Annotated in this window: 40 protein-coding genes (1 of these 40 only partly in view); 29 read left to right on the plus strand and 11 right to left on the minus strand. The window is 40.9% G+C overall.

The window, feature by feature from the left end; translation table 11 throughout:
* The 13 genes from IPM48_02355 to IPM48_02415 form a co-directional block, all read left to right on the plus strand.
* Nucleotides 1–148, plus strand: the 3' portion of a protein-coding gene (locus tag IPM48_02355) for a T9SS type A sorting domain-containing protein (GenBank protein MBK9270412.1). Its footprint begins 1,784 nt before the window's first position; only the last 148 of its 1,932 coding nucleotides appear in the window; the start codon falls outside the window, past its left edge; it ends in the stop codon at nucleotides 146–148.
* 10 nt (nucleotides 149–158) lie between these two features.
* Complete coding sequence (locus IPM48_02360; protein MBK9270413.1) at nucleotides 159–2,081, plus strand: T9SS type A sorting domain-containing protein; 1,923 nt, start codon at nucleotides 159–161, stop codon at nucleotides 2,079–2,081.
* A gap of 21 nt (nucleotides 2,082–2,102) precedes the next feature.
* A complete protein-coding gene (locus tag IPM48_02365) occupies nucleotides 2,103–3,836 on the plus strand; it encodes a T9SS type A sorting domain-containing protein (protein MBK9270414.1) in 1,734 nt (577 codons plus the stop codon).
* A 9-nt stretch (nucleotides 3,837–3,845) separates the two neighbouring features.
* Entirely contained in the window at nucleotides 3,846–5,762 is a 1,917-nt protein-coding gene (locus tag IPM48_02370; protein MBK9270415.1) for a T9SS type A sorting domain-containing protein, read from the plus strand.
* A gap of 287 nt (nucleotides 5,763–6,049) precedes the next feature.
* Nucleotides 6,050–8,518, plus strand: coding sequence for a YfhO family protein (locus IPM48_02375; protein ID MBK9270416.1), 2,469 nt, complete (start codon nucleotides 6,050–6,052; stop codon nucleotides 8,516–8,518).
* A gap of 55 nt (nucleotides 8,519–8,573) precedes the next feature.
* Nucleotides 8,574–10,094 (plus strand): polysaccharide biosynthesis C-terminal domain-containing protein, encoded by a 1,521-nt coding sequence (locus IPM48_02380; GenBank protein ID MBK9270417.1) that lies wholly within the window; start codon nucleotides 8,574–8,576, stop codon nucleotides 10,092–10,094.
* Between the two features lie 37 nt (nucleotides 10,095–10,131).
* Nucleotides 10,132–11,172, plus strand: coding sequence for a UDP-N-acetylglucosamine 2-epimerase (non-hydrolyzing) (gene wecB, locus IPM48_02385; protein MBK9270418.1), 1,041 nt, complete (start codon nucleotides 10,132–10,134; stop codon nucleotides 11,170–11,172).
* Between the two features lie 9 nt (nucleotides 11,173–11,181).
* Entirely contained in the window at nucleotides 11,182–12,402 is a 1,221-nt protein-coding gene (locus IPM48_02390; protein ID MBK9270419.1) for a glycosyltransferase family 2 protein, read from the plus strand.
* Nucleotides 12,399–15,353, plus strand: a complete 2,955-nt coding sequence (locus IPM48_02395; protein MBK9270420.1) for a gliding motility-associated C-terminal domain-containing protein — start codon at nucleotides 12,399–12,401, stop codon at nucleotides 15,351–15,353. Before IPM48_02390 ends, IPM48_02395 begins: the two co-directional genes overlap by 4 nt.
* A 101-nt stretch (nucleotides 15,354–15,454) precedes the next feature.
* Nucleotides 15,455–16,762: a glycosyltransferase family 1 protein gene (locus IPM48_02400; protein MBK9270421.1), complete on the plus strand. Its 1,308-nt coding sequence runs from the start codon at nucleotides 15,455–15,457 to the stop codon at nucleotides 16,760–16,762.
* Between the two features lie 98 nt (nucleotides 16,763–16,860).
* Nucleotides 16,861–18,801, plus strand: coding sequence for an asparagine synthase (glutamine-hydrolyzing) (gene asnB / locus IPM48_02405; GenBank protein MBK9270422.1), 1,941 nt, complete (start codon nucleotides 16,861–16,863; stop codon nucleotides 18,799–18,801).
* Nucleotides 18,798–19,748 carry an NAD-dependent epimerase/dehydratase family protein gene (locus IPM48_02410; protein ID MBK9270423.1) on the plus strand — a complete coding sequence of 317 codons (951 nt, stop codon included), beginning with the start codon at nucleotides 18,798–18,800 and terminating at the stop codon, nucleotides 19,746–19,748. The genes asnB and IPM48_02410 overlap by 4 nt, the downstream gene beginning before the upstream one ends.
* 5 nt (nucleotides 19,749–19,753) lie before the next feature.
* Complete coding sequence (locus IPM48_02415) at nucleotides 19,754–20,800, plus strand: NAD-dependent epimerase/dehydratase family protein (protein MBK9270424.1); 1,047 nt, start codon at nucleotides 19,754–19,756, stop codon at nucleotides 20,798–20,800.
* A 188-nt stretch (nucleotides 20,801–20,988) separates the two neighbouring features.
* On the opposite strand, the gene IPM48_02420 is transcribed toward IPM48_02415, so the two are convergent.
* From IPM48_02420 to IPM48_02430, 3 genes are read right to left on the minus strand one after another with little or no spacing between them, the layout of a single operon-like run.
* Complete coding sequence (locus tag IPM48_02420; protein MBK9270425.1) at nucleotides 20,989–21,231, minus strand: hypothetical protein; 243 nt, start codon at nucleotides 21,229–21,231, stop codon at nucleotides 20,989–20,991.
* Between the two features lie 5 nt (nucleotides 21,232–21,236).
* Nucleotides 21,237–21,407 carry a hypothetical protein gene (locus IPM48_02425; protein ID MBK9270426.1) on the minus strand — a complete coding sequence of 57 codons (171 nt, stop codon included), beginning with the start codon at nucleotides 21,405–21,407 and terminating at the stop codon, nucleotides 21,237–21,239.
* A complete protein-coding gene (locus IPM48_02430) occupies nucleotides 21,407–21,853 on the minus strand; it encodes a hypothetical protein (GenBank protein MBK9270427.1) in 447 nt (148 codons plus the stop codon). The genes IPM48_02425 and IPM48_02430 overlap by 1 nt, the downstream gene beginning before the upstream one ends.
* A gap of 234 nt (nucleotides 21,854–22,087) precedes the next feature.
* Here IPM48_02430 and IPM48_02435 point away from each other — a divergent pair, with 234 nt between their 5' ends.
* The 4 genes from IPM48_02435 (at nucleotide 22,088) to IPM48_02450 (ending at nucleotide 25,740) form a co-directional block, all read left to right on the plus strand.
* Nucleotides 22,088–22,927 carry a universal stress protein gene (locus IPM48_02435; protein ID MBK9270428.1) on the plus strand — a complete coding sequence of 280 codons (840 nt, stop codon included), beginning with the start codon at nucleotides 22,088–22,090 and terminating at the stop codon, nucleotides 22,925–22,927.
* A gap of 11 nt (nucleotides 22,928–22,938) precedes the next feature.
* Nucleotides 22,939–23,346, plus strand: a complete 408-nt coding sequence (locus IPM48_02440) for a hypothetical protein (GenBank protein MBK9270429.1) — start codon at nucleotides 22,939–22,941, stop codon at nucleotides 23,344–23,346.
* 187 nt (nucleotides 23,347–23,533) lie between these two features.
* The gene (gene nhaD, locus IPM48_02445) at nucleotides 23,534–24,811 is read left to right on the plus strand and encodes a sodium:proton antiporter NhaD (GenBank protein ID MBK9270430.1); all 1,278 of its coding nucleotides are present in this window, start codon (nucleotides 23,534–23,536) and stop codon (nucleotides 24,809–24,811) included.
* A gap of 191 nt (nucleotides 24,812–25,002) precedes the next feature.
* A complete protein-coding gene (locus IPM48_02450) occupies nucleotides 25,003–25,740 on the plus strand; it encodes a Bax inhibitor-1/YccA family protein (protein ID MBK9270431.1) in 738 nt (245 codons plus the stop codon).
* Here IPM48_02450 and IPM48_02455 read toward each other — a convergent pair.
* Entirely contained in the window at nucleotides 25,737–26,231 is a 495-nt protein-coding gene (locus IPM48_02455) for a hypothetical protein (protein MBK9270432.1), read from the minus strand. The two genes, IPM48_02450 and IPM48_02455, sit on opposite strands and share 4 nt — an antisense overlap.
* A complete protein-coding gene (locus IPM48_02460) occupies nucleotides 26,228–26,842 on the minus strand; it encodes a ribonuclease HII (protein ID MBK9270433.1) in 615 nt (204 codons plus the stop codon). The genes IPM48_02455 and IPM48_02460 overlap by 4 nt, the downstream gene beginning before the upstream one ends.
* A 49-nt stretch (nucleotides 26,843–26,891) precedes the next feature.
* Here IPM48_02460 and IPM48_02465 point away from each other — a divergent pair, with 49 nt between their 5' ends.
* The 8 genes from IPM48_02465 to clpB all read left to right on the plus strand — a co-directional run bounded on the left by IPM48_02465 (nucleotide 26,892) and on the right by clpB (nucleotide 41,930).
* Complete coding sequence (locus tag IPM48_02465) at nucleotides 26,892–29,204, plus strand: immune inhibitor A (protein MBK9270434.1); 2,313 nt, start codon at nucleotides 26,892–26,894, stop codon at nucleotides 29,202–29,204.
* A 2-nt stretch (nucleotides 29,205–29,206) separates the two neighbouring features.
* Nucleotides 29,207–30,739 carry an aldehyde dehydrogenase family protein gene (locus IPM48_02470; GenBank protein MBK9270435.1) on the plus strand — a complete coding sequence of 511 codons (1,533 nt, stop codon included), beginning with the start codon at nucleotides 29,207–29,209 and terminating at the stop codon, nucleotides 30,737–30,739.
* 145 nt (nucleotides 30,740–30,884) lie between these two features.
* Entirely contained in the window at nucleotides 30,885–31,514 is a 630-nt protein-coding gene (locus tag IPM48_02475; protein ID MBK9270436.1) for a hypothetical protein, read from the plus strand.
* A gap of 690 nt (nucleotides 31,515–32,204) precedes the next feature.
* The gene (locus tag IPM48_02480) at nucleotides 32,205–32,825 is read left to right on the plus strand and encodes a T9SS type A sorting domain-containing protein (protein ID MBK9270437.1); all 621 of its coding nucleotides are present in this window, start codon (nucleotides 32,205–32,207) and stop codon (nucleotides 32,823–32,825) included.
* Nucleotides 32,826–33,056: 231 nt separating this feature from the next.
* Nucleotides 33,057–36,944 (plus strand): gliding motility-associated C-terminal domain-containing protein, encoded by a 3,888-nt coding sequence (locus tag IPM48_02485; GenBank protein MBK9270438.1) that lies wholly within the window; start codon nucleotides 33,057–33,059, stop codon nucleotides 36,942–36,944.
* A gap of 266 nt (nucleotides 36,945–37,210) precedes the next feature.
* The gene (locus IPM48_02490; protein ID MBK9270439.1) at nucleotides 37,211–38,257 is read left to right on the plus strand and encodes a hypothetical protein; all 1,047 of its coding nucleotides are present in this window, start codon (nucleotides 37,211–37,213) and stop codon (nucleotides 38,255–38,257) included.
* Nucleotides 38,247–39,029, plus strand: coding sequence for a hypothetical protein (locus IPM48_02495; GenBank protein MBK9270440.1), 783 nt, complete (start codon nucleotides 38,247–38,249; stop codon nucleotides 39,027–39,029). The genes IPM48_02490 and IPM48_02495 overlap by 11 nt, the downstream gene beginning before the upstream one ends.
* Nucleotides 39,030–39,200: 171 nt before the next feature.
* Complete coding sequence (clpB, locus tag IPM48_02500; protein MBK9270441.1) at nucleotides 39,201–41,930, plus strand: ATP-dependent chaperone ClpB; 2,730 nt, start codon at nucleotides 39,201–39,203, stop codon at nucleotides 41,928–41,930.
* A gap of 42 nt (nucleotides 41,931–41,972) precedes the next feature.
* Here clpB and IPM48_02505 read toward each other — a convergent pair whose 3' ends face one another.
* Complete coding sequence (locus IPM48_02505) at nucleotides 41,973–46,031, minus strand: gliding motility-associated C-terminal domain-containing protein (GenBank protein MBK9270442.1); 4,059 nt, start codon at nucleotides 46,029–46,031, stop codon at nucleotides 41,973–41,975.
* A 431-nt stretch (nucleotides 46,032–46,462) separates the two neighbouring features.
* On the opposite strand from IPM48_02505, the gene IPM48_02510 reads away from it, so the two are divergent.
* Nucleotides 46,463–48,778 carry a hypothetical protein gene (locus IPM48_02510; GenBank protein ID MBK9270443.1) on the plus strand — a complete coding sequence of 772 codons (2,316 nt, stop codon included), beginning with the start codon at nucleotides 46,463–46,465 and terminating at the stop codon, nucleotides 48,776–48,778.
* A 921-nt stretch (nucleotides 48,779–49,699) separates the two neighbouring features.
* Here IPM48_02510 and IPM48_02515 read toward each other — a convergent pair.
* The 3 genes from IPM48_02515 to IPM48_02525 all read right to left on the minus strand — a co-directional run bounded on the left by IPM48_02515 (nucleotide 49,700) and on the right by IPM48_02525 (nucleotide 51,803).
* On the minus strand, nucleotides 49,700–50,260 hold the full coding sequence (locus IPM48_02515) for a hypothetical protein (protein MBK9270444.1): 561 nt from the start codon (nucleotides 50,258–50,260) through the stop codon (nucleotides 49,700–49,702).
* Between the two features lie 148 nt (nucleotides 50,261–50,408).
* Nucleotides 50,409–50,879 (minus strand): IS200/IS605 family transposase, encoded by a 471-nt coding sequence (gene tnpA / locus IPM48_02520; protein ID MBK9270445.1) that lies wholly within the window; start codon nucleotides 50,877–50,879, stop codon nucleotides 50,409–50,411.
* Nucleotides 50,880–50,945: 66 nt separating this feature from the next.
* The gene (locus tag IPM48_02525; GenBank protein MBK9270446.1) at nucleotides 50,946–51,803 is read right to left on the minus strand and encodes a hypothetical protein; all 858 of its coding nucleotides are present in this window, start codon (nucleotides 51,801–51,803) and stop codon (nucleotides 50,946–50,948) included.
* Nucleotides 51,804–51,980: 177 nt separating this feature from the next.
* Between IPM48_02525 and odhB the strand changes: the two genes are divergently transcribed.
* The 3 genes from odhB to IPM48_02540 all read left to right on the plus strand — a co-directional run bounded on the left by odhB (nucleotide 51,981) and on the right by IPM48_02540 (nucleotide 54,965).
* On the plus strand, nucleotides 51,981–53,198 hold the full coding sequence (gene odhB, locus IPM48_02530) for a 2-oxoglutarate dehydrogenase complex dihydrolipoyllysine-residue succinyltransferase (GenBank protein MBK9270447.1): 1,218 nt from the start codon (nucleotides 51,981–51,983) through the stop codon (nucleotides 53,196–53,198).
* Between the two features lie 5 nt (nucleotides 53,199–53,203).
* Complete coding sequence (locus IPM48_02535; protein MBK9270448.1) at nucleotides 53,204–53,707, plus strand: hypothetical protein; 504 nt, start codon at nucleotides 53,204–53,206, stop codon at nucleotides 53,705–53,707.
* A gap of 196 nt (nucleotides 53,708–53,903) precedes the next feature.
* Complete coding sequence (locus IPM48_02540; GenBank protein ID MBK9270449.1) at nucleotides 53,904–54,965, plus strand: PDZ domain-containing protein; 1,062 nt, start codon at nucleotides 53,904–53,906, stop codon at nucleotides 54,963–54,965.
* Nucleotides 54,966–55,155: 190 nt separating this feature from the next.
* Here IPM48_02540 and IPM48_02545 read toward each other — a convergent pair whose 3' ends face one another.
* Nucleotides 55,156–55,500, minus strand: a complete 345-nt coding sequence (locus IPM48_02545) for a four helix bundle protein (GenBank protein MBK9270450.1) — start codon at nucleotides 55,498–55,500, stop codon at nucleotides 55,156–55,158.
* Between the two features lie 413 nt (nucleotides 55,501–55,913).
* Nucleotides 55,914–57,191: an aminotransferase class V-fold PLP-dependent enzyme gene (locus tag IPM48_02550; GenBank protein MBK9270451.1), complete on the minus strand. Its 1,278-nt coding sequence runs from the start codon at nucleotides 57,189–57,191 to the stop codon at nucleotides 55,914–55,916.
* Nucleotides 57,192–57,671 lie beyond the last annotated feature (480 nt).

The raw sequence follows: 57,671 nt of genomic DNA on the forward strand, positions 1-57,671 counted from the left end.
TTATGACCAACTGGGCCAACAGAGAAAAAACTGGATCAGACCATTGTCCCGTGATTTTGAAATTTCAGATTTACCATCCGGTATTTATTTTTTGCGAATACAAACTAAGCATGGTGAACTTGTTAAAAAAATTGCACTGAGTCATTAAAATATTTAGAATGGAAAAATTATTTCTTCTTGCATCGTTCTTACTTTTTTCGCATGCAATAAATATTCTCGAAGCACAATGTACGCCAAAGTCATCCGATGAATGCAATGATATTGAATTGCTGTGTTCTTTGTCTGAACTTAATGGATACTGTTGCAGATTAACTGAATTTGACCGTCAAATTGGATGTCATCCGCTTTGTACGGGTGGTCCTCCCACCAACAATATAGAACTTTGGCCTTTTGTTACCAATGGTGGACAAGTGACCATCACACTCCAAACTTCCAATTGTGACTCAATTGGAAAGGGTATGCAGATGGCCATTTGGCGCGATTGTTTGTGTCAGCAATTGGTTGCTTGTCAATCCACATGTAATGGACTAAGCACAATTAGTATGACTGCCACTTTATCACCCTGCGTAATTTATTACTTGATGGTGGCCGGTTGTAATGGAGATGTTTGTAATTTTTGTCTGAGTATTACAGGAGGTGCCGGCCCTGTATTTTCACCGATTGGTCCAATCATTGGGCCATCTGAAGTTTGTATGGGAGATATGAAAATCCATTACTCTGCACAATCTCAAGATCCCTGCGAGAGGAATCATCAATGGACGCTGGATGGTCAGCCCATCCGAACAGATGAGGCATATGTTGATCTTGCATTCAATGAAGAAGGAAGTTTTGAATTATGCGTTTCGACAAAGTTTGGGAATGGTTCCTTAAATATAGTTTGTTCAGAAGACGGTCCCGTATGCAAAACGATCAAAGTCTCTAAGGAAAATGATCGAATTGGAACGCCCTTCCGTCTTTGTCCTGAGAAAATTCCATATCGTTGGTACAATCAAATTGTTCTTGGACCCGGATTTTATTCAAGTAGCTTTACCGATCCAACAACAAAGTGCATTTTTGATTCAGTTCGTGAATTTATTGTACTGGATCCACCTGAATACCCCACCGTTTATTATTTGGGTTGTGATGAGGATGATTTTTATATCGATAGCATTACAGGTAGCAAATTTGACCAATGTCAATTTTACCGATTTGTCAAACTCCCAAAATCAACAGAACAGTTTACCTGCGACAGTGGATATTATCTTAATTCAATATTTCTAAATTACAATGTGATATTTAGAGAATATTGCGATAGCGGAAGAATCATTATTGATCCCAGAATAATAGATCGGACATTGACCTGTGGTAATACCGCAGAATTCAAACAAAACTATGCTTATCGTTGGTATCTTAAATCGGATAGCACTAAAACGACATTGGATACCCAAAGTTATTTAAAGGTAAAACAAAAAGCTGATTATTGCTTAGAGATTTTAATAGCTGCTGAGTTTGGCGATCAAATAAAAAAATGCAGTTTTACATTTTGTGAAGCTTGGGACGAAGATGAATTATTAGCATACGAAATTTGTCCAAAAGGCGATCTCGCCCCAAGACCCGGAGACAGTGTCTATTATACCATCGATACGACCTTGCATCCGCAGACCAACTCACAACAATGGACCATCGAAGGAGGTCGCATTTTGACGCCTGGGGAAGGCAAAGACACCAACGAAATTGTCGTGATTTGGGATGAAGCGGCTCCTGAAAAATTATTGTGCTATCAGTATATTTCAAACTGCGGTGAGAGCAAAAAATGTTGTCAGGAAGTGAAGATTATTTCTTCAAATAAAGATGTCAACTTAAATGCAAATGAAATTGTGATCGTTCCAAACCCGGTGGATCAAAAATTTAGTATATTCACTTTGCGTGAATTGAAAATTGAAACAGTGATTCTGTTTGATCCAATGGGACATGTGGTTCAACATTGGAATAAACCTATCGGATCTGAATTTACAATTAATGAGCTGCGGTCGGGCTTGTACTATTTGAAACTAAAAACAGATCGCGGAACGTATATCAAAAAGTTGATGACAATACATTGATGATATTGAAATCTATCAGAAATGAGATTGAAAGATATTGTGCTTTGCTTTGCGATTTCTCTTTTTACCGAGGTGAAATTAAATGCGCAATGCTCACCTCCATGGACTGATCATTGCAAAGATGCACATATCTTGTGTTCGCCTTCAGAATTGCATGGCTATTGTTGTTCTCATATTAAATATAGCAATCCATCCGGCTGTGATCCTTTGTGCCCTTCAGGTGGAAAATCAATAAACACATCCTGGTGGGCTTTTAAGTCTTTGGGTGGAAGCGTCATGATCCATATCGAAGTCAACAATTGCTCTATCAATGGAATGGGAATCCAAATGGGACTTTGGGCCGATTGTTCATGCAATGAATCAGTGATATGTCGCTCTGAATGTAAAAGTTCGGGAATGGTCTCCATTACCGCTGATTTAGATCCTTGCAAAGATTATTATTTTTTTGTCAATGGTTGCAATGGTGATATTTGTGATATCTGCATTTTAATTGAGGAGGAACGTGAAGATATATTTCCTCCTCCTAGTCTGAACGGTCCGCAAAATGTTTGTTTGGGTACAAATGCACAAATTTATTATCTCGTAAGTGAGTATCCTTGTGTTGATTCGTATGAGTGGTTCCTTAACGGGGATAATCTTTTTCAGGATGCAGATTCAGTAGGTATCCATTTTGTTGATGTAGGAGATTTTGTCTTATGTGGAACCGGTTTTCATTATTCGAATTCCAGAAGTATTTGTTATCAAATAGGACCTGTTTGCAAAAACATTCTTGTATCAAAACAGGCTGATGTGAATCACGGAGAAACCATCTGTTTTGAAACCGCTGGAAATTACAAACCCAGAGCAAATTGTTTTTGGGCACAAAATGGAAGACTTATATGCAGAGGCGAAGATTCTGCAGCTTGCATTGTGGATACAAATATTTTTTTTATCGTTTTATCGCCAGCTGTACCTCCTGAGATCTATTATTTAGCTGCCTTTCCGGGAGAGTTTTACAAGGATACTTTAACTGGTTTGACTTTTAGAGGTTGTCAATTTGAAACTGAAATTCATTTGCCAAAATCTGCCGGAATCTTGCAATGTGATTCTTCCTATGTTTTAAATATGTTTTCTCCAGATTATACAGCCAACCTGCGAAATTATGGTTTTTTAGGAAGTTACTATTTAGAAGCTCGATTGATCGACAGGACCCAGACTTGTGGGAACAGCGGTTATTCAGAAACGATCCAATTCAAATGGTATCGGAAGGCTGATCCACAAAAAAAGACTTTGGATACAAACGAAATTATCAAAGTATTTGGTCACGATACTTTTTGCGTTGATATATTCATCCATATCAAATTTGGCAATACATCAAGGGACTATGCTTATACTTTTTGTCAAAAAAACACCAAAGGGCCTAAAATAATAGGGCCTGAAATTCCACCTACTGACACCATGTTGGGAAGATTAAATTCCAATATTCTAAAACAAGAATTGGAAAATGAAATGTCATTCCCTTCCAAAAACAAAAATACTATAAACATTATTCCCAATCCCAATCAGTCAGGAAACAAATTTTCTGTAATAGCTTCTAAAAGCATCGGTGAGATGTTCATATATGATTTGAATGCTAAGCTTGTTTGGTCAGGGAATGCACATCAGGAAAAATCACTGGATCTATTCTTAGATTCAAATCTAGCACCCGGTGTTTATATCATGATGGCCAATTGTAATAAAAAACTTATCTTTGAAAGATTTGTTGTGCAGCCTTAAACTTCTCAGATGAAATTTGGATTTTTGCTTTCTGCAATTTTATTCTTACAGCTAACTGACACAGTTATTTTCGGGCAATGCAGTATTCCCCGTGCAGACACCTGTGATCAAGCCGAAATTATTTGTTCTTTGTCAGAGTTCAATGAGTTTTGTTGCAGTTCATCCAATTATCTGAACACCACCGGTTGCATTCCTTTGTGTCCCAGACCCGTAGGAGGTGGATCAAGCCGAAATACTTCCTGGTGGGCATTTCGGTCGATGGGTGGAGAAATTAATGTTCAAGTCGTTGTATTCAAATGTCAATTGACTGGTCAGGGTTTGCAGATGGGTTTGTGGGCGGATTGCGATTGTCGAGAGGCAGTGGTTTGCAAAAGTACATGCGGGGGATTGAATGAGTTTTTATTGACAGCCCAATTGGAATCCTGTAAGGTATATTATATGTTTGTCAATGGTTGCAATGGGGATGTCTGTGATTTTTGTTTGCTAACCTCCGTTGAAAATGAAGCTACATTACCTCCGCTTAATCTGGCTCCACATCTGACGAAAGTATGCAAAGGCGCATGTGAAGTTAAATATGAAGTGCAAGATACTTTTCTTTGCGGAGCTCATTATGTCTGGACACTGGATTCTGTGGTATTGGCTTCCAACGAAAAAAATATAGTCCTTGATTTTCCGGATTCAGGAAGTTTTCGATTGTGTGTGACGGCTTATCTTGGTAATCCTCTTTCAGGAAATATATGCGATCAGGATGGTCCAATTTGTACAACCATTCGCGTGGTCGATCAAACGACAGAACGCAGAGGCCATGAAGGAATTTTATGCTGGGATCAGATTCCTTTTTCTTGGCATGATCAAGTCATTACCAAGTCCGGTGATTACAGACAGACCTTGCAGGATAGTTTGAGTTGCTGCGATTATGATTCAGTCAGATTATTTACCTTATTAGATAGGCCTTCCGTTTATTTTGTGGGATGCATTGGTGATACTTTTACTGATACGGTTACCAATCAAACTTATAATACCTGCCAGCTCAATACCCTAATCGACCATCCCGGTAAAACCATGCTATATCAATGCGACAGTTCCTATTTACTCAATGCGGTGTTTTTAAATTATCATGTAATCTTTCGCGAGTATTGTTTGGGTGGAAAAGTTGTCATTGAAGCCAGAACCATAGACCGAACCCTTACCTGTGGAAACCAAAATTTAATGCAAGATTTACAGTATCGCTGGTATCTAAAGAATGATCCTGCAAGGCGTATTCTTGGGAATGAAGCTATTTTTGAACCAGGCGGAAATGAAGAGTATTGTTTGAATTTAACCGTAGTAGCCCACTTTGGTGATCAAACCAGAACTTGTGAATTTGATTTTTGTGAGCAATGGGACGAAAGTCAGTTATATCCTTATGAAGTATGTCCTTTGGGTGATCTTATCCTGACCGACAAATTGCGGGGTAATTATTTTCTGGATTCAATAACACCCACAAATGTTTTTGTCCACAACTGGAAAGTGACCGGTGGCAATATTCTCACTCCAATGGGAGGAATTGATACGACAGAAATCGTAGTAGAATGGGATCCTTCCGCATCGGAACATAAAGTTTGTTATAATTATATTTCCAATTGCGGGGAAAGCAAGGAGTGTTGTATTCTGGTAAGACTTGTTTCTGGTACAGTGGAGGATGTTCATGGTTTCGATTTTTGGACTGTGGTCCCCAATCCAGCTTACGGAGAGATTCGCATTATTCATCCAAGCCAACAAGCAAATGTCATCGAGGTGATCGATCCATTTGGAAAGTCCGCGAAAAAATTTAAATCCATTGGAAATGGATCTTTTGATATTTCCAATTTGCAATCAGGAACGTATTTTTTAAAAATCCATTCCCGATCTGGTACGTTTGTTAGACGTTTGATGGTGATTCGGTAAAATGGGAATGGGTAAATGGATGATTGATTCAATGGTCTAAATCCTAATTCTGGACCACAATTTTCGCAATCATCCACACTCTGATGTGACAATTGATCAGCTTTGCAATCCTTATGGACCTCTTCTCCCATTTTATTCCTTCAGATGTACCAATTTAATACCTTTATGTTTATTTTGCATAAATCGATTGGTTTGGCATAGGTCCAAAGCTATCCAACTCCGCTTATTTAATTTCAATTATCAAAATCTCCTTACTTTTGTGGTATATATATATAGAATATTTATATATGAAAAATATTGATTTAAAACAAATAACCCCGCATCTGATCACCATCGTCGCACTTTGGATGGTCTCCGTTCTTTACTTCCTGCCCGTGATGCAAGGCAAGACCATCATCCAGTCTGATATCCAGTCCTGGGAAGGAATGGCGCAAGAAGCCATACAATACAACGAAAACCACAGCGATCCTGCCCTCTGGTCAAACAGCATGTTCGGTGGAATGCCTCTGTATCAAACCATCCTGACCCCTAAAGGGAATCTTCTACGATATTTACAAGCAATCCCACTTGCTCTTGGTAAATCACCCCTCAATGTTTTTTTTGGGATCATGCTATTTAGTTATCTGGGTCTGCTCCTCTTTGGTATTCAAAACTACATTGCAGGATTGGGCGCTGTGGTGATCGCGCTGAGTACAGGAAATATGCTCCTGGTAGAAGCGGGTCACATGACCAAATTAATGGTGATCTCTTATGCCGCTTTAACCATGTCGGGATTGTGGTGGAGCTACAAGGGTAATCTTTGGTGGGGAATCCCGGTGTTTGCCTTTGGATTTGGGATGCAAATCATGAACAACCACGTCCAGATGAGCTATTACCTGATGATTGGTCTGATTCCAATGGCCATTCTCCATCTCATCCAAACCTTTAAAAGCGGGCAATGGAAGCAATTTATCATAGTCCATGTCTTACTGGGAGTGGCTGCCTTTCTGGGTCTGATGGCTTCGTCCACTACCCTCTTAACCACTCAGGAATACGTAGGACAAACCATGCGGGGAGGTTCTGTTTTATCCACTTCAAATACTGGAAATACAAGCAATAAATCGGGTCTGGAGTGGGACTATGCCACCGCCTGGAGCAATGGATGGCTGGATCTTTGCGCCACCATCATCCCCGGAGTCGCTGGGGGAGCCAATGGAGAAAAAGTCAAAGGCAACAATGCTTTGAAATCTGAATTGCGCAAACAGAAAATTCCTGTACAAGCCAATATGAGGGTCCCCACTTACTGGGGAGCCCTGCCTTTTACCGGTGGACCTTTCTATTTCGGCATCGTGGTGGTCCTTTTCTTTTTATTGGGTTTGTTCTTACTGGATCATCCGATCAAATGGTGGTTGGGTACAGCGACCTTATTATTGTGCCTGATGTCTTTGGGTAAGCACTTTGAGATCTTTAACCGGATTTTGTTTGATTACCTTCCCTATTACAATAAATTCAGGGCCCCAAGTTCCATTCTGACCGTCGCGGGTGTCTTGTGTTCCATTTTTTCGATCTTCACCATCAGCAAATTGTATACCGGTGATTTTGTCAAAGAAAAATTGCGCAAAAGTCTTTTGTACAGCACCGGAATTCTCTCTGCTTTTTGTTCCTTTTTCTGGATTCTGGGGCCTGGTTTTTTTGACATGTCAGGCGGACTGGAAACACAGGAGACTGCCATTCTGGTAGGATTGCGCAAAGCCATGATGTCGGCTGACGCCATGCGCGGATTGATCTTTGTACTCATAGCCGCCGCGATCCTTTATTTCTATGATCGTTCAAAAATTAAACCCATCGTTTTTTTAATGTCCATTGGCATCCTCAGCTTATTTGATATTCTAAGTATCAACCAAAGATATCTCAGCCATTCTGATTTTGTAAAGGCATCCGCCAAAAGCAGTGTCCATAATCCAAGACCCGTGGACCAACAAATTATGCAGGATCAAACAAAGGGTTATCGTGTCATGGATCTCACCAATGATCCTTACAACAACGCAATGCCTTCGTATTTCCACCACATGGTAGGCGGTTATCATCCGGCCAAACTCAGAAGGTATCAGGATCTGATCGATCGCTGCCTTGATGAGGAAAGTAAAATGTTGCAATCAGTCTTGCAAAATTTTAATGGCGATCCGAACGACAGCAATTTTGTAAAAGGAATGAATCAACTTCAGGTGTACAATATGCTCAATACAAAATATTTTATCCTGGGTGAAAGAGGAAAAGAAATCGTGCTTCCCAATTCTGCGGCCAATGGATCTGCATGGTTTGCTTCTAACATCCACTGGGTGAATACGGCAGATGAAGAAATCGGAGCATTGCGAAATCAAAATCTAAAATCCACTGCAGTGATCCACAAAGAATGGGAGTCAATGGCTGGACAAGCCGGTGACGGCCAGGGAGAAATATCTCTCCAATCCTACGAACCCAACAAACTGGAATACAATAGCAATTCGGGTTCGGATCAACTGGCGGTCCTCTCTGAAATTTGGTATGGACCGAACCTCGGCTGGACTGCAAGCATTGATGGCAAGCCAGCCGAACTGTTTAGGGTAAATTATGCCTTAAGGGGAATCAGCGTACCGGCCGGCAATCATAAAATCATTTTAGAGTTCAAACCCACCTCCTATACAATTGGTGAATTGCTCAGTTTTATTGGATCCGGAATTATGCTGCTGGTATTGGGATTGACCCTATGGTACAAAAAACGAAAACCTTCTGCATGATTTGTCTGGATTCTGTTCCGGCAATCTGCATACATTATCTGAAAACATTTTAGCCATGGGTATCATCAGGGCACAAAGTGTCAGATCGACCATTTTAATTTATACCGCCATGCTCATCGGTCTGATCAACCTTGTGTTGCTCATGCCACAATTTTTTACCAAAGAACAAATCGGGATGACACGGACCATCCTGACCCTGGCCTTGTTGTTGAGCCAGTTTTCAGAAATGGGTGCTTCGGGAATCACCTATCGCTTTTTTCCGTTTTACAAAAAACAAGGAGCTGAAGATTTGTTGTGGATTCTTTTGTTGATCACTGCAGCTGGGTTTACCCTGGTAGGAGGAATCAGTTATTTTTTTCGCGATTGGATCTTCTCCGGTTTTTATGCGGAATGTCCCGCACTACAAGATTATGAGCATCTGATTTTTCTGGCCACCTTCTTCACCCTTTACAATGGATTGGGCAGTTATTACTGTGCGGTCCATTTGAAAACTGTGGTGCCGCGTGCCATCAATGAACTCGTGCCCAGAATTGGCAATACCTTTCTCATTGTAGCATTTGCTTTGGAGTGGATTGATTTTTCTACTTATTTCACCTTGTTTACTGGCTTACTGATCCTGATGGTGGCATTGATTTGGGGCTATATTGTGTATTTGAAAAAACTGCATTTGTCTTTCAAAATTAGTCCGCTTACCAGACGGGTTTATAAAAAATTGTTGGTGTTTGGCGGCATGGGTTTGTTGGGTAACAGCCTTGGAACCCTCATCAGTTACATTGACACCCTTATGCTCGGCTCACTCAGCGGACAAGAAGATGTCGCCGTGTTTTCCATTGGGTATTATTTGATCACCATCATGACTGCACCATACCTGGCCATCATCGCGGTGGTAAGCCCGTTGTTGGCAAAAGCCATCCGACAAAAAGACTGGACTCAGGTTCTTGAGTATTACCAAAAGACTTCCACCAATCATTTTATCATCGGATCCTTTATTTTGGGAGGAATCGTACTATGCTTTGAAGATTTTATCAGACTACTGCCTCCAAGTCAAGGATATGAGGCTTCATTTTCGATTATTCTTTTTTTTGGTGTGGGAAAGCTATTGGGCATGATCTCCGGTTGTAATGCAGAGATCATCGCATATTCAAAATACTATCGTTTCAATTTCTATTTACAGCTGGCGGTCGCCGTCATCTGTGTGATCAGCAATTATTATTTTATATCATCCATGGGTTTGCAGGGTGCGGCGATTTCAGGTCTGATTTGCCTGATCATTTACAATGTGGCCAGATTTGTTTTCGTAAAAGTTAAATTGAACATACAACCCTTTACAAGATCAACCGTGCTTAGCATCCTATTGCTCGTCCTTGCTTTGTTGCTCAGTGCGCTGCTGACTTATTTTGCCAACATCAGGATTGAAGGCCACACCCACAGTTTTATTGTCATCAATTTATTCATTAAATCAGGAATCTGGAGCATTATCTTTATGACATTGCTCTATTGGATCAAACCCTCCGATGACATTCGGATATTTTTTGAAGTGATTAAAAGTAAATTTAGAAAACCGATCATCAAGTAATAAAATTAAAATGAATGGACAAAATGAATACAGCCTCATGAAGAAAGTATATGCCATCATTGGTGCAAGACCACAATTTATCAAACATGCTCCCATCGAATTGGCATCTAAAGGCAAATTTGAATTAAAGACCATTCATACCGGTCAACACTATGATTATAAAATGAGTCAGGTCTTTTTTGAAGAGCTTGGAATCAGCCAACCGGATCATATTTTGCAAGCAGGAGGAGGTACGCATGGTGAGATGACCGGAAAAATGTTGATGGAGATTGAAAAAATATTGATGGCTGAAAATCCAGACATGGTTTTGGTGTATGGAGACACGAACTCTACATTGGCTGGTGCTTTGTCTGCTGCAAAATTAAACATACCGGTCATACACATTGAAGCAGGTCTGAGAAGTTTCAATCGAAGCATGCCGGAAGAAATCAACCGATTAATGACAGATCATCTTTCTTCCATTTTGTTTGCACCTACGGATACGGCCATTGCCAATTTGAAAACCGAGGGCATTACCCAAGGAGTCTATAAAACGGGGGATGTCATGTGTGATATGATCCGCATTGCAAAGGAGCGAAATATACTAAAGGATTCTTCTGAGAATTTTATCTACATGACTTTGCACAGACCCTATAATACAGATGATCTGGATAGACTATATCAAATTCTGGATGCCTTGCAAGATCTGTCCATTCCGGTGAAGTTTTTTGCCCACCCAAGAAGTCGCCAGAGATTAAGCAGCGAAAACCATCAAAAAAACTGGCCCAAGCTGCAAATTGAAGAGCCCCTGTCTTATTTTGACAATTTGAATGCAATGCACCAATCGAAATGTATTATTACAGACAGCGGAGGCATTCAAAAAGAGGCCTACATTCTCCGTAAAAAATGCATCACCCTAAGAAGTGAAACGGAATGGACGGAGACTCTCCGGGGAGGCTGGAACCAATTAATCTGGGAAGACCTGGACAGACTAAAGGCAGCGGTTGAGTCGGTACCGGGCTCATATATAGAAGGTATTTATGGTGATGGACGTGGAGCAGATGAGATTGTGGAGAGGATTTGTTCGGCATTCATATAAAAGAACACAATGAAATTCAGTATTGTATATCCCACCAGAAATCGACCAGAATTATTGAAAGAAGGTATCCGGTCTATTCTTCTTCAGGAATTCCAGGATTGGGAATTAATTATTTCTGACAATGACCCCGGAAAATCTGCGGAAAATATTTTTAATCAATACAAAAAAGATGAGAGAATCAAATACCACTGGACGGGTGGTCAATTGGCCATGGCGGATAATTTTACCTTCGGTCTTTCAAAAGCCACCGGTGATTATGTGACCGTATTAACGGATAAGACAACTTTAATACCTTCCTGTCTTAATATTTGCAATGACTTATTAAATAAGGAGGAATATGATCTTATCAATTGGAGCGAAGCACATTTCTATCCAAGATCAAAAAATAACATTTCAAGTTCACCTGGTTTCTTGAGGATAGTTTATCAAACCAATGAATTTAAGATATTTGACCCAAAAGAAGAAATAAAATACTTATTGGAATTTAGAAAACACCGCAGCCATGATATGCCCCACTATTTCAGAGGTAAAATACTTTTTGGAGTGGTCAGAAGGAAATTAATAGCAGATTTGGTAGAAAAGAAAGAATTCTTTCTTAAGTATGCCCCTGACTATACCACAAGAATGATTGTATTGTCGAGAGCCCGTAAAGCGATTGAAATTACAGCACCACTCCAATGCGCTTTTATTAGCGGAGATTCAAATGGAATGCTATGTTCTATCTATCCGGATAAAGCCTTTGCTTTTTTTAATGATGCAGATCAACACTCAAATGTCAACACGTACTTTCCAATAAAAGGTCTCTATACAAGCCAACAAAACCATGTTGCAGGTGACTACTTGTTCAGCCTTTTCAAATTAGACATCCCTGCAAACATTAACATGACAAATTTATACCGAACAATGCTATTTGATTTATTGAAAGTAAAATGGAATAATCCCGAAACCAAAAATAAACAGATGAATTTGTTCTATAAAGCGATACAAGCTCAGAATATCAAATTTAGATTGTATTTTTTTCTTGTAAGTTATCCCATTGCAATTTTCTTGTATTGGAGATATCTTCTTAATAAACTTCGAATAAAAATATATTCCGAAACAAATTCCGGTTTAGTAAAATCCATTCTAAAACACAAAGAAGTAAATACAGAATATGAGAATATCACAGAAGCCAACTTGAATTTGGCAAACGAATTTAAAATGTTTTCTTCAAGTTCGAAGACCAAATGAAGTTTAATTTTAAAATACTGATTATTTTTCATTTACTTCTTTTGAGAGCCCATTCTCAAAATATTACCGAAGGTTACTTTCCACTTGAATATGCCAATCCAGATCTTGGCCCTTGTATTGCTTTAAATACCTTGCTTGACTCAAATCAAAACCTTATCCACATTTATAAAACAGCAGAAGGATTTAAAGTAACGATTTCAGATTCTAATTTTTATATTACGCATGAAAAACATTACAAACCATCGACAATTAAAATAATTGATTTATTCATGGTATCATTTAATAGCAACCATGAAGTGATTGTAGCCGGGACGGCAGAAGGCAATAAAATACTAATCATTAAATTAAGTATAGTTGGTGATATAATTTGGGCTAAATCTTTTTATAATCAATTTTCTTTTGATTTAAATGCTATGAGTATTAATAAATTCAACGAGATTTTTATTGGATGCCTGGCCAATTACCAAAAACCCGGACAATCCTATTTCACTTTGATCCTTGACAACAATGGCCAAACAATCAACTCACAAAATATCAGCTTAAGTATTCGCAATTTTTATTCTGCCTATTGTTCTGTTTCTACAGTGGACAATTCATTTATCCTTTCAGGATCTGGACCTCGAATTTCCAATCTTTTTTCACTGTGGCTGCTTAAAGTAAACAGATTTGGCTACGTTGAATGGTCAAAATTATACACTCCAAGATTTGCACCTGAACCAAATTATGGTGCCTTTGGCGTTTCGATCGAAGCTTTGGAAAATGATAGATATATGGTCATGGGAAGATATGGTGATGATTTAAGAGGTGCCAATCTTTTCCCAAATGAAATGGCAGGATTGATGGTAGAGATAAACGGATCGGGTGACATTGTATCCTCCAACAAATTACAATTTTCAAGTCCTGCGCATTGCAATCCTGTCGATATATTATATAAAAATGGAAATTACTACCTGATAGGCTCTGAAAGTTATACCCACTTGGGGAAGGGTTTATTTATAGCAAAGTATGACTCTGATAGGAATATAGATTTTGCAAAATATTTACCAGGAAATTTAAGGTATCCAAGAATTGAAATATATTCTGATAAACTTCTTTTAACAGGTTACACTACAATCCAAAATAAGAATTTCCAATATTTCAATAAAACGGATATCAATCATTTTGATTTGTGCAATGGACAAGCTGTATCAGCCCATTTCACACCCATTCAATTAACTGAAATGGATCATAGTTTTACATTTACGTCAACTGTCAGTCAAGCTGATGTGATTTTTGAACCCATTCAATCGCCTTGTTTAATGATCAATAAATTCATTTGCAAACGGGAAAATAATATCAATTTTCAACAAATCAATTATTCGAGGTACTTCGAAAATGACACAGCACTCTTCTTTTGCCAGGGAACTCCTATTTTTTTTAATGGAAAATATTATTCCAAGGCTGGAATCTATTATGACACCACACAATATTCTTCCAATGTATGCGACACCATCCACAAAATTTCAATTTCTGAAATCTTATCGGATTCTACTAAATTAGAATATTTGCTTTGTATAGGAGATACTTTGACCATTGGTGGTAAATCTTTTACGAAACCAGACCTGTACTACTTGTCTGACGTCAACAAATTTGGTTGCGACAGTATTATTGTCCTAGATTTGAAACAGAGAGATTTTAACTATCTGCAACAAAATTTTACCATTTGTCAAGGCGATTCCATCGAGATCAATGGAGTTTTTTATAAGAACAGCACCCGTTTTGTAGATACCATTTCGTCCATTGACCATTGTGATACCATTGTAAATAATAATATTCAAATGTTGCCGTATGGCCAGAGAATCATAAACCTGGATTTGTGTCAGGGGGATTCTGTCACAATAGGAAATAAAACGTATTACAATTCAGGTCATTTTATTGACACTTTGAGTACCAACGGTTTTTGTGATACCATCTACCATATTAATATTTTTGAATTATCCATTGACACCACCAATCAGGATTACAATATATGCATTGGAGATACCATTGTTGTTGACAATTTTAAATTCTTTACCGAGGGAAATTATAAAATTGGCCTTCAAAATATTCATGGATGTGATAGTCTTATTTTCTTAAAAATCTATATAAATGATTATTATTTTGATCAAAGATCCTACTCTATTTGTCTTGGGGATTCCATTCTCCTAAATGGAACCTATTACAAAGAAGAAACGCAATTCAAAGACACCCTTCTTTCATTTGAAACTTGCGACACCATTGTTGAATACCGCATCCATCTGTTAACTTACGGACAGCGTCAGCAAACTATTCAACTTTGCCCAGGTGACACTTTTTATATTGGAGAAAATAAATATTTCCAGTCAGGAATATATACCGATACCATTTCAACACCGGAAAATTGCGATTCTATTATTTATACACAAATATTACAGCTTGAAGAATCAAATACACTGTTAGATTTTTCTATTTGCGACAATGATTCAATATTAATTGATAAAAGGTATTATTCATCAGAAGGTACTCATACATTACATTATACAAATCATTTCGGATGCGACAGTATTGTTAAAATTTTAATTCACAGACACCGAAGTTCCAGCAATGTGATTGACACTTTTATATGTGAAGAAGAGAATATCAAAATTGGTAATAGCATCATATCCCAATCGGGTATTTACTTCATAGAATTAAAAAATCAATATAATTGTGATAGCTTAATCGAAGCCAGAGTAATGTCCAAAGATTGCTATCAGATATACATTCCCAATGCATTCAGTCCGAATCAAGACGGAGTCAATGATGAATGCAAAATTTACCACAATGGGGTATCAAATTTGAACATAGAAATATATGACCGTTGGGGAGGAATGGTGTTTAAATCCAACTCGGTTTCTGGAACCTGGGATGGAAATTCACAAGGTAAAGATTGCATGGTTGGTGTCTATGCCTAACTCATCAATGGAAAATACAACAATGGAAAATCCTTTCTATTCAAAGGAAACATTAGCCTAATGCGGTAATTATTTCATACTTTACGATCCATTTTATTTTTATGCACATCCTCCTCATCTACCATCAAAAACCAAGGCAACAGAGAAAAGCCATAGCTGCGCATTTGCAGGCCTTTGGCCGGCAGGAACAGCATCCGGTAGTGTATTGGAATATTGCCTATGGTGATCCTCCCTTATTAAATGATTCTACCTTTAATGCCATCCTTTTTCACTTTACTTTTTTCCTGCCAAACATCAACAAACCATTTGATCATTTATTTAAATCCTGGCCCAAACTCAAAAAAACCAAGATCTATAAAGCGGCAATGGTACAGGATGAATACATTCATTCAACAAGTCTTTGCCACTTTATGAAGGAATTTGGAGTATCTGAAATCTTCACCTGTCTTCCGGAATCTCTCTGGCAAACAGTCTATCCTTCAGCTTTTACAGGGATTCAACATTATCATACGGTCCTCACAGGATACATCGACGAAGACATGATTTCCAAATACAGCAATTATGCACTCCCCCACGAACAAAGATCACTCGATGTAGCCTACCGTGCGCGCAAAATGCCTTTTAATCTTGGATCTTTTGGCACTTACAAATGGAGACTCACAGAAATATTTTCTGAAAAACTAAAAAACAGCCATTTAAAAACCGACCTGTCCAATGATCCCAATCGGTTTATTTTTGGCGAGGATTGGTATCGCTTTGTCGGAAGTACAAGGACAATGTTGGGATGTGAGGGGGGATCCAGTTTACACGATCCGGATGGCAGCATCCGAAAATGCTGTGAAAATTATCAACTGGAATTCCCCGATGCCGATTTTGAAACGGTCGAAAGCCATTGCTTTCCAGGGCTCGATGGAAAATTTCCCTATTACGCGCTTTCACCACGACATTTTGAAGCAGCCGTGAGCAAAACCTGCCAGGTATTGATCGAAGGTGATTACAATGGCATCTTCCAATCCGGCGTCCATTACATTTCAATCGCCAAAGACTGGTCCAATCTGGAAGAGGTCATTCAAAAAATAAATGACCGTGAATACTGTGAAAAAATAGCAGAAAGGGCCTATGCCGACATCGTCGCTTCGGGACTTTATACCTATCCCCGCTTTGTCGAAACCGTCTTTCATCAAATTCAACTCCATCTCAAAGTACCTGAAATGTCCGGGCAAAACGCTTCGGCCACTCAGATTTTTAAGCTTTTTCACCAATATCCCTGGCTCTATTCTCCCTTCCTTTACTCCAAAGCCATGGTCACCGAATGGGCAAAAAGAGCCGTATGGTTTCTGGGTCTGGATCGCTTTTCCTGGTTTAAAAAACTGGAACAAAAGCTCTTTGGCAGCATTGCCACCCGATGATCCAGGTCCGGACTGATCCAAATATGATCAAATATTCTAATAAAATCGGCCAATTTTGAGCATCTTTGCGCCCGTTTTAATATCTTTTACAGAGCCTCATGTGCGGTATTGCAGGAATATATCAAAAACACTTATGCCGGAACCTGTCGGGAATGCAACTCGAATTGAGCCACATGAACCATCTCATCCGTCACAGGGGGCCCGATGGTTTTGGCCATCACTTTTCCGAAAACCTCCGCATCGGACTGACACATAGGCGATTGTCTATTATTGATACAAGTGCCACCGGAAATCAACCCATGGTTTTTGACAATGGTCAAACAGTCATCATCTACAATGGCGAACTCTACAATTACCTTGAGCTCAAAGACGAACTCAAGAGTCATTTTCCATTTAGGACGCAATCGGATACCGAAGTCATCGTCGCTGCATACCGGCATTGGGGAGAAGCATGCTTGCAAAGGTTTCGAGGCATGTTTGCTTTTGCCATTTGGAGTGCCGAAAAACAGGAATTGTTTTTGGCGCGGGATCGTTTCGGAATCAAGCCCCTCTATTTTTTAGAAACGGAAGAGGCCATTTATTTTGGCTCTGAATGCAAAGCCCTTTTGCCCTTTGTGGAAAAAGTAGAAATAGATCGGGAGGGATTGAAAGACTATCTGGCTTTCCAATTTTGCCTCGATGGAAAAACGCTGTTTAAAAATATCCGCGAACTGCTTCCGGCCCACCAAATGACCATCCGTCCAGATTCTGTCGAACTCAAACGATATTGGGAAGTCAATTACCATCCTGATTTTGAAAAATCCTCGGACTATTTTGAAAACGAATTGCGCGAACTGCTTCATGAATCTGTAAAATACCATCTCAGATCCGATGTGCCTGTTGGTGCTTATGTGAGCGGTGGTATCGACAGCAGTGCGATTGCCTCCATTGCCGCAGATGAATCGACCGATGAATTTTTGGGATTTACCGGAAAATTTTCCTTTGGCACAGATTATGATGAAAGTGCCTATGCATTGGATCTTGCGCGATCCAAGAACTTTAGCCTGCACCAAATTGACATCGTCGAAAAAGATTTTACGGATCAAATCCAAAAGGTGATTTATCATTTGGATTTTCCGGTGGCAGGTCCGGGTTCATTTCCACAATTCATGGTTTCTTCCTTGGCTGCAAAATACCGCAAAGTAGTTTTAGGAGGTCAGGGAGGAGATGAAATTTTTGGTGGATATACCCGATATCTGATTGCTTATTTTGAGCAATGCATCAAAGCCGCCATCAATGGGACTCAAAACAATGGTAACTTCATCGTTACTTACGAATCCATCATCCCCAATCTGATTTCCCTTCGCAATTACAAGCCCATGCTGCAGGAGTTTTGGAGAGATGGACTATTTGAAGAAATGGACCATCGGTATTTTAGACTGATCAACCGAGCACCTCATTTGGGTGATGCCATTCGTTGGGAACTGTTGGAAGATTACCATCCATTTGAAAGTTTTCAGAAAATATTTAATGGTGACAATGTAGGCAAACAATCCTATTTTGATCAGATGACCCATTTCGATTTTAAAACATTGCTGCCCGCCTTGCTCCAGGTAGAAGATCGCATGAGCATGGCACATGGATTGGAATCCAGGGTTCCACTGCTCGATCACAAAATAGTAGAACTGGCTGCCACCATTCCTTCCAATATCAAGTTTGAAAATGGAGATATGAAACACATTTTCAAAAAAGTTGTGAAGCCTCTGTTGCCAGATTCCATTCTTCAGAGAAAAGACAAAATGGGATTTCCAACACCCTTGGTGGAATGGTCTAAAAAATCTCCGGTCAGAGAATTCATCCTGGATTTGTTTAGCACCGCCGCATCCAAGCATCGTTCTTATATAGACAACAGCAAGGTGATGGAAAAAATCCAGAACGAAACCAGGTTTGGCAGAAATCTTTGGGCCTTTCTTTGCCTTGAGTTGTGGCAAAGTGAATTTCTCGATAAAAACCATTCCATTCAAAATATTGCAACATCAAATAAAATCAAGATATCATGAGAAAAATATTAATCACAGGTGGTGCGGGATTCATCGGTTCGCATCTTGCAGATCGCTTACTGGCGAAGGGAGACCATGTATTGGTCATTGACAATTATCAGACAGGAAGAAGAGACAATCTCAGCCCTCATCCAAATTTGAAAATCATCGAAGGGAGCATCGCAGATGCAGGTTTGGTGCATCGCTGTTTTGATGAATTTAAACCGGAGCTGGTGGTTCACGCAGCCGCTTCTTACAAAGATCCCAACAATTGGATTGAAGATGTAAACACCAATATTTTGGGTACAATCCATGTGGTGGAAGCTGCCAAAAAAAATGAAGTGAAAAGATTTATCTATTTTCAGACTTCGCTGTGCTATGGATTAAAACCTCTGGAACAACCCATTACTCTAAAACACCCACTTTTTTCTGGTGACTATCCGGGTGGAAGCAGTTACGCAATTAGTAAAACTTCCGGCGAACAATACATCGAACTCAGTGGCTTAGAATTTCTTTCTTTCAGATTGGCCAACGCGTATGGACCGCGCAATATCAGCGGGCCCCTGCCTACTTTTTTTCAAAGACTGACAACCGGCAAAGCTTGCTTTGTAATGGACACGCGCAGGGATTTTATTTACATCGATGATTTGGTCGCTGTCGTGCTTGGCGCCCTGGAAGGAAAGGGAGAAAAGGGATATTACCACATCGCCACCGGAGCAGATTATTCCATCAAAGAATTGTTTGATGCAACCATCAAATCTCTGGGCATCCAATTGGAAAAAGAAGTAGAAGTTCGCCCAAGAGGTGAGGACGATGTTTTTACTATTTTGATCGACCCTTCCAAAACAGAAAAGCATTTTGACTGGAAGGCAAAAACCGCACTTGAATATGGCGTCGATCAGGCCATACAATACTATCAGAAATATGGTATAGAGCAAACATTTACCCACTTAAAGAAAATGGATTAAGGAAAATGTCTCTATTTGAAAACAAAAAAATCCTGATAGCCGGTGGTGCCGGATTCGTTGGAAGCAATTTGACACGAGCGGTTTCTCAACAAAGTCCCTCCCAAATTTTTGTCGTGGACAATTTGTTGTCTTCTGAAAAAGAAAACATTCGGGATATTGCCAATGTGGAATTTATTCAGGCTTCAATTGCAGATGATGCAGTCCTTCATCGATTGTACGAAGTCGGAGTGGATTTTATTTTTCATCTGGCTACCTATCATGGCAACCAGAGTTCGATCCACGATCCGATCGCAGACCACAACAACAATTTGATCACCTCTATCAAATTATTTGATAAATTTAAAAATGATGCGCGTGTTCAAAAGATAGTGTACTCTGCGGCAGGATGTGCGGTTGCAGAAAAACTTGTGACAGAAGCAAGTGCCACCGTGGAAGAGGACATCGTCTCTCTAAAAATGGACAGCCCTTACAGCATTTCAAAGATTGTCGGAGAATTCTATGCCGTTTATTACCACAAACAACATCAGACTCCCATTGTCAGAGCCCGTTTTCAAAATGTATACGGTCCGGGAGAAGTGCTCGGAGCGGGTCAATGGAGAGGAACTCCGGCGACGGTGTGGAGAAATGTTACACCCACTTTTGTGTACAAAGCACTCAACGGGATGGCTTTGCAACTGGAGAATGCAGGTTCGGGTTCGAGGGATTTTATTTTTGTGGAGGACATCGTCTATGGGTTGATCGCCTGTGCAGAATTCGGCACAGCAGGTGAGGTGTACAACCTGGCCAGCGGGAAAGAAACCACCATCAAAGAATGGGCCGAATTGATTTTGGATTTAACTGAAAGCAGTTCTCATTTGGAGATTTTGCCAAAAAGAGATTGGGATACTTCCATCAAGCGTTTTGGCAGCACCGTAAAATCGAAAGAGCAACTCCATTTTGAAGCAAAGACACAAGCGGTGGAAGGTTTGAGAAAAACCATCCAATGGACAGAAGCGAATATGGAGTTTATCCAAAAATGCATGGACAAACACAAGGGTCATTTGACGGTATAGAAAGGCTCTTTTACCAATCAAAGATAAATTGTCAAACATATTAATTTTAATAAAGCCAAAAACAGAATTCAATACACTGGCGTAATTTCGTTGGGATTATCACGCTAAATGCGTACCTGTGATTTTCATGTTGTCACTTCGCTCCTCACCTTGAATTTCCATATTTTCACATGGCGTCGAAGCAGAATTTAGTACGCTGCATGCGTACCCTTCACGGAGTTTCGGAACGCTTTAGCGTCCCTGCGGTTTCCACATTTCCAAATTTCCAAATTTTCACATCTCCAAATTTCCACATCTCCAAATTTCCACATTTCCACATCTCCAAATTTCCACATTTCCACATCTCCAAATTTCCACATTTCCACATCTCCAAATTTCCAAATTTTCACATCTCCAAATTTCCACATTTTCACATTTCCAAATTGACCCATTCTATTCAATGCCAGAAAAAACCCAACACACCGATGGCCACGATGGTCCATCCCGTGATTAAACCGGCGTTGTGCTCAATTTTATGTAGATTAAACCGCTCCCATCCATTCCAGGCAATGTGGATCCAAATCATCATACCGCTGAGCGTCACCAGAGCATAAATCAATCCCACCATCAATAAATACCAAAGTCCGTGCTGACCAGCTGCAAAAAGAGTACCTCAATCTCCAAACATGGAGACAGAATCATAAACATCATCAGCGAAAGCACCACCTGCTTTTTGCGGATAGGAGGTTCTGTGAGATCGTCATCGATGTGAAAATGGTGATGGGTATGATGGCGATAGATGAAATAAAGTCCCATCAAAATCAAAGCCAACGGTCCAGCCCAATGCAAGATTTCTCCAAAATTTGTCTGAAGACTGAATCCAAGCCAGCCCAGGATTAATCCCAGTAAAAATGAACTCAATACATGGGCCAAACCGGTCAATAAAGTAATCCTCACCGTCTCTGACTTGCTCCATTTTGCATTTTTCGAAATCATCAACAAAGGAATCCAATGACTTGGAATAATCGCATGCATGAGGCTTACGATCACGGTACCTGTTATTATCTGATACATTGGTCTGCAAAGGTCCGCAAAATCGCACACAGGATCTCAACAAAATTACCAGCAGAACAAACAATCCTTGGAAGATCAAACATTCTTCTGGCCTGACATATTCAAAATATTCCATATCAATATATTGCATATTATTCTAGACTGGTTGATGAAAGTCATAGCCTCCATTGATCTTCATCAACTTTTGGCTAAGGCAAATGTTCCTATCTTGCACCGCGTATTTTACCCAGACTTATGTATAAAATTCTCTGTCCTGTTGATTTTAGTCCGGCATCAGAAAATGCTTTGGAATATGCCATCGAATTCGGAAAAATTCACTCTGCACAAATTGTGCTGCTCCATGTTTTTTCGATTCCTGTTGCCTCTGCAGATGCCTTTGTCTTTGTACCCGGTATGGAGGAAATTGAACAAATAAAAAATGCCTGGCAGGAAAGAATGGAGAGCCTCATCCTAAAGTACAAACCACAATTGAATGAAGCCATGACCCTCTCAGGAGTCGTTCGTTACGGTGAAGCTACCATGGAGATTCTCTTATTGGCCAGGGACCTGAAACCAAACTTGCTTGTCATGGGTATGCAAGGAGAGGGATTCATCAAAGAAAAAATCATCGGAAGTGTCGCCACCAGGGTGATGGCTGAATACGAACACCCCATCCTTATTATTCCATCTGAATGCAAATACAAAGAAATTCACCACATTGTGTTTTTCTACGACGGACAGGATTTTAAAGACCATCATGTATTAAGCCCTCTTGTTGAAACCGTCGAATCCTTAAACTCCAATCTGAGGGTTTGTACCATTGCCCCCAGCGTGGACGAGTTCCCTGACTTTCAGGATAAATTATGCGCAGATTCTCTTGCCCCCTCGTTAAAGCAACTCCACAATGTAGGATACAACATTGTCCAATCACCGCATTTTCTGGATGCCATTGAACATTATTTGTCACAGCATCCGGCCGATTTGATTTTTACAGTCAAAAGAAAGTACCATTTTTTAGAATCACTGTTTAAGACCAGTAAGGCAAAAACACTTGCTTTTCATTCACACCTTCCTTTGCTTTCATCATTAGATTAATCTGCACCGCCATGAAAATAATCATTAAAGACGATCTCAGCATCGCAGAAATACAAAAACAATTTTCAGAGATATTCCCTTATTTGAAAATCGAGTTTTTCACAAAACCGCACAAGAAATTCACAGGATCGAAAAGGGAAAATATGATTCCTGCCAATACAACCATCGCAGATTGCCGTACGATCCAATCAGAAGGAGCATTAACGTTTGGAGAGGAAACGAAAGTGGCACAACTCGAAAAGGACATGATGGATAAATTTGGACTGTATGTTCAGGTATTCAGACGTTCCGGTAACGTTTGGATTGAAACAACCGTAACAGACGACTGGACCTTGGGAAAACAGAATTCGGAAGCTGAATCTTTTATAAGAGACATTCGCGAAAATGAAGATGCTTACAACCGGGAACATCTCAGCTGATCTTCCACTCATTTTATTGCATACCAACCCGCCACCAAAATCCCAACATCACATCTGAAGGCTGTCTTCATCAGACAAAATGCCTTTTGAATCATTGAGATAATTTATAACTTGCGGCCTCATTTTGCCAGATTTGTTTATGTGCATTTGGCAAAGTGCTTCTTAAAATTCATTTAAAATTTTAGGTATGTTGATAGCCATGATGATAACTTTTGTTTTGGGATATCTGATGATCATCCTGGAACATCCCCTCAAAATTGACAAGGCTGTATCCGCCATTTTTACCGGAGTCATCTGCTGGGTGATCGTTGCAATCTATCATGAAACCATTCAATCCGGTTCTGAACCTTCTGAGCTGGTCGCACATCACCTTGGAGAAATTGCCCAAATTTTACTCTTTCTGATTGGGGCGATGACCATTGTTGAATTGATTGATGCTCACAAAGGATTTAATGTTTTATCCGAATTAATAAAGAGCAATAAAAAAAGTACTTTATTAATTCTTATCAGCTTTCTTTCATTTTTCATTTCAGCGGTGCTGGACAATCTGACCACCACCATTGTGATGATTTCACTGGTCAGAAAACTGATTCACGGTGCAGATGCAAGAAAATGGTATGCCGGATTTATCATCATCGCTGCCAATGCGGGTGGCGCTTGGTCCCCTTTGGGCGACGTCACAACCACCATGCTTTGGATCGGTGGCAAAGTGAGCACCGAAGAATTGATCAAGTATGTTTTCTTTCCTTCCGTCCTTTGTCTTCTAGTGCCTCTTTTTATCGGATTGCTTTTTACAAATCATTTCAAAGGCAATGTCCAGCCAGCGGAAGACACTTCGGAGCACTCCAAACTTGGCTCTAGTAAAATCATGCTCATTGTGGGAATTTTATCCTTTCTTTCCGTTCCAGTTTTCAAAACCCTTACCCATCTGCCTCCTTATTTAGGAATGATGCTCGCACTCGCCATTGTATGGCTGGTTTCTGAATTCGTGGACACCAAAGTGGAAGCCTTTACCCATGAAGAAAAATACAAGTTGACTGCCCGCTATGCTCTTTCCAAGATTGAAATACCCGGCATCCTTTTTTTCTTTGGGATTCTGACAGCTGTTGCTGCTTTAGATACGGTCGGAATTCTTGCCAGTATGGCGACGCAACTCGATGCATTTCTTGGTCATAAAGACTATGTAGCCATCGTTTTAGGCGTCCTCTCCGCCATCATAGACAATGTTCCGCTGGTAGCCGGCTCTATGGGTATGTTTGAATTACCCAAGGACCACGAATTTTGGCATTTTATCGCTTATTCCGCAGGCACCGGTGGCTCTTTGCTGATCATCGGATCTGCCGCCGGAGTAGCCGCGATGGGAATGGAAAACATCGATTTCATTTGGTACCTCAAAAAAATCGGAGGCCTGGCGGCCCTTGGCTTTATCACAGGTTGTATTTGGTTTTTGGTGGTCGGGGGATAGTCCAATTGTCCCCGGTATACATCGTCCAGGATCCGTGGATTCCGGCAAATTAATGGAACTTGTTTTTTTAAAAAATTGTTCAATGATGGCGTTCAATGGAATTTTGAAAATACAGAGGAAGAAATTGCCCTGATCAAAATTGATTACTTTTGTTATTAAATTAAAAAGAACATAAAATGTCGCTCAAAAACATGTTTTCCACCCGTACCGGCTCAAGCCCGATGCTCAGACCTTCTATTCTTGAAAACAGCCAAAACAAGACCCTCGAACTTTCAGAAAGGATGACCGTAGCCGGTGCGATCAATAAATCCCTCATCATGGGAGCACTTCTGTTGATAACTGCAGCTATAGCCTGGATGATGCCCAACATGATATTCCTGTGGACCGGAGCCATTGGAGGACTGGTTTGCGTCATTGCTTCTGCCTTCAGGCCTCAGTGGTCCGCATGGATTGCTCCTACTTATGCACTTTTAGAAGGTTTGTTCATAGGAACCATCTCCTACTTTTACGCTTCCATGTATGATGGAATTGTATTTCATGCCTCCAGTCTGACCATTGCCTTGTTTTTTCTGATGCTTTTTTTGTTTAAATCAGGGATTATAAAAGTCAATCAAACATTCCGCTCGATCATTATAGGTGCAACTGCAGCCATTGCAGTCGTATATCTGATCACTTTGGTATTAAGCTTTTTTAGCATTCAGGTTCCATTTATCCATGGCAATGGAATATTTGGAATTGGATTTAGCCTTCTGGTGGTTGGAATTGCAGCTTTTAATTTGATGCTCGATTTTGATTTTTTTGAAAAAGGTGAACAAGGCGGATTGGCAAAACATTACGAATGGTATGCAGCCATGGGTCTCTGGGTCACTTTGATCTGGCTCTACATTGAAATGCTTCGATTGCTGTCTAAAATTTCGAGCAGAGATTAATCTTCCAATCGATCGAAAAAAGCATCCAATTCATCAAAATCAAATATCCCCGTTTGTGTTTCGCGGCCGGGATTAAACAGGAGTCCGAGGCAGTCATTCGGTATTTTGGAATCCTTCAAATCCTGGATGTGTAAAAAAGTTTTTTCAGCCTGATAGCTATCTGAAGCTGCCACTGAGCCAATTTTCACCGTCTGGACTTCACCATTTGGTTTTTTAAAATCAGAAATTTGGATGCTTGAATTTTTATCCCAGTAGATTACTTCATCCAGGGTCTGATGACTTCTAAAAATTTCAACCTTTTCATAATCCCAGGAAATTCCGACCAGCAACGGTCCTGAAGTCCATTCTCTGAGTTGAGCAATCAAACGATCCGTCTGCAATGCGTCCAATTGATCAAGGTCGATTCCAATGTAATGCACCCCTCTGGCAGCAAGGTATCTGGCAATGGTAATATCAAATACCGGAAAAGCAAACAATAAAGATTGGTTCATACTGGAAAATGAATTTCTTGTGGATTGGATTCGAAACACTTGAATGACCTCCGGTGGTGAGGACTCAGTCCAAAAAGCTTTATGGCCTCCCGGTGAAAGGCGGTGGGGTAACCCTTGTTTTCATGCCAGCCATATCCTTCGTATTCACGATGTAAGTCAATCATGATGGCATCGCGGTAAGTTTTTGCCAGAATGGAAGCCGCAGCAATGGATTGATAGATGCCGTCCCCCCTGACAATGGCCATTTGTGGAATGTGGCTGATCGGTATTGGTTTGTTTCCATCCACTAGCACCAAGGCGGGCATCGGAGACAATTGTTGAACACAAAGAGCCATTGCCCGAAGACTGGCCTGGAGAATATTGTAGTGATCAATCTCCTGTGGGGATTGAGTTTGGACGGACCAGGATTTTGCCTTTTCCAAAATCTCATCCCTTAAGCTTAATCTTTGATTTTCAGTTAGTTTTTTACTATCCTGCAAATTTTTAATGGGTCTGTCCGGATCCAATATGACCGCAGCGGCAACGACCGGACCGGCAAGGCACCCTCGTCCGGCTTCATCACAACCAGCTTCATATTGATTTTTTTTATAATATGATCTTAATTTATTCACTTATAACGCCAAAAATTCTATCTTTGCCGGGCAAAATTACGCAATCCCGATGAGGTCTCAACTACTGGTGCTATCCGTATTCTTATTGATTTTTAAGCTCGGTCACTCTCAGACCCATTGGCATAAATTGAAGATTCCCCTGCAAGGAAAAACCATTTTGGATCTTCAAAAAACAGGACTTGCCTTTGATCACGGTGTTTATGTACCCGGCGAGACCTTTACAGGGGACTTTACCCACGAAGAAATGGAAAAACTGCTGGCGCATGGATTTGTACCAGAAATTGTTCCTTCACGTCTTTTAATCGAACCAAGAACCGCTGATCCCTGTGATAGCTTTTTGGTAAATCCCCCTGTTTTCAAGATGCCCGCCGAATATCCTTTTGGATCAATGAATGGTTTTCCGACCTTGGTCGAGATTTACGAGTCCCTTGATTTGATGGCAGAGCTGTATCCTCATCTCGTGCTTTCCAAAAAGAGAATCGGCAATTTTCTGACCCAGGAAGGCAGACCTATTTACTACGTCAAAATTTCTGACAATCCGGAATTGGATGAGCAGGAACCCGAAATTCTCTATACTGCACTGCACCATGCCAGAGAACCCCTGAGCATGTCACAGATGCTTTTTTACATGTGGTATTTGCTTGAAAACTACAATAAGGATCCCGAAATCAAAAGGTTGGTCAACAGCAGAGCCATGTATTTTATACCCTGTGTCAATCCGGATGGTTATTACTACAATCAGGAGACCAATCCAAGAGGAAATGGATTTTGGAGAAAAAACCGAAAAAGCCTCACCGAAGGAATTGGGGTGGATCTCAATCGAAATTACGGATACCAATGGGGAATTAATGACATCGGCTCATCTCCGGATGTGGATTCGGAAGTATTCAGAGGACTCAATCCATTTTCTGAAATAGAAACCCAGGCCGTAAAAGCATTTTGCGAAAGCAGGCGATTTAAAATTGCCATGAATTACCACTCCCATGGAGATATTTTAATTGTTCCCTGGGGATACAGCAATCTGCCGACACGGGATTCAACCGCCTACATGGCGATTGCCCAACAACTCACCCGTTACAATCAATTTAAAGTAGGCACCACATTTAATACCCTGAATTACGAGGTCAACGGTGTCTCAGACGATTGGATGTACGGAACCCTTGGAATATTCTCTTTTACGCCTGAAGTGGGATACGCATTTTGGCCGGATCGCAAAGACATTACCTGGCTCAATGAATCTACCCAATACATGAACCTGATGTCTGCCTGGAATGCAGGTGCCTGTGCCCAGATGAAAGATTTAGGTCAGACTGCATTGGAAGAAAGAGATGGCAATCTGGAGATTTTGATCAGCCGAACCGGTTTGGAAGACCAGGCCATCAAATTATCTGCTTCCATTGATCAGGCCCATCTTTTTACCCTGGATTTACCTTCAGCATTTCATGTCGGAGCTGGATCTCATACCGTATTGAAGATTCCCTTCACTTTGTCCAGTCAAATAAAATATGGTGATCAAATCAACATTGAACTGACTTTGCAAACCGGTGATTACATTCATCAAATTCAGTTGAGTAAAATTTATTTGGGAAGACCCATCTGGGAAGAAGATTGTCTGGACACCGATCAGTGGATTTCATCTGGGGGAGTTTTAGCGGCAACCAGCGAAAGTTTTACTTCAGAGCCTTCTAGTTTTACTGATTCTCCTCATTCGATGGTGATCGGTTCCGGAGAAATTAAAATGCGGACCAAAAATATTCTGGATTTGACCACTGCAAGAGATGCTAAACTGAGTTTTAGAGCCAAATGGGATCTGGACAAAGAAGTAGATTTCGCACAGATCAAGATATCGGAAGACGGTGTAAGTTTTATTCCCTTATGCGGTCAGTACACTGTGCTCGGATCGGCTTTTCAGGATTTGGACAAACCGGTTTATACGGGACGTCAAAGCGATTGGATTTCGGAATGGCTCGATCTAAAACCATGGCTCGGCAAAAAAATATACCTTCAGTTGTTTGTCGCCACCAATTACAGTGAACAGGATCGGGATGGTTTTTACATCGACGATATTCGGGTCTATTCAGACCTCATCAATTCTTCAGAAGATAAAATCCATCCTGAAGAATTTTCGCTTAAAATTTATCCGCAACCTGCAGAAGACCACATCCAGCTTGTCGGTGATATCCATGCGGAAGATGAAATTTTTCTCATTGATTTGGGAGGAAACAAGTCTAAACTTTGGAAGCAGAATCAAAGTGAAAATGGGCTGCTCGTCAAGCTTCCAGCGTTAAATACAGGACTTTATTTTATACAATTGATCCGATCAGACGGAAAAAGTCTGATCCAAAAATTGACAATCCGATAAACATGAATATTTCACAATATTTGAGCGCTCTGGGACTCCAATCCAAAGAGGCAGGAAGCTGGTCATCCACAGTACTTGGATCCAATTCATCTGCATTGATAGAAAGCTTTTCTCCGGTGGATGGACAAAAGATTGGGGAAGTGGAAATCACATCCAGACAAGAATACGATCGTTTGGTGGAGGAAGCGCATTTGTCCTTCCTCTCCTGGAGAAAAATACCTGCGCCTAAAAGAGGTGAATTTGTCAGATTGTTGGGCAATAAACTGAGAGAAAATAAAGAGTCACTCGGCGCCCTGGTCTCATACGAAATGGGAAAATCCTATCAGGAAGGACTTGGAGAAGTGCAAGAAATGATCGATATCTGTGATTTTGCAGTCGGATTAAGCCGGCAGTTGTATGGCCTTACCATGCATTCAGAAAGACCGGATCACCGGATGTATGAGCAATGGCATCCACTCGGTGTGGTAGGTGTCATTTCTGCTTTCAATTTTCCGGTCGCAGTCTGGTCATGGAATGCGGCTTTGGCATGGGTTTGTGGAAACACCGTGATTTGGAAACCATCCGAGAAAACACCCCTTTGCGGAATTGCTGTACAGAAGATGACTGCAGAACTAATCCGCGAACAAAATCTACCTTCCGGCTTGTCCATTTTGGTAAATGGATCAGCAGAAGTTGGACAATGGATTTGCAAAGACCACAGAATACCCTTGGTTTCAGCCACCGGATCTACGCGCATGGGTAAGTCTGTTGGAATGACCGTCGCTGAAAGATTTGGAAAAAGTATCTTAGAACTCGGCGGCAACAATGCCATCATCATCAGCCCATCTGCCAACCTCCGGCAAGTTTTACCTGCAATCGTTTTTGGAGCAGTAGGCACTGCAGGACAACGCTGTACTTCGACGCGAAGATTGATCATCCATGAATCCGTGTACGATCAGGTTTGCGTTGTATTAAAACAGGCATACAGTCAACTGCGAATTGGAAATCCCTTGGACGAATCCAATCATGTTGGGCCTTTGATTGACCAGGATGCCGTCAGATTGTATCTGGAGTCGGTTCAAAAAATCAAAGAACAGGGAGGAAGTTTTTTGATTGAAGCTGCAGTCCTTCAAGGTCCGGAATATTCAAGTGGTTGTTATGTACAGCCCTGTATTGCAGAGGTCCGCACCGATATGCCAATCGTCCGTCATGAAACTTTTGCACCGATTCTCTATCTGCTTAAATATAAAGATCTTGATGATGCCATCAGGATTCAGAACGAGGTGCCACAGGGATTGTCTTCGGCCATCATGACAGAAAGTCTAAAAGAAGCTGAAAAATTTTTGTCCCATGAGGGATCAGATTGCGGCATAGCGAATGTCAACATCGGCACTTCCGGTGCTGAAATCGGTGGCGCTTTTGGCGGAGAAAAAGAAACGGGAGGAGGAAGAGAGTCAGGATCTGATGCCTGGAAAGCTTATATGAGGCGTCAGACAAATACAATCAGCTATAGCGACAAACCGACTTTGGCGCAAGGGATTAAATTTGAATTTTAAAAAATAAAATCTTGAATATCTAAGAGGATAAATGGCACTACAATTTCGGGGATGACATTCTCGTTTTAAGATTTACTTAATTTCTCTTGACAACATTTATCATCCATAGCGAATGCTTTACCTTTGTTTTAAAATAATACAAAATATGAAAATCAATCTGCATTTTACATTGGTCTCCGTTGTTATTTTGCTTGCAAGTTGCGCTAGAATTTACAAAAGTCCGCAATTGGAATCAAGTGTTGCCTCCCATAGAATCGTTGCCATTGCTCCACCAAAAGTTTCCATTGCGGCACAAAAGAAAGTGGATGCTGGAGCACTTAAAGAACAACAAAAAACAGAATCAAACAATTTTCATCAGGAAATTTCGAATTGGATGCTCAAACGCAAAATGCAGGGCAGAATTTCTGTCAATGTTTTGGACATCGAAACTACCCAAGTCAAATTACAAAAAGCTGGTCATTATGGCAGCAACCCATTAACTCCTGACGAGATCTGTGAATTGTTGGAAGTGGATGCGCTCATCACTTCCAATTTTGCCTTGTCCAAGCCGATGTCCGAAGGAGGCGCCATCGCACTCGGACTTTTGGTGGGAGTCTGGGGCTCGACCAATGAAGCAGATGTAACGCTCGGTATTTATGATAGAAAAACCAAATCAGTGGTCTGGAATTTTGAGCATACCGTTTCAGGTTCTGTGGGTAGTTCTCCTGCCCGATTGGTTGAGAATTTGATGAGCTACGCAAGTCGGAAGTTGCCCTACAGGACGAAGGGTAAGTAGTCGATTGGAGAATTAGTCGCGTGCCCCCAACGCAGTAGGTGGGATTAGTCAATTTGGAAATCGAAGATGACGCCAACGGCGTTATGTAAAAACCGAAGGGACGCTAAAGCGTCCTAATCTCCGCGAAGGGTACGCTTTCAGCGTCTATTAGAGAATATAATATATAGTAAGGACGCAGAGATACCGCCATTGGCGCCATAAATTATGCAAAAGGAATTAAGAAAAAACTTTGAATTATACTTGAGCAAATATTCCTTAATTATAAGCCGGGAATTTCTTCGCAAATGGTTTAAATTGGTTTAGAGCGGCCTGATTCAATACATTTATTATCTGCCAGGTTGTTTAGCAGGCCAGGCATATTTTTAAGTTGAGCTTCCGCTCTTAATCCTCAACCGAACCAGCTCTAAACCAAACCTTGAAAAGTCCTCTTGGAAAAATACCCAACTAGAAAAGAGCAGAAACAAAGAACTTTGTGTAGGGTCAAGTACCCCACCGAAAATAATTCAAAAATTCAACTACTTTAGCAAACTCCATATAACTTTTGTTCTAAGGGTTTTCACTATTTTACTAGCATTATTGGTAATTTTTTGACAGATTTGATTATCTTTACAGCGAATGACCTCATAAAGGCGTCTATTCAAAATGATTGGGCTATTTGAAAAATGATTTGATAAAATCCAAACTAAAATGATGTTACACCATTACAAATACAATTTAAATTATTCTTTTCAAAATGTAATACACACAATTTGCCCACCTAAGCCTTGCCCCACTGGCAGTGATTGTGAGCTGGAAGTTTATGTTAAAGAATATATTTGCGACGATGGTGAATTTTCAGTTGAAATAGATGTACAAAATTCAAATTCAGCTAATCTTTGTTACAGAGTTCAAGGTGGTGCTAATTATCAGGGTTCATTGACTTCATTTCTCTTAGGACCATATACTGATGACATTTTTTTAACAATTTATCTCTGTAATACTCCAACATGTTACAAGCGTATATTTATTCCTTATTTGGATTGTGATGAAGATGATTTTCAAGGTGGCGGTTCGTCTAGAGTAAGTAATAGTTTAAATGATTTTGAATTGAGAATCATTCCAAATCCAATAAAAAATGGGGAAATTAACATAGAATCAAAAATGAAATTTACGGAATTTGAAATCTATAATATCACAAATCAATTAATTCAAAAAGCTTCATTTTCTGGGCCTTATTACCGCTTTTCAGCTGATCTAAGTCCAGGAGTATATTTTTTAAATTACAAGAATTTCCAAGGAGAATCTAGAACTGTAAAATTCTTTCAACAATAGTTTAATTTAAAATAAGCGGATGAAAGAATTCATCCGCTTATTTTATTTTCCACGCTTTTACCAGATTCTTAAAATGGAATAAAAATGAAAAGCATTCTGAAAATAATTCTAGTTTTCCTCATATTTGGAATCAGCTCAACTCAAATCTTTTGTCAAGCCTACTTATGCCTTAATGATCGTTTTGACACAACCTTATGCTTTATTATGGAAGTATTTACTTCATCTTCATCAATGCTTGAAAAAAAAATTGAAAGTGAAGTATCAATTAGCCCTTATTACATTCCATTTGTTGTTGATTTAGACAATGATTGTATTCCTGAAATTGTGACTAAATCATATTTAGCTGATTCTTTATTGATTTTTGATTCTAAAACAGTCAAGATTAAATGGAGTTTCCCAAAATATGTAAGCTATTCAGGAATCTCTAACTTAGTTTTTGTTGATATCGATAACGATTCTATCCCGGAAATTATCAGTCATCATGGACCTTCTGGTGGAATGTTTCCAACTCCAATTGAGGATAGGCTGATTTGTTATAAAACTGATGGAACTGTTGTTTGGATATCTGATCAAACATTAAATTTTAATTCTATTAGTAGCGCAAGTATTGGAGTTGCAGATTTCAATCAAGATGGAATACCTGAAGTTTATTTAAGTAACAAAATATTCAATGCGACAACTGGGGTTCAAATTTGTGAAGGTGGTAATTTTGGAAATGGTAGAGATTATCAAAATAGATTCCATTTCCCAATTTCAATAGCGGCAAATTTGGATAATGATTCATTAAATCTTGAATTGGCTGCTGGATATACTATTTATAAAGTTCTTATAAGTAATGTGAATGGACTGATCGGAAACCAAATGATTCCAATTAATTTTTCTCTTAATGGGCAATATTTGGATGGGCCTACAAGTATTGCCGATATTAATTCAGATGGAATATTGGACGTTATTGTTACAGTACCAGGTGATGCAAATAATGCAATTCTGTATGTATACTATTTGGACACTGGAATTCCTAGATTACTTGCTAGAGCTACTCCTCCAACATCTATTATTGGATCTAGTGGCAATTATATTTCACACGCAACAATTGGTAAGCTCCGAAAAAACAATCTTCCGAGTATTTTATTAAGCCGCCCAAACCTATTAATTTCTTATAGTTACACTGGATCAAGTCAGCTTCGACAAGATTGGAACTTTGTTACTACTGATACTTCTGGAAGTACTGGAATATCTCTTTTTGACTTTCATGGTGATGGCATTCAAGAAATTATCTACCGTGACATGACGAAATTGAAAATTATAAATGGGTCAGGTAATTTACCAATAGTTTTAAGTCAAGCAGATTGTTTATCACCAACATACAACGAATTTCCTATTGTTGCAAATATAGACAATACCGGAGAAGCAAAAATTTGTGTAATGTGTTCAAATTCCACCAATTACAGCGATTCAAAACTAACCGTCTTCGGCCCTCCCGATGGCCAGCACTGGGCCCCAGCCCGATCTGTCTGGAATCAATACGCCTATAATCCACTCCAGATCAACGACGATCTGACGGTACCTCGCGTGCAAAAGAATCAGGCGACGTATATGGGTGGAAAGTATAACAATTTTATGCAGCAGGAGTCGCTACTCGATTCCAATGGTTATTACAAAGTTCCTGCAGCATCACTAACAGGACTGATCCACTGTGTGGATTATGATCCCCTGACAAATCGGTTTACAGTGAGCTTTGATCTGCACAATCGCAGGGATGCCTCCAGGCTCGCGGACAGCGGACTACCGGTGAGCTTTTATGCAAGCAATCCTGAGAATGTCGGTGATACCCTGGGAGTGTATTATACCGGTCAGGCGATCTTTCCCGGAGATACGCTCAGAGATCTGAGTTTTAGTTTTGTGGCAGACAGCAGCATTCGATCCATTTATCTGGTGGTGAATACCCGCAGAAATGGAGCCGGGGTTTTTGATTCGACCCACTTCGATCAACCGGAATGCGATTATACCGATAATTTCTATTACACCATCGAACTACCACAAATCCGGCGTGATACACAGAATGTCTGCGAGGGATCCGGATATGTGTTCTACGATACCACGATCTACGATGCCGGACGATATCATCACGTTCAGGAAAATCAAAGCGGCTGCGACAGCCTGATTGTCCTGCTGGATCTCAGCCTCAGCCAAACCATCCATCGCCAGTCAAGTATTGAAGTTTGTGATCAGTACAACTGGAATGGAAAGACATTATCTCAGTCAGGAATTTACTCGGATACCTCACTGACTCAATTTGGTTGTGACAGCATCCACAGTCTAAATTTAACGATTAATCTTTCTACCAACGAAACTCAAAACATCAGCGCCTGCGATCAATACGATTGGAACGGACAAACTTATACTGCATCAGGAACTTATTCTCATATAGGACAAACAGTGCATGGTTGTGACAGCATGGTAAGACTTAATCTCACCATTCACCCTTCCGAAAATATCGAAATATCCCAACAGGCCTGCCATGAGTATTTCTGGAATGGAAATCATTACACCACATCCGGTAAATACACATTCCAAACCCAATCGCAATACAGTTGCGACAGTACCGTCATTTTAAATCTGACGATAGACACCGTCATCCGACAACAAATCTCACATCAGGCCTGCGACAGATATCAGTGGAATGGAAATACCTACACCCAATCCGGAATTTATGCATTTACCGCTTCAACACAAAATGGTTGTGACAGCATCGTCAGCTTAAATCTGGAAATTTTGCAATCAAGCAATTCGACTGAAAATGTGAATTCATGCGATGCTTATACCTGGAATGGAAACACATACACACAAAGCGGAAACTACGAATTCAAAACACAGAATCGCAATGGCTGTGATAGCATCGCAACATTGCAACTGACTATTTTGCAATCCACGCAATCTCTTTCTCAGGTTTCTACCTGCGATTTATACAGCTGGAATGGAAATACTTACACCCAATCCGGCAACTACGAATTCAAATCACAAAACAGCGAAGGCTGCGACTCCACGGCGGTTTTGGAGCTTGTCATACTTCCATCCCATCAACTGTCGATCACTCATTCCGCATGCGATCGCTATGTTTGGAATGGGATGACTTATGATCAAAGTGGAAATTATTCTTTCTCCACCAAAAATCAGTTTGGTTGCGATAGCAGCATCTCCCTCGATCTCGAAATTTTAAAATCAAGTTCTGCCAATATTTCCTTATCAACTTGTGACAGTTTGGTTTTTGATGGACAGGTTTTAAAAGAAAGTGGAATTTATCCATTTAAAATCTCCAATCAGGCAGGTTGCGATTCGACCATCCATTTGAATTTATCCATTCTTTCTTCCAGACAAATCGACTCTGTTTCTTCCTGCGATCCTTTTCTTTGGAATCAGGACGGACAGAATTATACCCAATCAGGACATTACCAAAAAAACTTCATCAACTCCGCGGGTTGCGATTCTCTCTTCATACTGAATTTTGTTCGCCTTCCGGAATATTCTTCACAAGAAAAAATAGAACTTTGCGATCCCTACTTCTGGCCGGTGGCCAACAAACTCCTGGACCAATCCGGCATCTACACCGAACTATTAAAAACCCATCGGGGCTGTGACTCCAGCATCACCCTGGATCTTCTCATCCATTCCAAATTCATCCACACAGACAGCGTCATCAGTCCTTCCGACTACCTCTGGCCGGTCAATAACCATACTTATTCTTCTTCCGGAATTTATGAAGAAAAATATTCCTCCGGTTTTGGATGCGACTCCATCCACCGCCTCGTCCTCCTCATCCAAAACGAAACCGGCATTTACTATCCCAACGTCCTCATACCCGGTGGCATCAGCGGAGGATTTACCATCTACGACAATCTCCACAGCATCGCCTCCATCGCCACCCTGTCCATCTACGATCGCTGGGGCAGCCTCGTCTGGCAAAAACACAATCTCTCCCCCAACGATCCTACCCAGGGCTGGGACGGCCGCTTCAAAAATCAACCTGTCCTCCCCGGTGTCTATACCTGGCATGCGCAACTTGCGCTCAAGGATGGTGGATACCTGACGGTGAAGGGAGATTTGACGGTGCTGAGATAAAAAGAAAGGACCAGAAGGAGACTGAACTGGAGAAAGCCGACCGACTCTGAAAGAGTCCTGATGAGCGTTTTTATACCACTTAAAGTCCAATATTCTAAGTTTCCGAATTTTAATAGTTAGTCTCCAATTTATTTCTCGTCAAAGTTTCATGATACACACTTATGGTGTTTAAAAATTCTATTCAGCAAGGCTTAATTTTCCATTCATTTTTACACTTGCTTGTAAGATATCAAATTTATTTTATCTTTACTGCAAAGTCCTCCAAGATGAAAACACAGCTATCCCCTGCCTCAGTATACTTAGTCCTTTTGAGTCTCATCAGCCCGCAGAATGATTTGAATGCTCAAGGGACAGAGCCCCAACCCCGCCGCTTTACTTATGAGATCAGAATCGGGGCCAACGTCAATCTTTATAGGGGATTGCTCAACCGATCCGGACTCGGAAGACAACTCCTAAGTGGAAATACAGGAATCAAATTATTTGTCAGCGGTTTGGTCAATCTGGAGAGCAAGCATTGGATACTTGCCTACGGCCCTACCCTGAGTCTTTATTCAAGGTCCCTGGGCAATAGCCAGGATCCTCTCGATTATGATGTGCAGATCGATCTAGTCAACGCATTCTCTGCAGGATTTGGTCTTCAGAAATCCGGTAACATGAAATACCTGAGAACCATTGGTAATTCTTCTGCCTACAATTTGCGCCATGAATTTAACCACGCCATTGTCTTTAGCGGTAATTATATTCTCAATAACCACCACCGCAACCAAACAGTGGGTGCTATCAACATTACTGCTGCTGATCGTTTTACCATTTTCTATTACAACGATGGAGGTCCTCCCATCGCCAACCTTGGATCAGGAGACAATATGGACCGTTGGTGGACCGGAGGCGGAGGCATTCTGGTACACCCCAAACAAGTGGATGGACCTGTGTATTCTCAAAATTATGTCGAACTTACCTTTGATCAGTTTACGGGCTACACCCCCCTGCTTTACGAACTTAGCAATGTGCTCGGGATGAACATACCCAAATACAGTCAGTCGGCACATAAAAAGTTAGGTAAGTATTTTACTTCTGAATTATATAATTCGTCTGCCTATAATCTTAAGGTTTCCTGGCCTAATATCTATCCTGTATCCTTTGATATGGGTGTGATTGGATCTCTGGTAGAAGAGAAAAAGAATGGTAGAAAACTGATCTTTGGAGTGCAGGACATCATTCACGCCGGCATGGGATTTATCCTGCATCCCAACCGCGATGATACAAGACTCTATTTTGGTGCCACTTATAATTCCCGACTCTATGAAAAATAACAGTCTGTTTCCATTATTAATCCTGCTCGGTGTCATGAACTCCTGCAGTATCAGGCATTTTACGGAAGAACAATACGACGTACTGGGGACACTTTATAAAGTCACCGGTGAGGAAAAATCTCCGCTTGTCGGATTTCTTCCACATAAGATGTCTGAAAAACAAAGAATGTCAAAATCTGAAGATCAGATCATGGATGTCAAAATTTTTGTTGGGAAATATCCGGAATGCCAGGTTGAAAATGGAAACACCAGAGGCTATACACTCAACCTGGATCCGGAAAACAATCCCTGCGTCAGCCCTGCTGTGGGATATCACAAATTCCGCTGGGTCGAATTAACCAGTCAAAACAATCGCAAAATTTACTTCCTGCTATCTGAAAAAATTATCAAAGACTCCATCTACGAAAGGTCCAAGATTTTTTATTACAGCGACTCCACAGAAACTTTCAGAAAAGAACACGGAGGATATCATTTTAACAGAGAAGTCAGAGTGTTTAAAGGAATGCTGAGCGGCAAGGTCAAAAGCAGCCGAAACGCCAAAGAGCATTATATCGTACATGTAAATCAACACGACGATGACCATCGGTTTATTCGCAAAATTGTATCAAACAAGTCCAATAAAATTAGTGGAACCAAGCCCCTGGTTTTTGATCTTCCGGACCTGCTTTTCGAAAATCCTGAAAATGGTGGAATCAAACTGGTCTATCACGATGCGTCCAGCAAACTCACCCTCAATTTATTGAAAAAGGAAGATTACAGAATGAAAAAATAGTCTTAATTTATTCTAAAAATCATTCACCGCTTGATTTAATAATCTGACATTTATTGGATATTTTACAAAAAACGTCAGGAATAAATTACAAAATGTGACATTTTGGCATAAAAATTCAACTGGTCAGGAATTTGATGTAGCTTGTGTATTCCTAGCATAGAACATTAAAAAATGACTTACGAAAATTTTACCATGAAGGCTCAGGATGCCATCCTGCGAGCCCAACAAATCGCCCAAAATCAAGAACAGCAAGTGGTGGACAGTGTCCATCTTTTAAAAGGACTCATCGAAACAGACGAGCAGCTCGTTGAATTTTTATTCCAAAAATCAAGTGCAAGACTTTCGAAAATAAAATCTGAACTCGATGCTGAGATTAAAAAACTTCCGAGGGTTCAATCTGCCGACAAACAATACCTCAGCAATGAGGCCAACCAGGTATTGCTAGCAGCAAAAAAACTCATGCAGGAATTTAAAGACGAATTTATTTCGCTGGAACTTATTCTGCTGGCTTTCCTGAAAACCAATGACCCCGCTTCAAAAATTCTCAAATCCAATCAGATCAATTTTGAAAATCTGAAGCAATCCATCCTTGAATTGCGCAAAGGAAAAAATGTAAAAGAACCCGGAGGAGACGAACAATACAATGCTTTAAATAAATATGCTGTCAATCTGAATGCAGCTGCTGAATCGGGCAAACTGGATCCCATCGTCGGCAGGGACGAAGAAATCAGACGAATCCTGCATATACTTTCAAGAAGAAAGAAAAACAATCCCATCTTAATTGGAGAAGCCGGGGTGGGAAAAACCGCCATTGTAGAAGGAATCGCCTGGCGGATCGTTGAGAAAGACGTGCCCGAAAATCTGAGAGACAAGAGCATTTTCACACTCGATCTCGCGGCATTGATCGCGGGTGCCAAATACAAAGGAGAATTTGAAGAAAGGCTTAAAGCCGTCATCAAAGAAGTCAATGAGTCCAATGGAAAAATCATTTTATTCATTGACGAAATCCATTCGCTGATTGGTGCTGGAGGTGGAAGCGGCTCCATCGATGCAGCCAATATTTTAAAACCCGCTTTGGCTCGGGGAGAATTGCACATGATCGGTGCCACAACCCTCGATGAATATCAAAAATATTTTGAAAATGACAAGGCCCTGGTCAGAAGATTTCAACCGGTCATCATCGACGAACCCTCTGTGGAAGATACCATTTCTATATTAAGGGGAATTCAGGACAAATACGAAGTTTATCACAAGATCGCAATTTTGGATGAAGCATTGATTGCAGCTGCCGAACTTTCTCACCGCTATATTTCGGACCGTCAACTGCCGGATAAGGCCATCGATCTGATTGATGAGGCTTGTGCCAAATTGAGATTGGAGTTGGACAGTGTACCTGACGAAGTGGACGAACAGGACCGTAAAGTGCGACAACTTGAAATTGAAAGAGAGGCCATCAAAAGAGACAAGGACAATACCAAAATAAAATACATCGAAGAACAACTCGCCAATGCAAAGGAAAAACTCGCTTCTGTCAAAGCGGCCTGGCAAGCTGAAAAAGAAATTGTCGATGAAGTTCAGGAAATCAAAAAGAAAATCGATGAATTAAATATTCAAGCTGATCGGGCAGAAAGAGAATCTGATTTTGGGATGGTCGCTAAAATTCGTTATGGCGACATGAAAGAACAGGAGCGCCTCTTGCACGAAGCCGAAGAAAAACTGAAAGCTCTACCCGAAGGAACCCGGTTTACTTCCGATACGGTAACTTCAAACGACATAGCGGGAGTGGTAAGCAAATGGACCGGAATTCCACTCCAGAAAATGTTGATGTCGGAAAAACAGAAATTACTGGATTTGGAATCTGAGTTGGGTAAAAGGGTCATCGGTCAGGCAGAAGCAGTACGAGCGGTCTCCGATGCTGTCAGACGAAGCAGAGCAGGTTTGCAAGATCCCAATCGCCCGATTGGTTCATTTATTTTTCTGGGGCCAACTGGCGTTGGAAAAACAGAATTGGCGAAGGCCCTGGCAGAAGTTTTGTTTGATGATGAGAAAGCCATGACACGTATTGACATGAGTGAATACATGGAGTCACATTCCGTTTCCAGATTGGTCGGAGCTCCTCCGGGGTATGTAGGCTATGACGAAGGAGGGCAATTGACTGAAGCAGTAAGGACCAAACCTTACAGCATTATATTGTTGGATGAAATCGAAAAGGCCCATCATGATACTTTTAATATTTTATTGCAGGTATTGGACGACGGAAGGTTGACCGACAACAAAGGCAGAATTGCCAATTTTAAAAATACCATCATCATCATGACTTCCAATATGGGTTCAGAAATAATCCTCGAAAATTTCGAAGACCTCGAGGCGGTGGGTGACAAACACAGAACTGAAATCATCGAAACGACCCGCATCGAAGTTTTTGAAAAATTAAAGTCAACACTCAGGCCAGAGTTTCTCAATAGAATAGATGACAAAATCATGTTCTTACCACTTACCAGAGAGGAGATCAAAAAAATTGCTAAACTGCAATTGAAAGGATTGACTAAAAATCTGAAAGAGCAGGGTGTTACTTTTGAAATATCCGACAAGGCTTTGGATTTGTTGGCCGATATCGGATTCGAGCCACAGTTTGGAGCTAGACCACTAAAGAGGGTAATCCAAAAAGAAGTCGTCAATGAGCTGGCGAAAATGTTGCTCAGTGGCGAGATCGACAAAGCAGAAAAAATAATCCTGGATGCGGATCAAAAAGGATTCACCTTCAACGGTAAATCTACAGGTGCTCTGGACAAACAAGATGCGGATCGCATCAAAAGACTCAATGATCTTACCAAAGCGACCGAAGATCTTGAAAAAGCAGTTAAAAAACAAAAACCAGCCAAACCGGAGGAGTTGAACTGAATCGGATCGTAAGAAGGGTATCCGTTTTTATCCAGAAATAATCTACCGAACCAAAGTGAGCGACCCCTTGAAAATGGAAACAGATCCGTCGTCAAAAATGACCCTTGCGGTATAAACATACACTCCAGGTATTATTTTTTGACCATTGAATTCTCCATTCCATCCATTTTTAGGATCATTTAAGGGGAGATTCTCTGCATGAAATAATTCTGCTCCCCATCGATCGTAAATCTCAAGGCTTCGAATGCGGGCTGTTTCATCAGGTCCATACAGAATGAATCCATCATTGACACCATCTCCGTTGGGAGAAAAAGTATTGGGTGCGTAAATATTTTTATCACGCACCTTTATTCTTATTTCATCTTCATCCATGCATCCATCGTCATTGGAAATATGTGCCACCAAAATCAAATCGGATTCTGCAGTCAATCTCAGTATTCTGCAGGTATCGCAATAGCTAGGAGAAAGTCCGGTCCACATTAATCTCGAATATGGACCCAGAATGTCGGATCTGATTTCGATGAGTGTTCCTTTCAGCACATCCAAATCAGGCCCAAGATCAATGCTCACTTTTTGTGGAGCAATCAACTGAATCATGGTATCTGTCTTACATCCGTTTGAATCTACTACGGAGATCTGATAATCACCGGCTGGTAAATTTGAAAATCTGTTTGCAAAGAAAAATGGAATTCCATTCAAAGAAAATTGATAGGGAGGACGCCCACTTCGAATTTCATCAACCGAGATTATTCCGGTGCTGTCAGTGTCCGAGCAGGGTATCGGCACAAAGCTGATTTCATTTATTTGCGGAACCCCCATTTTACTGAGTTGAATGCTATCTCTGTAAGCGCAATTTCCATTTTTGTATTGAATGTGATAAGTATGAATTCCTTCTTCCATTCTGTCAAAGTGGATCAGATGACCAGACAATTGCGGACCTGAAATGCTGATGGGCAAAGTTGAATCAACAAGAAAAGGATGGATTGACAAGACGGTGATTTGTTTTGAACAAAGCCTGATGACCGTATCCAATGTCAACCGGATTGGCGGACAAAGAGGAGTTGAACACAAAACCGCTTCTGATTCTACCTCACCGCAGGGACCCTGATCCAAAATCCTGACCCTTAGTTCTGCCGTGTCGCCTGGTTGCTGAACGCTGATGTGAAAACTGGTATCACTGGTTTGATATCCATTGGGGCCCTTCAACTGGGTGATGAGGTAATTTTTTGCACGCGGATTTTTTTTCCAATAAAAAGAAATGGAAGTGTCAGTAGCGTAACACTGAATTTCGGGAAGTTCAAGTGGAGCAAAAACTTCCGTTTCCTGCTCTTGTTCATCCAAACAAAATTCTTCCGGCAATCTAAGTCTGATTTTTTTCTTTCCGGGCTTGTCCCATTTTACTTCAAAAAGATCTTTACCCAATGGTCGAAAAAAACCGCCATCCAATTGCCATTGACCCATGGTGCTGTCTTCTTTCCGACCCGTAAATCGGATCAACAAAAAAGAATCCTGGCAGATGGCACTGTCCAATACAAATTTTGCCAAGGGGTTTCGTCTTACAACTACCACTTGTTGTCCTGAATAAATACAGCCCGCTTCTAAATAACTGATCTGAATGGTATGGATTCCGGGTCCTGCCAACTGAAGGTCAAAAACTGCTGAACTGCTGTCTCTGATACCTGTTCCTCTGAATGTCCAGCGCCCCAATTCAGGGCCCTTATCCAAACTGGGATTCAGATGAATGGTGTCAGAAACATCCCCCATACAAATCAATCTGGGCGGTTGCTGCACAATATTGCGATCAGGGCAATCGATGGCTGAACATTTGAGTTCGATACTCTGGTCTCCACAGAGACTGTCTCTGAGAACGACCCGGATCAAAGCCTCCTCTCCCCTGGCCAGTCCCGAAAAGTAATAACTGGAATCAGAGGTTTGGATGGCCTGAGTCTGTCCGCTCAGATTAAACACCTCGCAAATAAAATTCGGATCTTTTTTCCAAAAGAAAGACACACTGCTGTCTGTGGAAAAACAATATCCCGCAGGTGCATCCGGAGGATCTCTGATTTCGATGGAATCGCAATACTGAATTTGACAATGTTCCAATTGAGCGAGAAGACAAAAATTTACCATCCCTTTTTTTGCAATAACGCTGTCCAAAAAACCGGAAGAAATAAGAAACGCTTCCGCAGTATCCACTTGAAAAAAATAATTTACATTTTGATCCGTATTCCATTTGACTTTCAAAGCTGTTCCCGTACACAAAAGTTTTCTTTCAATCATGACGTCCGGATCAGAAATGGAAAGCACATCGACTGCAAAGGAGGACCATTCAGGACAAGGGACTCCTGTGGGCAACAACCAAATCATCGTATCCGAATGACCGATCCAATACCCTTGGGAAATCAAGCAACTGCTGTCCTGACAACTGTAAAAATTTATACCAAGGGGTGCCGGTCCGGTATGGTTTATATTTATTTGGTCAAACCATAATGTATCTGCTTTACATATTTTGAGTTCGGGAATGCTTACAACAGTTTTAGGTATGAGAAATATCGGTACCTTCAATTCATCGATGCAAATCCCGTTGGATGCTTTCACAAAAACGACACTGTCCCGGTCTATTAAAATGGTGTCCGAAGGAATCAGATTGGATGAGTCACAAGGTTGGGCAAAGTGAAAACTCAGTGTAGCGCCCGAATTCTGCAAATCGCGTATCGGAAAAGAGTCCAGTGTCAACCATTCACCCGGGCATTGCTTTATGCTATCCTCTAACACCAATTCCGGTATTTTTCGGGAGCCGTTAAGCTGAATGCTGAAAACACCCGGACATTTGAAATCCAAACTGTCCCTGGAAAAAACGACAAATTGATATTCTCCCGGATGAAGCACTTTCGCGTTTTGGTTGATCGCAATCGTGTCACCTGCAGGATCCAGCCAGGCGTAATTTTTGATGTCTTTAAAATCTGTGCGCGTGGAGTCTACAAACAACAAAACCAGGGTGTCCTTACAACTCAAATCACTGGATTTATTTAAAACAGGCTGCAAACGGACAATCTTCAAATCAATAAAAACAAGAGAATCGCAAAAAGGAGAAATCCTGGATTTGGTGCGGTGGATAAACTGCGTGCTGCTGTCAATGGAGATTGTGCCAATATTGAGTTTTCCAGGCCAGCAAATGGTGGTGTCTAAAAGTCCATCTTCAATCAATATTTCTTCAACGATTACATGGACCAGGCTGTCACATCCATAAATATTTTTATATGGTATGGTCGTTATTCCTGCTCCAAAATTTTGCGATCCAATCCTGTGAAACTGACCGGGACAAACATAAAATGGACCCAGATCGGTGGGGGGAGAATCGTCCCCGATCAATACATCCAGGCAAACTTCATTTCCCTCATGGCAAACATTTTTTCCCTTAACACATATTTTTCCTGTACCCGGGGAATCCCAAAGGACATCCACCTGGTTGCCATTTTCTCTAAGTATGCTACCATTTTCCACACGCCATTCGTATTCACAGGCCCCAAAAATTTCATCTATCTGATAACTTGCCGACTCTCCGGCACAGACGAGTGTCTTACCTGTAATCGGGCCACTTGTGTTTGGCACAGGTGCTCTTGTACTTCCGGCAGTAACGGTCATCGATACATTGCAAGAATTGGGTCCATTGCCATCCCATACCAGGTAATAGACGCAGCCTGGTTTAAGGGCAGTTGTGGTGGTAAATGGCCAGGTCTGGTTGTTGAACATGTTGGTATTGCAGTTGGATACCAAATTGAAACTGCTGCAATCCATGGAGGCATAGATACCCATTTCAACTCCGTTGTTTTGGGTACAGCCGGATACTGCCACGTTGATGGAAAGATTGGGAGAACCTGCCACAAAAGCCAGCCACTGCATGCTGTGCACGACCATGGTGCAATAACCCGGCGGCGATTGGCCTTGTACTCCATTGGTCGTTCGGGCTGAAACTCCATTTAAATCACAGACCACACATGCCCCTGAACAATCTTCTGAAAGGGGCACAGGACTTGGACCGCAAGGGCTGTGGTTTTGAGAATTGACCTGCCCGATATAAGACACAAAAAAAAGTAGCAATCCGATCCATTTTATTTGGAGCACGAACAAAGATAAAAAAATCCGGATGGAGTGGTATGGATTTCATTCAAAATTTAACGGGTAGAAATCATCCACTGCTAGTAGATGAAAGAGCTCCGAAATCTATGGCTGGAATGATAAAAGAATGAAATCAGGATAGTTGGAAGTAAATGCTCTGGTTTTGAACTTTGGCCTGTATCAGTTTGCATATATGAAGCGGAGGGTCCCATTCAAAATCTGTGGGGACCCTAAGAATTTCTGCGGGCCGGGTAGATAACGAGTCGGGGCAAGGTTGTCTGAAAGGATACGATCAAAATGGATCATCAAAGTTCTGGTCCCGTTGATCTCTGAATCCGAAAAAGGAATCCAAAGGTGTAATAATAAGCAGGAAATTGCCGTTCTATCCGTTTGTCATACAATCCAGTTCCTGCATGAAAAAAGGTCTGCTTCCCTTATCTCTTTGTTTTGTTTACTCTTTGTCTTACGCTCAGGTGGATCTGGCCATCGGTCAATGGGCCACCCATCTGCCTTTCAACTCAGGATTAAGTCTTGCGCAAAGTCCTCAGAGCATCTTTTATGCAACTGATTACGCTATCCTGCAGCTGAGAAAAGAAGACCTGAGCACTCAAAAAATAACAAGGACTGAAGGGCTTAATGGCAGTTCCATCTCGTGTATTTATTTTCATCCTGCACTGAATGTGCTGGTCATTGCATACACCGATGGTCTGATCGATTTGGTCAGCGATGCTGAGGTGCGATCCATCCCGGACATCCGCATCTTCAACAATATACCCATCATCAAAAACATCCTCAAGATTACACCCTACAAAGGCGATGAGGTTTTTATCAACGCCGATTATGGCCTTAGCAGCCTGAATGTAAAAACCGGTCGAATTACGTTCACGTTGTTTACCCCCAATCTCAAGGTGCTGCATAGCCTCCAGCATGGTCCCTATGTTTATATGGCTACTGAAAAAGGTCTATTCCGTTTTGATACCCGAACCAACCGCCTAATCCAGGACTTTTCGGGATGGGAGCTTTTGGATGCAGCATTCGGCCTCAATGAGACTTCTGTCTATCCATCGCTTGCTCTCTACAAGAATGATCTTTACATCGCTTCTTCTGCCGATGGAATTTTTAAAATGACGGGAGATCAATTTGTTCCGGTATTTACATCCATCCAACGCGAGGTCCTCTATCTCAAATCAGGTCCTAAGCACCTCATGGCAGGAATGCATTGTGCAGCCTGTCCGAGTCAATTGGCTTTCACAGAGAATGGCATCGATTGGGAAATACGCGAGGACGATTGTACACAGCAAAATCTGGATATCGAAGAAGAGGAAAATGGCAGAATCTGGCTCGCCGACAAGCGCTGGGGTTATCGCTTTGCGGGGGGCCCAAAAGAAGCATGCGATGCGCTTTTTGTCAACGGCCCGCTCAACAAAGAATATTATGAGATAAAAAGTCTTTCCGATGGCATCTATGTGGCAAGTGGTGGAATCGATGCAGTATTTACTTATCTATTCAGAGCAGATGGCATCTACACCTACAAAGACAGACGCTGGGACGTCATCAACCAATCCAATGTCTCCCTGTTTGCAGGCCTGGATATCAGGGACATCCTTAGGGTGGCAGAACACCCGGATCAGAACAAAATCTATTATGCCAGTTTCCAAAAAGGAATCGTGGAATACGACCGAAATACAGAAGAATACAAACTTTACAACGATAAAAATTCTGCACTGGGTGTTGCACAAGGAGACGAGACCAGGATTCGGGTCATCGGACTGGACTTTGACCAACACGACAAAAGCCTTTGGGCCGCGGTCTATCTGGCAAGAAGACCACTTGTCTCACTGGATAATCAGGGTCAATGGAGGTCGTACGAATTGCCGGGTTTTTCCACCGAACTCGCCGAAGTCAAAGTAGATCGAAACGGATACAAATGGATAGTCCCCAGGAGAGAGCTTGGAGTGATGGTATTTGACGAAGGAGATCCCGACAATCCCAACGACAACCGCTCCATCATCCTCAATAATTCAAACAGTAATTTGCAGACCAACAAAATTTATACCGTTGAAGTCGATCTGGACGGAGATGTGTGGGTTGGCACTGCCCAGGGTCCGGTGGTGTTCGAATGTGGGTCTTCAATTTTTGCAGGTACCTGTAAGGGTTCCAGACGGAAGGTGGACCAGGATGGGATCATCGGATTCTTGCTGGAGACCGAAGAGATTCTGAGCATGGATGTGGACGGTGGTGACCGCAAATGGTTTGGCACGCGCAATGGGGTCTATGTGCAAAATTCGGTAGGAGATTTGCAGGTGTACAACTTCAACACCTCCAATAGCCCTTTATTGGGCAACACGATTTACGAGATCGAGGTCAACCAACAGACCGGGGAAGTTTGGATTGGCAGCGAAAACGGAATCCAGGTGTACAGGGCAGAGGCCACAGCAGCAAAGGATGTTTTCACGGAAGAGATTACGAGTTTTCCCAATCCGGTACCGCCGGGTTATGATGGAGTGATCGCCATCCGAGGCTTGGCGCGAGATGCCAGGGTCAAAATAACCGATGTCAGCGGCAGGCTTGTGTTTGAAACCTTTGCTACCGGAGGTCAAGCCCTTTGGGATGGCAAGGACTATTTGGGCAAACCGGTCAGCTCCGGCACCTATATCGTTTATGCCAATTCTACCAAAGATTTTGATGTCAGCGAAGGCGCGACGGGGAGGATTGTGCTGGTGAGGTAGGGGTATGGATATGTTTGATAACTTTTTTACCGACACATAGTGCCTAACGGCACTAACAATAATACAGCCTTATTTCACAAAGAAACTCGGTCATTCTTTGATAAATAGTCCAGCCAACATGATTGGTGAAAACGTAGCTCATTAGATTATATTCCAAACTAATCATCCCGTAGGGATGATATATCGGTAAAAAACAAATCCGGTAACGATGATACAAATCCCGTAGGGATGAAATATCGGTAAAAAACAAATCCGGTAACGATGATACAAATCCCGTAGGGATGATATATCGGTAAAACAAATACATACACGAATCACCATCCCGTAGGGATGTAATGGTGGTAAAAAACTACCATCCCGTAGGGATGAAATGTTGGTAAAAACAAATCCCGTAACGATGATACAAATACCGTAGGGATGCTATATCGGTAAAATAAATATACACACGAATCACCATCCCTTAGGGATGTAATGGTGGTAAAAAACTACCATCCCGTAGGGATGAAATGTTGGTAAAAACAAATCCCGCAACGATGATACAAATCCCTTAGGGATGATATATCGGTAAAACAAATACATACACGAATCACCATCCCGTAGGGATGTAATGGTGGTAAAAAACTACCATCCCGTAGTGATGATATATCGGTAAAAACAGATCCCGCAACGATGATACAAATCCCGTAGGGATGATATATCGGTAAAAACAGATCCCGCAACGATGATACAAATCCCGTAGGGATGATATATCGGTAAAACAAATACATACACGAATCACCATCCCGTAGGGATGTAATGGTGGTAAAAAACTACCATCCCGTAGGGATGATATATCGGTAAAAAACAAATCCCGTAACGATGATACAAATACCGTAGGGATGCTATATCGGTAAAATAAATATACACACGAATCACCATCCCTTAGGGATGTAATGGTGGTAAAAACAAATCCCGTAGGGATGATATATCGGTAAAAACAGATCCCGCAACGATGATACAAATCCCGTAGGGATGATATATCGGTAAAAACAGATCCCGCAACGATGATACAAATCCCGTAGGGATGATATATCGGTAAAAAACAAATCCGGTAACGATGATACAAATCCCGTAGGGATGTAATGGTGGTAAAAAACTACCATCCCGTAGGGATGATATATCGGTAAAAAACAAATCCCGTAACGATGATACAAATCCCGTAGGGATGAAATATCGGTAAAATAAATATATACACGAATCACCATCCCGTAGGGATGAAATGTTGGTAAAAACAAATCCCGTAGGGATGATACAAATCCCGTAGGGATGATATATCGGTAAAAAACAAATCCGGTAACGATGATACAAATCCCGTAGGGATGATATATCGGTAAAATAAATAAACACACGAATCACCATCCCGTAGGGATGTAATGGTGGTAAAAAACTACCATCCCGTAGGGATGATATATCGGTAATAAACAAATCCGGTAACGATGACACAAATCCCGTAGGGATGCAATATTCCGTCCCTAACTGGACTTGATAGATTTCTGTGGGTACTTTTTATAACTGTATCTTGTGTATCGGGGCAAGATTTTAACATGTAAACAATGGAGAATATTAATCAAGAATAGTTCTACATACCATATTAAATTTCAGAATCCAATGACTTAAATATATACCGCTCATCATATTCCATTTCAAATTCTTTCAACAAATCAAGATATTCTTCAATAAAAGTTCGCTTCTTATGGTGCTGTTCCTGATTCTCAATATAATTTATAATGGTTTTCAAATTTGACTTGCTATAAGAAAAAGCACCAAAACCTTCCTGCCATGTAAATTTCCCATCAACAAATCCTTTCTGATTGATCCATTTTGAACTACTACCTTTTACATCCTGCATCAAATCACTTAAGGACTGAGTAGGTCGCATTCCAAAAAGAATATGCAAATGATCCGGCATCCCATTAATTGCTAAAACTTTATGATTTTGATTTTGAATTATTCCAGTGATGTACTTATATAATTCCTCCTTCCATGTTTTCTGTATCACCCAATTTCTATTTTGGACAGCGAAAACAGTTTGAATGTGAATTTGAGTATAGGTGTTTGCCATATTTATTATAAATTTAAATGGATAAAACTACTTATTTTAAAAAATTCATGCTTAGCTATATATTTTTTACAGCCCCATTTTTAAAAAATAACCTCCGCCACCTGCTCCGCAAAGTTTGTATGCAGTGTGTTCAGTCAACCAATTTGATTTCAAATGTTCGGGGATAAATTCTGGCATGTGTTGAAGTTGAAATTGAGATATAGACTTCCAAAGTGGAAAAATCTTGTCCTGCTCTCCATTCAAAAAAGTAGTAATAATTTGTTGGTTGAATGAAAGAAAATCCGAATGGAAGGCATTTTTGAAATCGCGATTTTCCATCTTTTTTTTAAAAATTTTCACCCATAAGTGCGTATCCCTTTTTTGTCCACTATCTATTAAGGAGATTTTATAATATTTCGTTTTGAATGCAATTTCCGAAGAGATAAGAGACATTCCTTCATTGCTCAATAGAATTGGTTTTTGATGATAAATAATCAAAGGATCCAAACCAGAGCTATTGCCATGAAAATAGCCTTCCATCCCAGAGAATATCTCCCTTAACTTAGGATGTTGCTTGTGAAAAGCGTACCGATCCCAGATTGCCGCCACCACCGATCCACTGCTTCCCAAGCCCGAAGAAGCAGGAATGTTGGAATCAAGATAGACCCCCTCCGCCAGATCTTTGCCCAATAATTCCAGGTTCAATAATTTAGAAATTTCAAAATCCTCCTTCAGGAATTCTAAAAACAAACCAAGTTGTGGATCTGCAGTGTCCTTTTTTTCCCATTTGGCGCTAAAAAGAGAATATGGCAAACCCAAAGCGGTACCACCATATAAAACGGCATATTCTCCAATCAGAAGTACTTTGGCAGGATAAATACGTGGTTTCCAAATTTGATTTTCAATCAAAGGAAATATTTTCTGCAATGATAAGGAAATGATCAATGGTAAAACCAATTTGGGCAGGAAACAATACCGAATGGAGTGAACATTAGGTCTGTATGATAGGATTCTATCCTCAATTTTCAATTTATTTAGAGTTATCTAATTTATTTTTTAATGTTATTTAATATTTATTTTAAATTAATTCTTAAAACTTAACTTTGCAGGAAACAATCGATTTTGAAAACAAGCATAGATATACTCGTGCCTTCTATTGGAGAATCTGTCACTGAGGTGACCCTATCCAGGTGGCTTGTGCCCGATGGGGCCATTGTTCAAATTGATCAGCCATTGTGCGAATTTGAGTCCGACAAGGCCACTTTTGAATTGCCCGCCGAAAAAGCCGGGAAGCTCATCCACCAGGCCAAAGAAGGCGATGATCTCAAGGTGGGAACCCTGGTCGCTCAAATTGATCTCTCAGTTACTGAACAAAGTAATCCTGAAGCTCCGACAGTGGCAGCAAAATCTGAAAAAGAGAACAAAACAGTATTCGAATTACCGGCAGCACCTTCTGCAGCAAAAATGATGCGGGAAGAAGGTCTGAGCAAAGAGAACATTCAGGGCAGCGGAAAGGACGGCCGAATCACCAAGGGCGATGTATTGGAACATCTCCAATCCAAGACCCAAGCTCAGCCGGAAAGCTCTCCGGATTCTGGATCCGTCGTGGAAAACCCAGCGTTTCCACAGACTGCATTCAGCCGGGGACAAAGAAGAAGCAAGATGTCCAGAATGCGCAGAACCATTTCCAAAAGGCTGGTTGCCGTCAAAAACGAAACTGCCATGCTGACCACTTTCAACGAGGTGGACATGGGAGCTGTCATCGAGTGGAGAAGCAAATACAACGAAGCGTTCCAGACAAAATACGGTATCAAGCTCGGCTTTATGTCTTTTTTTGCCAAGGCTTCTGCCATCGCATTGATGGAGATGCCTGAGGTCAATGCCCATATTGACGGTGAGGATTTTGTTTTTCACGATTATGTGGATATATCGATGGCCATATCGACCGCCAACGGATTGGTGGTGCCGCCCATTCACAATGTAGAATCCTTATCTTTGGATGTATTTGAGACCAAGCTTAAAATATTGGCGGAAAAAGCAAGAAACGGAAAACTCAGTTTGGAAGAAATGTCAGGTGGCACTTTCACCATCACCAACGGCGGCGTCTTTGGATCTTTGATGAGCACTCCGATTATCAATGAGCCCCAGTCAGCCATTTTGGGATTGCACGCCATCAAAGAAAGGCCTGTTGCCTTAAATGGACAGGTCGTGATCAGACCAATGATGTATCTTGCCCTGTCTTATGATCACAGGGTCATTGATGGTAGTTCTTCTGTCAAATTTCTGGTGAGAATCAAAGAACTGATCGAAGATCCTGCCCGCTTATTTTTACAAATCTAGAATCTATGACCTTACAGGATTTTTTTGATCTGATCAGTGCCCATCCCCAATACAGCTTAATTTACTGTTTGACCATTCCGGCGATTGCATTGATCGTAGGTTGGGCCACTGAGCCCAATACCTGGAGAAGTCCCTGGAGATATCTTTATAGTTTTTTAATTTACGCCATTGCCATTCCGGGTATTTTTGCAGCGACATTGAATGTCTATTTTTTCTTTTGGGAAAGGCGGAGTCTTTTGGAAATGGATCTGATGGTTCAAATTTTGCCTTTCATTTCCATGCTGGTGACATTTTGGATCAGTGCAAGATTTATTTCATTTGTAGAAATTCCGGGTTTTGGAAAATTGACAGCCCTTGTCACCATCATTGTCGTGATGCTTTTGCTTATGTGGATACTGGACCGAACGCGTATTTTCGCTTTCACCGGTATGCCATTTACTTTTGTCATCCTTCTTTTGATAGGATTGGTCCTTGTCGCGGTGTACTCTTTAAAAAAAATGATACCTTGAATCCATCCATTTTTTTCTGCTCATAGCTTTTGTCATGATCATGGCTTGCTTCCGGCATTTACAAAAAATAATGTTCTGCCTGCTCTGCATTTTTGAGGTAGCTTTTATTCCATTGCATTCTGCTCCCATTAAGATACCGTTTCGCTATGTTCAATCTTTCATTTTAATTGAGGTAAAAATCAATTCTCTGGTGCCTGTGCAGTTGATTTTTGATACCGGTGCTGAACACCATATTTTGTTTGACAGAATACACACGGACCTGTTTGAAGATGTGTACACCCGCCAGGTCAAGGTGGTCGGGTCTGATTTCCAGCAGGAACTCAATGCTTTGATTACCCGCCCTCTTCAAAATCATATAACTGCATTTGGACCCCTGACTTTTCCGTGGGTGGTACTGGAAGATTCTAACCACGATTTGTCAGAGTGGGTGGGAGAAAATATTCATGGTATTTTGAGTGCATTTTGTTTTTCAGCCTACATCATCGAAATCGATTATCGCCGTCAGCAAATTATACTTCATGACAAACTGCCTGGCAAAGTCCACAAAAATTACTCCTTCTGCCAGTACTCCATCCAAAGAAATAAACCATATCTTCAATGTTGTGTACAAACGACGAAAACCTATCCCAGTCTGCCATTTGAATTATTGCTCGATACTGGAGCAGGGGTACCATTGTTGATTTATTCCAACAAAGCAGAAACAATAGCAATGCCACAACCTTTGATTCCTGGACATCTTGGATCCGGACTTGGCGGGCAAATCACGGGTCTCGTAGGCAGAATCGAACAAATGCAATTTTGTCTTCAGGACCAGATTTCCATTCCCACGTATTTTCATTTTGTAGATAGTCTGCAAATGAGCAGAGACCCCTCTTTGAAAAAAGGAATCATCGGCAATCAGATTCTGGAAATGTATTCCATCCTTTTGGATTATAACCAACAAATGCTCTATCTAAAACCAATTTCGAAAAAGAAAAACATCATCCAGTTTGATCGATCGGGCATACTAGCTGTTTCAGGTGGACCTCTTTTGAAAAACTATTACGTATCTCTAGTCATTCCGGGAAGTCCGGCCGAGGAAGCAGGAATAGAAGCCGGAGACGAGATTGTTTCTCTCAATGGAATTGGAAGAAATTTCCTGAGTCTTCATTACATCCAAAAAGTCTTGTCCTCTAAAAAAAATGATCGGGTCAAAATCAGGGTATTGAGAAATGGAGAAAAGCTGAAACGAAGTTTATCTCTAAGAGAACTTATATGATTGAATTCTTAGTTTTGAATTCTTAGTTTTGAGTTCTTAGTTTTGAGTTTTGAATTCTTAGTTTTGAATTCTTAGTTTTGTGTTTTGAGTGTAATAATTCAAAATTCATAATTCAACATTCATAATTCAAAATTCACAATTCATAATTCAAAATTCAAAATTCACAATTCATAATTCAAAATTCAAAATTCTACCTAGATTGGGAAGTTTTAACTATAGCTGTTAGAAGTTTAATAATTTCTTCAATATCTTTCAGGGGTCTATCCAAATTCAGCTCGACAAATTTACTCTGACTCAATAGTAAAAGCCAATATTTAGTTTCTCTTGCCTCTTTGGATGCTATACTGAATTTAGCTATAAAATCCTTTCTAGTTTGTCCTGCTAAACCTTCTTCAATATTTGCTCCGATGGATGTTCCAGAACGAAGAAGCTGCTTGGACAGAACAAATTCGTTTTGCTTTATCATTTTCTTATAAATCTCAATAATTAATAATGCAAATTCAAAGCTCTTTTTTCGGATTGCTGACTCATTCATAATTTTCCAACTAAAAATTTTAGGAAAGCAACAAAGCTTCACAAAAATTAATCAATTCAAAACTCAAAATTCATCCGCCAACTTCGTTGGGGACAAGTAATTCAAAATTCTTCCACCATCTTCATTTGAGACGAGTAATTCAAAACTCAAAATTCATCCACCAACTTTGTTGGGGACAAGTAAGTCAAAATTCTTCCACCATCTTCATTTGAGACGAGTAATTCAAAACTCAAAATTCATCATTCATCATTCAAAATTCATCATTCAAAATTCAAAATTCATCCACCAACTTCGTTGGGGACAAGTAATTCAAAATTCATCCACCATCTTCATTTGGGACACGAAATTCAAAACTCAAAATTCATCATTCATCCACCAACTTCGTTGGGGACAAGTAATTCAAAATTCATCATTCAACTATCCGCAAACTTCAAAATGCCTCTCGCCAGTTTATCCAATTCCGATTTCATGGTATACACATTGGGCGTAATTCTGACGCCATGGATGTTCTCCCAGTCGATGGAGACGGTGTGGATTTTGTATTCATTTTGTAAAAATTCGGAGAGCTGGCCCGGAGTTTTTCCCTCGATGGCTACATTGCAGATGGCACCGCTAAATTCCCTGGAAAGAGGAGATATAATTTTCACCTTGGGATGTGATTTGACCTGATTGACCCAATGCATTTTTAATTCATACAATCGATTGAATTTTCGTTCTGCTCCAATCATCCAATAAAAGTCGATGGCCTGAGCGATGGCATGTTCGATCGCCATGGCCCGGGTACCGAGGGACTCAAACTTTCGAATGTCTTCGCTCTCAGAATCAGCTGCAGCCAAAAGAGGATATAAATTTTTGATTTTCTCCTTCTTCACATAGAGAAGTCCCGTCCCTATGGGTGCGCTCATCCATTTGTGCAAACTGGTACCCCAGTAATCACATTTTAGATCGGGAATTTTGTAAGGAAAATGAACAAAGCTGTGTGCTGCATCGACCATCACCTCGATGCCTCTTTGATGGGCCGCATCCGCGATTTCAGTGGCTGGAAGCAATTGTCCGTTCCAATTGATGACATGGGTGACCAGAACAACTTTTGTTTTTGATGTAAAAGCATCCACGTATTTTTTAACCATGACCGATTTGTCTTCGATGGGAAAATCAAAATTGATCCATTTTAATACGATGCCATCTCTTTTCTCTCTTTGCTTCCAGGCGTTGATCATGTTGGGATAATCTTGCTTTGTGAGTACCACCTCATCGCCAGCCTTTAGTCTCAGGCCAAAAATAATAGTCTCCAATGCCTCAGAGGAATTCCTGTGAAAGGAAATTTCATCGGAAGAGCAACCGCATACCTCTGCCATTTTTTGTCGTAGTGGTTCGCGACCCTGATCCAGAATTCTCCACATGTAATAGGATGGAGCTTCATTGCACAAACGGCTATAATACTCTACGGCTTCCTGTACCACCCGCGGACTGGGAGCCACTCCTCCATTGTTGAGATTAATCATAGTGGGAGATGCCGAGTATGCCTGTCTGATCTGATGCCAAAAGTCCTCCCCTTCCAGGCCCTTCAATTCAGAAAGTCCTGTCAGGTTTTGGAGATAACTATCTTCAGAGGCCCTGAGCAACAGGCTCGGACTCATTATACCGGCTGTTGCCGATGCCAGGAATTTGAGAGAAGATCTTCGATTCATGCTTGACTTTGCTTGTTTAGACAAAGTTAGCACAAGTCTTTAAAGACCCGCAAAAAGAAATTACTTCGAAAATAATTGATTATCCCTCCAATTGTCCTTTGCATCTTTCTGACTTATTAGGTTTTGATGTTCCTTGAAGCAATTCTAAGATCCCCCAATCTGCTTTTTTGCTTCCAATCGTCAAACTTATCCTGTTCTTGGGATTTGGCATCATGGATGCATGGAGCAGCCCGAATCCCTTTTGATTTGAAACCTCTGCCCTATATTCCAATATTCATTCATCTCAAATGCGAGACAGAATAAATTTCCCCATGAGCGGTAAAACTTTCTATTATTGCATAGTTCAAACTGGAAATTCACATTCTTTGGATCATTGCTTGCTTATAAAAATCAACAATACAAGGATCAGGAAAACGGCCACCATAAATGCAGCATCAAACCAAATGTATGACCCACTTTTTCGTGAACCCGATTTGTTTG

It is taken from the genome of Saprospiraceae bacterium, from assembly GCA_016715965.1.
Lineage (GTDB): Bacteria > Bacteroidota > Bacteroidia > Chitinophagales > Saprospiraceae > Vicinibacter.

Excerpts from the sequence above, each read along its gene's own strand:
- IPM48_02360 (MBK9270413.1), top strand. The coding sequence starts at position 159 with ATGGAAAAATTATTTCTTCTTGCATCGTTCTTACTTTTTTCGCATGCA.
- IPM48_02365 (MBK9270414.1), top strand. The coding sequence starts at position 2,103 with ATGAGATTGAAAGATATTGTGCTTTGCTTTGCGATTTCTCTTTTTACC.
- IPM48_02370 (MBK9270415.1), top strand. The coding sequence starts at position 3,846 with ATGAAATTTGGATTTTTGCTTTCTGCAATTTTATTCTTACAGCTAACT.
- IPM48_02375 (MBK9270416.1), top strand. The coding sequence starts at position 6,050 with ATGAAAAATATTGATTTAAAACAAATAACCCCGCATCTGATCACCATC.
- IPM48_02380 (MBK9270417.1), top strand. The coding sequence starts at position 8,574 with ATGGGTATCATCAGGGCACAAAGTGTCAGATCGACCATTTTAATTTAT.
- wecB (MBK9270418.1), top strand. The coding sequence starts at position 10,132 with ATGAAGAAAGTATATGCCATCATTGGTGCAAGACCACAATTTATCAAA.
- IPM48_02390 (MBK9270419.1), top strand. The coding sequence starts at position 11,182 with ATGAAATTCAGTATTGTATATCCCACCAGAAATCGACCAGAATTATTG.
- IPM48_02395 (MBK9270420.1), top strand. The coding sequence starts at position 12,399 with ATGAAGTTTAATTTTAAAATACTGATTATTTTTCATTTACTTCTTTTG.
- IPM48_02400 (MBK9270421.1), top strand. The coding sequence starts at position 15,455 with ATGCACATCCTCCTCATCTACCATCAAAAACCAAGGCAACAGAGAAAA.
- asnB (MBK9270422.1), top strand. The coding sequence starts at position 16,861 with ATGTGCGGTATTGCAGGAATATATCAAAAACACTTATGCCGGAACCTG.
- IPM48_02410 (MBK9270423.1), top strand. The coding sequence starts at position 18,798 with ATGAGAAAAATATTAATCACAGGTGGTGCGGGATTCATCGGTTCGCAT.
- IPM48_02415 (MBK9270424.1), top strand. The coding sequence starts at position 19,754 with ATGTCTCTATTTGAAAACAAAAAAATCCTGATAGCCGGTGGTGCCGGA.
- IPM48_02420 (MBK9270425.1), bottom strand. The coding sequence starts at position 21,231 with ATGGGTCAATTTGGAAATGTGAAAATGTGGAAATTTGGAGATGTGAAA.
- IPM48_02425 (MBK9270426.1), bottom strand. The coding sequence starts at position 21,407 with ATGGTGGGATTGATTTATGCTCTGGTGACGCTCAGCGGTATGATGATT.
- IPM48_02430 (MBK9270427.1), bottom strand. The coding sequence starts at position 21,853 with ATGTATCAGATAATAACAGGTACCGTGATCGTAAGCCTCATGCATGCG.
- IPM48_02435 (MBK9270428.1), top strand. The coding sequence starts at position 22,088 with ATGTATAAAATTCTCTGTCCTGTTGATTTTAGTCCGGCATCAGAAAAT.
- IPM48_02440 (MBK9270429.1), top strand. The coding sequence starts at position 22,939 with ATGAAAATAATCATTAAAGACGATCTCAGCATCGCAGAAATACAAAAA.
- nhaD (MBK9270430.1), top strand. The coding sequence starts at position 23,534 with ATGTTGATAGCCATGATGATAACTTTTGTTTTGGGATATCTGATGATC.
- IPM48_02450 (MBK9270431.1), top strand. The coding sequence starts at position 25,003 with ATGTTTTCCACCCGTACCGGCTCAAGCCCGATGCTCAGACCTTCTATT.
- IPM48_02455 (MBK9270432.1), bottom strand. The coding sequence starts at position 26,231 with ATGAACCAATCTTTATTGTTTGCTTTTCCGGTATTTGATATTACCATT.
- IPM48_02465 (MBK9270434.1), top strand. The coding sequence starts at position 26,892 with ATGAGGTCTCAACTACTGGTGCTATCCGTATTCTTATTGATTTTTAAG.
- IPM48_02470 (MBK9270435.1), top strand. The coding sequence starts at position 29,207 with ATGAATATTTCACAATATTTGAGCGCTCTGGGACTCCAATCCAAAGAG.
- IPM48_02475 (MBK9270436.1), top strand. The coding sequence starts at position 30,885 with ATGAAAATCAATCTGCATTTTACATTGGTCTCCGTTGTTATTTTGCTT.
- IPM48_02480 (MBK9270437.1), top strand. The coding sequence starts at position 32,205 with ATGTTACACCATTACAAATACAATTTAAATTATTCTTTTCAAAATGTA.
- IPM48_02485 (MBK9270438.1), top strand. The coding sequence starts at position 33,057 with ATGCTTGAAAAAAAAATTGAAAGTGAAGTATCAATTAGCCCTTATTAC.
- IPM48_02490 (MBK9270439.1), top strand. The coding sequence starts at position 37,211 with ATGAAAACACAGCTATCCCCTGCCTCAGTATACTTAGTCCTTTTGAGT.
- IPM48_02495 (MBK9270440.1), top strand. The coding sequence starts at position 38,247 with ATGAAAAATAACAGTCTGTTTCCATTATTAATCCTGCTCGGTGTCATG.
- clpB (MBK9270441.1), top strand. The coding sequence starts at position 39,201 with ATGACTTACGAAAATTTTACCATGAAGGCTCAGGATGCCATCCTGCGA.
- IPM48_02510 (MBK9270443.1), top strand. The coding sequence starts at position 46,463 with ATGAAAAAAGGTCTGCTTCCCTTATCTCTTTGTTTTGTTTACTCTTTG.
- tnpA (MBK9270445.1), bottom strand. The coding sequence starts at position 50,879 with ATGGCAAACACCTATACTCAAATTCACATTCAAACTGTTTTCGCTGTC.
- IPM48_02535 (MBK9270448.1), top strand. The coding sequence starts at position 53,204 with ATGACCTTACAGGATTTTTTTGATCTGATCAGTGCCCATCCCCAATAC.
- IPM48_02545 (MBK9270450.1), bottom strand. The coding sequence starts at position 55,500 with ATGAATGAGTCAGCAATCCGAAAAAAGAGCTTTGAATTTGCATTATTA.
- IPM48_02550 (MBK9270451.1), bottom strand. The coding sequence starts at position 57,191 with ATGAATCGAAGATCTTCTCTCAAATTCCTGGCATCGGCAACAGCCGGT.